The organism is Salinibacterium sp. VpJ6 (assembly GCF_059767345.1).
This window is the reverse complement of the sequence record NZ_JBSOQL010000001.1, coordinates 112,174-169,475: the sequence shown is the minus strand read 5'-3', so window position 1 is coordinate 169,475 and position 57,302 is coordinate 112,174. Positions and strand designations below refer to the sequence as shown.

Annotated in this window: 58 protein-coding genes (2 of these 58 only partly in view); 20 read left to right on the top strand and 38 right to left on the bottom strand. The window is 60.1% G+C overall.

What is annotated here, in order from left to right:
- The 4 genes from ACWTV1_RS00865 to ACWTV1_RS00850 all read right to left on the bottom strand — a co-directional run.
- Positions 1–32, bottom strand: partial view of an RNA polymerase-binding protein RbpA gene (locus tag ACWTV1_RS00865; protein WP_100389042.1) — the beginning only. It extends 334 nt beyond the left edge of the window; only the first 32 of its 366 coding nucleotides appear in the window; its start codon is at positions 30–32; the stop codon falls past the left edge of the window.
- 144 nt (positions 33–176) lie between these two features.
- Positions 177–959 carry a glycerophosphodiester phosphodiesterase family protein gene (locus tag ACWTV1_RS00860; protein WP_498503754.1) on the bottom strand — a complete coding sequence of 261 codons (783 nt, stop codon included), beginning with the start codon at positions 957–959 and terminating at the stop codon, positions 177–179.
- Positions 934–1,848 (bottom strand): SPFH domain-containing protein, encoded by a 915-nt coding sequence (locus ACWTV1_RS00855; RefSeq protein WP_100389044.1) that lies wholly within the window; start codon positions 1,846–1,848, stop codon positions 934–936. The genes ACWTV1_RS00860 and ACWTV1_RS00855 overlap by 26 nt, the downstream gene beginning before the upstream one ends.
- 20 nt (positions 1,849–1,868) lie before the next feature.
- On the bottom strand, positions 1,869–2,369 hold the full coding sequence (locus ACWTV1_RS00850) for an NfeD family protein (protein ID WP_498503753.1): 501 nt from the start codon (positions 2,367–2,369) through the stop codon (positions 1,869–1,871).
- 101 nt (positions 2,370–2,470) lie between these two features.
- On the opposite strand from ACWTV1_RS00850, the gene ACWTV1_RS00845 reads away from it, so the two are divergent.
- From ACWTV1_RS00845 to ACWTV1_RS00825, 5 genes are all read left to right on the top strand, one after another.
- Entirely contained in the window at positions 2,471–3,247 is a 777-nt protein-coding gene (locus ACWTV1_RS00845; RefSeq protein ID WP_498503752.1) for an SDR family oxidoreductase, read from the top strand.
- 10 nt (positions 3,248–3,257) lie between these two features.
- Complete coding sequence (locus ACWTV1_RS00840) at positions 3,258–3,713, top strand: NUDIX hydrolase (RefSeq protein ID WP_498503751.1); 456 nt, start codon at positions 3,258–3,260, stop codon at positions 3,711–3,713.
- On the top strand, positions 3,710–4,195 hold the full coding sequence (locus ACWTV1_RS00835; RefSeq protein ID WP_498503750.1) for a heme-binding protein: 486 nt from the start codon (positions 3,710–3,712) through the stop codon (positions 4,193–4,195). The genes ACWTV1_RS00840 and ACWTV1_RS00835 overlap by 4 nt, the downstream gene beginning before the upstream one ends.
- Positions 4,196–4,307: 112 nt before the next feature.
- Positions 4,308–4,802 carry a hypothetical protein gene (locus ACWTV1_RS00830; RefSeq protein WP_498503749.1) on the top strand — a complete coding sequence of 165 codons (495 nt, stop codon included), beginning with the start codon at positions 4,308–4,310 and terminating at the stop codon, positions 4,800–4,802.
- A gap of 144 nt (positions 4,803–4,946) precedes the next feature.
- The gene (locus tag ACWTV1_RS00825) at positions 4,947–5,084 is read left to right on the top strand and encodes a hypothetical protein (RefSeq protein ID WP_498503748.1); all 138 of its coding nucleotides are present in this window, start codon (positions 4,947–4,949) and stop codon (positions 5,082–5,084) included.
- Between the two features lie 87 nt (positions 5,085–5,171).
- Here the strand turns inward: ACWTV1_RS00825 and ACWTV1_RS00820 are convergent, their stop codons facing one another.
- Positions 5,172–5,954, bottom strand: coding sequence for an SDR family oxidoreductase (locus tag ACWTV1_RS00820; RefSeq protein ID WP_498503747.1), 783 nt, complete (start codon positions 5,952–5,954; stop codon positions 5,172–5,174).
- Positions 5,955–6,072: 118 nt separating this feature from the next.
- Entirely contained in the window at positions 6,073–9,117 is a 3,045-nt protein-coding gene (locus ACWTV1_RS00815) for a lamin tail domain-containing protein (RefSeq protein WP_498503746.1), read from the bottom strand.
- Between the two features lie 391 nt (positions 9,118–9,508).
- On the opposite strand from ACWTV1_RS00815, the gene ACWTV1_RS00810 reads away from it, so the two are divergent.
- The 4 genes from ACWTV1_RS00810 (at position 9,509) to ACWTV1_RS00795 (ending at position 12,039) form a co-directional block, all read left to right on the top strand.
- On the top strand, positions 9,509–10,243 hold the full coding sequence (locus tag ACWTV1_RS00810) for a hypothetical protein (RefSeq protein WP_498503745.1): 735 nt from the start codon (positions 9,509–9,511) through the stop codon (positions 10,241–10,243).
- Positions 10,240–10,539, top strand: a complete 300-nt coding sequence (locus tag ACWTV1_RS00805) for a transcriptional regulator (RefSeq protein WP_498503744.1) — start codon at positions 10,240–10,242, stop codon at positions 10,537–10,539. The genes ACWTV1_RS00810 and ACWTV1_RS00805 overlap by 4 nt, the downstream gene beginning before the upstream one ends.
- Before the next feature lie 358 nt (positions 10,540–10,897).
- Positions 10,898–11,383 (top strand): thioredoxin-like domain-containing protein, encoded by a 486-nt coding sequence (locus ACWTV1_RS00800; RefSeq protein WP_498503743.1) that lies wholly within the window; start codon positions 10,898–10,900, stop codon positions 11,381–11,383.
- On the top strand, positions 11,380–12,039 hold the full coding sequence (locus ACWTV1_RS00795) for a DUF305 domain-containing protein (protein ID WP_498503742.1): 660 nt from the start codon (positions 11,380–11,382) through the stop codon (positions 12,037–12,039). Before ACWTV1_RS00800 ends, ACWTV1_RS00795 begins: the two co-directional genes overlap by 4 nt.
- 3 nt (positions 12,040–12,042) lie before the next feature.
- Here ACWTV1_RS00795 and ACWTV1_RS00790 read toward each other — a convergent pair whose 3' ends face one another.
- Genes ACWTV1_RS00790 through ACWTV1_RS00775 form a run of 4 tightly spaced genes read right to left on the bottom strand, consistent with a single transcriptional unit; the run spans position 12,043 to position 14,696 of the window.
- Positions 12,043–13,794: a hypothetical protein gene (locus ACWTV1_RS00790; RefSeq protein WP_498503741.1), complete on the bottom strand. Its 1,752-nt coding sequence runs from the start codon at positions 13,792–13,794 to the stop codon at positions 12,043–12,045.
- Positions 13,791–14,000, bottom strand: coding sequence for a DUF8746 domain-containing protein (locus tag ACWTV1_RS00785; protein WP_498505012.1), 210 nt, complete (start codon positions 13,998–14,000; stop codon positions 13,791–13,793). Before ACWTV1_RS00785 ends, ACWTV1_RS00790 begins: the two co-directional genes overlap by 4 nt.
- Positions 13,924–14,475: an ATP-binding cassette domain-containing protein gene (locus ACWTV1_RS00780; RefSeq protein WP_498503740.1), complete on the bottom strand. Its 552-nt coding sequence runs from the start codon at positions 14,473–14,475 to the stop codon at positions 13,924–13,926. Before ACWTV1_RS00780 ends, ACWTV1_RS00785 begins: the two co-directional genes overlap by 77 nt.
- 17 nt (positions 14,476–14,492) lie before the next feature.
- Positions 14,493–14,696: an ATP-binding cassette domain-containing protein gene (locus tag ACWTV1_RS00775; protein WP_498503739.1), complete on the bottom strand. Its 204-nt coding sequence runs from the start codon at positions 14,694–14,696 to the stop codon at positions 14,493–14,495.
- A gap of 159 nt (positions 14,697–14,855) precedes the next feature.
- On the opposite strand from ACWTV1_RS00775, the gene ACWTV1_RS00770 reads away from it, so the two are divergent.
- From ACWTV1_RS00770 to glpK, 5 genes are all read left to right on the top strand, one after another.
- A complete protein-coding gene (locus tag ACWTV1_RS00770) occupies positions 14,856–17,246 on the top strand; it encodes an ATP-binding cassette domain-containing protein (RefSeq protein ID WP_498503738.1) in 2,391 nt (796 codons plus the stop codon).
- A gap of 89 nt (positions 17,247–17,335) precedes the next feature.
- Positions 17,336–17,716: a DUF805 domain-containing protein gene (locus tag ACWTV1_RS00765; RefSeq protein WP_498503737.1), complete on the top strand. Its 381-nt coding sequence runs from the start codon at positions 17,336–17,338 to the stop codon at positions 17,714–17,716.
- A 284-nt stretch (positions 17,717–18,000) separates the two neighbouring features.
- The gene (locus ACWTV1_RS00760) at positions 18,001–18,396 is read left to right on the top strand and encodes a VOC family protein (protein ID WP_498503736.1); all 396 of its coding nucleotides are present in this window, start codon (positions 18,001–18,003) and stop codon (positions 18,394–18,396) included.
- Between the two features lie 83 nt (positions 18,397–18,479).
- The gene (locus ACWTV1_RS00755; RefSeq protein ID WP_100389059.1) at positions 18,480–18,851 is read left to right on the top strand and encodes a YchJ family protein; all 372 of its coding nucleotides are present in this window, start codon (positions 18,480–18,482) and stop codon (positions 18,849–18,851) included.
- Positions 18,852–18,874: 23 nt separating this feature from the next.
- Positions 18,875–20,383 carry a glycerol kinase GlpK gene (glpK, locus tag ACWTV1_RS00750; RefSeq protein ID WP_498503735.1) on the top strand — a complete coding sequence of 503 codons (1,509 nt, stop codon included), beginning with the start codon at positions 18,875–18,877 and terminating at the stop codon, positions 20,381–20,383.
- A 13-nt stretch (positions 20,384–20,396) separates the two neighbouring features.
- Here glpK and trpD read toward each other — a convergent pair whose 3' ends face one another.
- A complete protein-coding gene (gene trpD, locus ACWTV1_RS00745) occupies positions 20,397–21,452 on the bottom strand; it encodes an anthranilate phosphoribosyltransferase (protein WP_341620018.1) in 1,056 nt (351 codons plus the stop codon).
- A 78-nt stretch (positions 21,453–21,530) separates the two neighbouring features.
- Here trpD and ctaE point away from each other — a divergent pair, with 78 nt between their 5' ends.
- The 4 genes from ctaE to qcrB are packed head-to-tail and all read left to right on the top strand — an operon-like array spanning position 21,531 to position 25,722.
- The gene (gene ctaE / locus ACWTV1_RS00740) at positions 21,531–22,166 is read left to right on the top strand and encodes an aa3-type cytochrome oxidase subunit III (RefSeq protein ID WP_100389062.1); all 636 of its coding nucleotides are present in this window, start codon (positions 21,531–21,533) and stop codon (positions 22,164–22,166) included.
- 17 nt (positions 22,167–22,183) lie between these two features.
- Positions 22,184–22,993: a cytochrome bc1 complex diheme cytochrome c subunit gene (gene qcrC, locus ACWTV1_RS00735; RefSeq protein ID WP_341620019.1), complete on the top strand. Its 810-nt coding sequence runs from the start codon at positions 22,184–22,186 to the stop codon at positions 22,991–22,993.
- 39 nt (positions 22,994–23,032) lie between these two features.
- Entirely contained in the window at positions 23,033–24,109 is a 1,077-nt protein-coding gene (qcrA, locus tag ACWTV1_RS00730; RefSeq protein WP_341620020.1) for a cytochrome bc1 complex Rieske iron-sulfur subunit, read from the top strand.
- On the top strand, positions 24,106–25,722 hold the full coding sequence (gene qcrB, locus ACWTV1_RS00725) for a cytochrome bc1 complex cytochrome b subunit (protein WP_498503734.1): 1,617 nt from the start codon (positions 24,106–24,108) through the stop codon (positions 25,720–25,722). Before qcrA ends, qcrB begins: the two co-directional genes overlap by 4 nt.
- A gap of 1,070 nt (positions 25,723–26,792) precedes the next feature.
- Here qcrB and ACWTV1_RS00720 read toward each other — a convergent pair.
- The 6 genes from ACWTV1_RS00720 to ACWTV1_RS00695 all read right to left on the bottom strand — a co-directional run bounded on the left by ACWTV1_RS00720 (position 26,793) and on the right by ACWTV1_RS00695 (position 32,113).
- A complete protein-coding gene (locus ACWTV1_RS00720) occupies positions 26,793–27,254 on the bottom strand; it encodes a GNAT family N-acetyltransferase (RefSeq protein ID WP_498503733.1) in 462 nt (153 codons plus the stop codon).
- On the bottom strand, positions 27,223–27,645 hold the full coding sequence (locus tag ACWTV1_RS00715; RefSeq protein WP_498503732.1) for a cytochrome c oxidase subunit 4: 423 nt from the start codon (positions 27,643–27,645) through the stop codon (positions 27,223–27,225). Before ACWTV1_RS00715 ends, ACWTV1_RS00720 begins: the two co-directional genes overlap by 32 nt.
- A 3-nt stretch (positions 27,646–27,648) precedes the next feature.
- Positions 27,649–29,328: an aa3-type cytochrome oxidase subunit I gene (ctaD, locus tag ACWTV1_RS00710; protein ID WP_498503731.1), complete on the bottom strand. Its 1,680-nt coding sequence runs from the start codon at positions 29,326–29,328 to the stop codon at positions 27,649–27,651.
- Between the two features lie 5 nt (positions 29,329–29,333).
- A complete protein-coding gene (ctaC, locus tag ACWTV1_RS00705) occupies positions 29,334–30,191 on the bottom strand; it encodes an aa3-type cytochrome oxidase subunit II (RefSeq protein WP_498505011.1) in 858 nt (285 codons plus the stop codon).
- 137 nt (positions 30,192–30,328) lie between these two features.
- Complete coding sequence (locus ACWTV1_RS00700; RefSeq protein ID WP_100389070.1) at positions 30,329–30,685, bottom strand: HesB/IscA family protein; 357 nt, start codon at positions 30,683–30,685, stop codon at positions 30,329–30,331.
- A 9-nt stretch (positions 30,686–30,694) separates the two neighbouring features.
- Complete coding sequence (locus tag ACWTV1_RS00695; protein WP_498503730.1) at positions 30,695–32,113, bottom strand: dipeptidase; 1,419 nt, start codon at positions 32,111–32,113, stop codon at positions 30,695–30,697.
- A gap of 38 nt (positions 32,114–32,151) precedes the next feature.
- On the opposite strand from ACWTV1_RS00695, the gene ACWTV1_RS00690 reads away from it, so the two are divergent.
- On the top strand, positions 32,152–32,733 hold the full coding sequence (locus ACWTV1_RS00690; protein WP_498503729.1) for a DUF3043 domain-containing protein: 582 nt from the start codon (positions 32,152–32,154) through the stop codon (positions 32,731–32,733).
- Positions 32,734–32,841: 108 nt separating this feature from the next.
- Here ACWTV1_RS00690 and ACWTV1_RS00685 read toward each other — a convergent pair whose 3' ends face one another.
- From ACWTV1_RS00685 to hisD, 3 genes are read right to left on the bottom strand one after another with little or no spacing between them, the layout of a single operon-like run.
- The gene (locus ACWTV1_RS00685; protein WP_498503728.1) at positions 32,842–33,873 is read right to left on the bottom strand and encodes a quinone-dependent dihydroorotate dehydrogenase; all 1,032 of its coding nucleotides are present in this window, start codon (positions 33,871–33,873) and stop codon (positions 32,842–32,844) included.
- A gap of 57 nt (positions 33,874–33,930) precedes the next feature.
- Positions 33,931–34,389 carry a transcriptional regulator NrdR gene (nrdR, locus tag ACWTV1_RS00680; RefSeq protein WP_100389074.1) on the bottom strand — a complete coding sequence of 153 codons (459 nt, stop codon included), beginning with the start codon at positions 34,387–34,389 and terminating at the stop codon, positions 33,931–33,933.
- Positions 34,390–34,409: 20 nt separating this feature from the next.
- On the bottom strand, positions 34,410–35,723 hold the full coding sequence (gene hisD, locus ACWTV1_RS00675; protein WP_100389075.1) for a histidinol dehydrogenase: 1,314 nt from the start codon (positions 35,721–35,723) through the stop codon (positions 34,410–34,412).
- A gap of 67 nt (positions 35,724–35,790) precedes the next feature.
- Between hisD and ACWTV1_RS00670 the strand changes: the two genes are divergently transcribed.
- Entirely contained in the window at positions 35,791–36,309 is a 519-nt protein-coding gene (locus tag ACWTV1_RS00670; protein ID WP_498503727.1) for a flavin reductase family protein, read from the top strand.
- Between the two features lie 61 nt (positions 36,310–36,370).
- Here ACWTV1_RS00670 and dnaE read toward each other — a convergent pair whose 3' ends face one another.
- The 18 genes from dnaE to mraZ form a co-directional block, all read right to left on the bottom strand.
- The gene (dnaE, locus tag ACWTV1_RS00665) at positions 36,371–39,889 is read right to left on the bottom strand and encodes a DNA polymerase III subunit alpha (protein WP_498503726.1); all 3,519 of its coding nucleotides are present in this window, start codon (positions 39,887–39,889) and stop codon (positions 36,371–36,373) included.
- Positions 39,890–39,956: 67 nt separating this feature from the next.
- Complete coding sequence (locus tag ACWTV1_RS00660; protein WP_100389078.1) at positions 39,957–40,877, bottom strand: RluA family pseudouridine synthase; 921 nt, start codon at positions 40,875–40,877, stop codon at positions 39,957–39,959.
- A 141-nt stretch (positions 40,878–41,018) separates the two neighbouring features.
- Positions 41,019–41,846 carry a DivIVA domain-containing protein gene (locus tag ACWTV1_RS00655; protein WP_498503725.1) on the bottom strand — a complete coding sequence of 276 codons (828 nt, stop codon included), beginning with the start codon at positions 41,844–41,846 and terminating at the stop codon, positions 41,019–41,021.
- A 127-nt stretch (positions 41,847–41,973) separates the two neighbouring features.
- Positions 41,974–42,267, bottom strand: coding sequence for a YggT family protein (locus ACWTV1_RS00650; protein ID WP_498503724.1), 294 nt, complete (start codon positions 42,265–42,267; stop codon positions 41,974–41,976).
- A gap of 43 nt (positions 42,268–42,310) precedes the next feature.
- Entirely contained in the window at positions 42,311–42,781 is a 471-nt protein-coding gene (locus ACWTV1_RS00645) for a cell division protein SepF (protein WP_498503723.1), read from the bottom strand.
- A 36-nt stretch (positions 42,782–42,817) separates the two neighbouring features.
- Positions 42,818–43,504, bottom strand: coding sequence for a YggS family pyridoxal phosphate-dependent enzyme (locus ACWTV1_RS00640; protein ID WP_498503722.1), 687 nt, complete (start codon positions 43,502–43,504; stop codon positions 42,818–42,820).
- A 5-nt stretch (positions 43,505–43,509) separates the two neighbouring features.
- Positions 43,510–44,667 (bottom strand): cell division protein FtsZ, encoded by a 1,158-nt coding sequence (gene ftsZ / locus ACWTV1_RS00635; RefSeq protein ID WP_498503721.1) that lies wholly within the window; start codon positions 44,665–44,667, stop codon positions 43,510–43,512.
- Positions 44,668–44,841: 174 nt separating this feature from the next.
- Positions 44,842–45,909, bottom strand: coding sequence for an FtsQ-type POTRA domain-containing protein (locus tag ACWTV1_RS00630; protein WP_498503720.1), 1,068 nt, complete (start codon positions 45,907–45,909; stop codon positions 44,842–44,844).
- Entirely contained in the window at positions 45,896–47,344 is a 1,449-nt protein-coding gene (gene murC / locus ACWTV1_RS00625; RefSeq protein ID WP_498503719.1) for a UDP-N-acetylmuramate--L-alanine ligase, read from the bottom strand. Before murC ends, ACWTV1_RS00630 begins: the two co-directional genes overlap by 14 nt.
- Positions 47,341–48,435, bottom strand: coding sequence for a UDP-N-acetylglucosamine--N-acetylmuramyl-(pentapeptide) pyrophosphoryl-undecaprenol N-acetylglucosamine transferase (locus ACWTV1_RS00620; RefSeq protein WP_100389086.1), 1,095 nt, complete (start codon positions 48,433–48,435; stop codon positions 47,341–47,343). Before ACWTV1_RS00620 ends, murC begins: the two co-directional genes overlap by 4 nt.
- Entirely contained in the window at positions 48,432–49,826 is a 1,395-nt protein-coding gene (gene ftsW, locus ACWTV1_RS00615; protein WP_498503718.1) for a putative lipid II flippase FtsW, read from the bottom strand. Before ftsW ends, ACWTV1_RS00620 begins: the two co-directional genes overlap by 4 nt.
- On the bottom strand, positions 49,783–51,327 hold the full coding sequence (murD, locus tag ACWTV1_RS00610) for a UDP-N-acetylmuramoyl-L-alanine--D-glutamate ligase (protein ID WP_498503717.1): 1,545 nt from the start codon (positions 51,325–51,327) through the stop codon (positions 49,783–49,785). The genes ftsW and murD overlap by 44 nt, the downstream gene beginning before the upstream one ends.
- On the bottom strand, positions 51,312–52,409 hold the full coding sequence (gene mraY, locus ACWTV1_RS00605; protein ID WP_100389089.1) for a phospho-N-acetylmuramoyl-pentapeptide-transferase: 1,098 nt from the start codon (positions 52,407–52,409) through the stop codon (positions 51,312–51,314). The genes murD and mraY overlap by 16 nt, the downstream gene beginning before the upstream one ends.
- Entirely contained in the window at positions 52,406–53,809 is a 1,404-nt protein-coding gene (locus tag ACWTV1_RS00600; RefSeq protein WP_498505010.1) for a UDP-N-acetylmuramoyl-tripeptide--D-alanyl-D-alanine ligase, read from the bottom strand. The genes mraY and ACWTV1_RS00600 overlap by 4 nt, the downstream gene beginning before the upstream one ends.
- Before the next feature lie 35 nt (positions 53,810–53,844).
- Positions 53,845–55,578, bottom strand: coding sequence for a peptidoglycan D,D-transpeptidase FtsI family protein (locus ACWTV1_RS00595; protein WP_498503716.1), 1,734 nt, complete (start codon positions 55,576–55,578; stop codon positions 53,845–53,847).
- A 28-nt stretch (positions 55,579–55,606) separates the two neighbouring features.
- Positions 55,607–56,230 carry a cell division protein FtsL gene (gene ftsL / locus ACWTV1_RS00590; RefSeq protein ID WP_498503715.1) on the bottom strand — a complete coding sequence of 208 codons (624 nt, stop codon included), beginning with the start codon at positions 56,228–56,230 and terminating at the stop codon, positions 55,607–55,609.
- Positions 56,227–57,180, bottom strand: a complete 954-nt coding sequence (gene rsmH / locus ACWTV1_RS00585) for a 16S rRNA (cytosine(1402)-N(4))-methyltransferase RsmH (RefSeq protein WP_498503714.1) — start codon at positions 57,178–57,180, stop codon at positions 56,227–56,229. Before rsmH ends, ftsL begins: the two co-directional genes overlap by 4 nt.
- Before the next feature lie 99 nt (positions 57,181–57,279).
- Positions 57,280–57,302 carry the 3' portion of a division/cell wall cluster transcriptional repressor MraZ gene (gene mraZ, locus ACWTV1_RS00580; RefSeq protein WP_100389094.1) on the bottom strand. It continues 409 nt past the right edge of the window, so the window shows 23 of its 432 coding nt (coding positions 410–432); its start codon lies off the right edge, out of view; the stop codon is at positions 57,280–57,282.

Here is a 57,302-nt window from a genome sequence, read left to right as displayed (position 1 = left end):
AGTCTCATGCCGCGCAAGCTGCGATCTGCCATCGTGTGGCCTCCTTCAATTCGCGGTTTCTACAAGTAATAAACCCTCTTGCTGAACGTATGCTTCCAAGCGCGCAGTCTTCACAGCGAGTTGTCAGCATTTGCCAACATTTCTCGCTGCCGTGAAGTGGAGTGTGCGCGACTTCGTTAGGCGCGCGATTTCACAACTTCGAGGGCGAGGTCTGCTCGGTCGGTGACGATTCCATCGACGCCGAGGTCGAGCAGGTGACGCATTCGCTGCGGTTCATTGATTGTCCAGACATGCATCTCTAGTCCGAGATCGTGCACACGGGAAATCATCCGCTGAGTGGTCACCCGCAACCCTAGCGCTTTCTCTGGCACTTGGATGGCAACTAGCCCACAAAGGGCACGGCGCATGGCGGGGGAGATGCGGGCTTTCGCGCTGATCAGAGCCATCAAGAAGCGGCGAGCGGAGGCTGAGCTCGCGATTCCGGGCAACTGCTCGACTATTGCGGCACGGCGCGCTTCGTCGAATGAGGTCACAAGAACGCGATCGACGGCTTTTATCTCGCGAATCGCACGCGCACTCGGAAGGACAGCACCCTTGATTTTTACGTCCACATTGAATCGGGTCTCCGGAAACGCATCAAGCGCTTCGGCCAAAGAGCAGAAACCTTGACCATCGCCCAGGTCGATACGTCGCAGCTCTGCCATCGTGAGCTGCTCCACCTTGATGGCCCGACCGGCAACGCGACTGAGGCTGGGGTCGTGCGCAACAACGGCTACTCCGTCGAAGCTGACATGAACATCCGTCTCGATGAACTGAGCCCCCTCGGCGACAGCCTTCGCGAAGGCAAGCATCGTGTTTTCGGGTGCGTCAAGCGCAAGCCCCCGGTGCGCGAACACGCGGGGGCCTGCGGGGGAGAGAAATGACGAGTTGGCGCTAGCGCGCGACTGGTCCCTTGCCACTAAAGAATCCTTCACCAATGCCCTTGAGCGCTTCCGTCAGTTCTGACGGGATGATCCACATCTTGTTGGAGTCACCTTCTGCAATCTTAGGCAGCGTCTGGAGGTATTCGTACGCCAAGAGCTTCGGGTCGGGATCACCCTCGTGAATCGCCGCGAAAACCGTCTTGATTGCGGCGGCTTCACCGTCGGCGCGAAGAACTGCTGCCTTCGCTTCACCCTCAGCTTCGAGAATGGCAGCCTGGCGCGAGCCTTCTGCCTCGAGAATGGCAGCTTGCTTGGTTCCCTCGGCGGTCAGAATCTGCGCACGGCGGTCACGCTCGGCACGCATCTGCTTTTCCATCGAGTCTTGAATGGAGAGGGGCGGGTCGATGGCCTTGAGCTCGACGCGTCCAACACGGATGCCCCACTTGCCGGTCGCTTCGTCAAGAACTACCCGCAGTTGGGAGTTGATGTTGTCGCGACTCGTAAGCGCTTCCTCAAGGTTGAGTCCACCCACGACGTTGCGCAGTGTGGTGGTCGTGAGCTGCTCAACGGCCCCGAGATAGTTGCCGATCTCATAAGTCGCTGCACGCGCATCCGTTACTTGAAAGAACACCACGGTGTCGATGGAGACAACGAGGTTGTCCTCGGTGATGACCGGCTGCGGTGGGAACGAGACGACCTGTTCGCGCAGATCGATGAGGGGCAGCATCCGATCGATGAAGGGTACGAGGATGTTGAGTCCGGGGAGCAGGGTTTTACGGTACTTTCCGAGGCGTTCAACTACGCCGGCTCGCGCCTGCGGAACAATGCGAATCGCACGGAACAGCGTCACGAGCACGAAAATGGCGAGGATGACGAGCAGAATCACCACGAATACCTGGCCTACAAAGCCAGCGGGATCAGTCACTTTTCTTCCTTTCTCGGCGGCTACGTAGTCGCTCGAGGCTTGGTGGTGCCGGGGGTTCGTTTCTCAAGGACAACGACCGCAATGGCGCCTTCGATAGCCATCACGGAAATTCTTTTGCCCACTGGGATGGTGGAGGGGGCTGAACCGTCACCGATGCGTGCGGTCCAGGTTTCACCGTTGTCGAGCTTGACCTCACCGATGCCCTTGGTGAATGAGCCGGTGACGTGGCCGCCGAGTTCGTAGAGCGCCTCGACATTACTTTTAGCGGGATCGGACCCTTTTTCGAGGTTCATCAACAACACGGGGCGGATCGTGAAGATGAAAAGGCCGGCGATGGCCGCCGCCAGAGCGATCTGCACGTACCAGGGCCACCCCAAGAGGTTGGAGCCGAGGCCACCAATGAGCGAGCCGGCCGCAATCATGAGGAAAGTGAACTCAAGAGTGAGCACTTCAACAACGATGAAGAGCACGACGAGGGCCAGCCACAGAATCCACAAATATTGGGTGAGGTCTACGAGCATTAGCTGGCGCCCTTCATCGTTGCGCTGTTCGACAAATCTTCAATCACGACGCTAGCACTTAGATCACTGCAGAGCGCCGCTTCGACCGCTAAAGTCGTAGCGTGAATAGCGATAATTCGAATCCTCTGGCCGCTCACTCGCTCGATGGCGCTCGCGCGCTCATCACCGGATCTTCGCGGGGAATTGGCGCGGACACCGCCGCCTACTTCGCGCAGGCTGGTGCTCGCGTTGCCGTGAACTACCGCAACAAAGAGGCTCGCGCCCTCAAGTTGGTGGCGCAGCTCAACGAGACCGATGGTTCCGCTATCGCTATCGGTGCCGACCTTACCGACCCCGAAACTGTCTCTGTGCTCTTCGAGACCGTCAAGGAAGAGTTCGGTGGCCTCGAGATTCTGGTGCTCAACGCCTCCGGCGGCATGGAAGGCGGCATGGCTGAGGACTACGCCATGCAACTGAACCGCGACGCGCAGGTCAACTTCTTGAAAACCATGATGCCGCTGCTGCACGAAGGTTCGCGCGTCGTATTCGTGACGAGCCACCAAGCACACTTCATTCGCACGGTTGAAACCATGCCCGAGTATGTTCCTGTCGCGCTCAGCAAGCGTGCTGGCGAAGATGCACTGCGCGAACTGATTCCCGAGCTCGAAGCCAAGGGCATCAGCTTTGTTGTCGTCTCAGGCGACATGATCGAGGGCACCATCACAGCAACGCTGTTGCAGCGCGCCAACCCCGGTGCGATTGAGGCCCGCAAGGAGGCCGCCGGCCGCCTGTACAACGTGAGCGAATTCGCCGCCGAGGTTGCCTCTGCCGCGGTCGAGCCCGTGCCGGAAAACAACACCCGCTACGTCGGCAACGTTTCAGACTTTCTCAACAAGTAACGGTCTGCGGATGCCGGTGAACCGGGCCACCAGCCGGGTACTGCTCTTTGACCGGGATAACCGCTTCTTGCTCTTCCTCACGAAGGCGCCTGACACGAGCGGTATCTCACGCTGGCTGACGCCCGGAGGCGGTGTGGATGCGGGAGAGTCTCCTCACGAGGCTGCCGTACGCGAGCTTCACGAGGAGACTGGGCTCGAGCTTTCCGAACTGGGCGAGCCCGTGTGGACTCACGATTTTGTCGCCGAGTGGAATCAGGCTGACCACGACACCGGTCATGCCGTGTTCTACGAAACCAGCGTGGACGCCTTCGAGCCGTCGCAGGAGTTCTGGACCGACGACGAGCGCATCGACGTGCTCGAACACCGCTGGTGGACACTCGACGAGCTGGCCGCGACATCCGATCGTTTCGAACCGGCCGAGCTCGTTGATCTCGTTCGGTCCCGCACAGAGAAGAGAAGCCAATGACTCGCCCCTTGCCGGAATATGCTGTCGCCGACCTCGAGTACTTAAACGTGTTCGATTGCGTTCGACTGACCAACGACGACGCGGTGGCGTTGGGTCTATTCGCCATTCAGGTAATCAAGGAGTGGGATCTTAATCTTGCAGTCGAGATCGCACTCGGTTCAGACGTGGTGTTCAAGGCAAAGCTCAAGGACACAAACGCCCAGAACGATTCCTGGCTTGCGGGTAAGGCTGCTGCTGCCGTGCGGTTTGAAGAGCCGTCGCTGCTGATCAAACTCCGCCATCTTGCGGCCGGCGCGCCATTTGAGGATCGCACCGACGTGGATCACGACCGCGTAAAAGCTCACGGTGGGTCCATACCCTTGCGAGTGGGCGGCAAAGTCGTCGGCACGCTCACCATGTCGGGGGAGCCGGATGCCCTTGATCATGAGGCAGCAGCGGAAGCGCTCGCCCGGTTTCTCGATAGTCGGCGACATTCTTTCTAGGCGACAAAAGTTGACATATTCTCCAGTAATGGGTGTATTCTCGAAATAGCAGCCACCGCGCACTGTTTCACTGCCAACGTGCGCGAGCACTACACCGAGACAGGGGACTGGCATGAGTTCACCGCTTATTCGCCTTTCCATCGTCGCGGCCACGATCAGCCTCGGAGCTCTAGCGGGGTGCACTTCGGCGGGCATCAACATCGCCGGAAGTGACTCGAGAGAGTTGGAAGTCGAGGACAGCACCGGCGGCAGCAATAGCCGCAGCGAGGCTCACGTTATGTCAGAAAGCCAGATTCTGATCGAGTTTGACGTTCAGGATGAGAAAGTACTGGCTCAGAACTCACACCTGAGCGAATCCATCGACACGACTGCATTCACGCCGAAAACCGGCCGAGTCGCCATCTATTCAGACTGCATCGGACCGGGACGACTCACGATTGCACTCGGCGACGGCACTGAAACGTCGCGTGAGTGCCGCACGAGCACTGAGGATGCCGTTCACAGAGACGACCTGGTGATCGATGCGTCGGGACGCTATTCAGCTTCCATTTCGATGACCGACGAGCAGCCGTGGGCTGTAACAGTGACCGAATTGCCGCCAGACTAGCCAGCGGAGCCCTCGAGGTCACCAGCTACCCTCAGCCCCTCTCGGCGCCATGGTTGGTATCCGATAATGCACATTATGTCAGCTTGTAAATGAAATGGCCCATACCGCAGATCATCCCACAGTAAGCACTGGAGGCTACAAACTATGGACTTCGTTATCGCCGTCGTTCTTGTCGGCATTTTTCTCTACATACTCCACGGCGTCATCCGCAGTGCCGTTCGTGATGGCACCCTGATGGCTGACGAGGAACGCGCATTTACCAACGCACCCCACTCTGAATAATTCTCAGAGCTGGTACACAAAAGGAGCAGGCGGCCGACTCGACCACCCACTCCCCTGCATCGTTATGAGAGCTCGAGCCTCAACTACTTAGTACTTGTATGACTGCCCGCCGTCGATGGGTAGGACGGTTGCGTTGACATAGCTCGCGTCATCGCTCAGCAGGAAGGCCACGACGGCAGCGATCTCGGGCGCTTCGCCAAAACGCTTCGTGGGGTTGCCCTGAATGAACTGATCAGCGGCGCCGCGAGGGTTCTCAGCATCCAACTGCTTCATGGAGTTTTCGACCATGGGCGTCCAAATGGCGCCAGGTGCAATGGCGTTGATGCGGATGCCGTGCTCCGCGTATTCAATGCCTGAGTTGCGAGTGAGGCCCACAACGCCGTGCTTGGCCGCTGCGTAGCCGGACTGGTTCCCGATTCCGCGGATGCCGCCAACACTGGCCGTGTTCACGACCATGCCGGATCCCTGCTCGCGCATGATCTTGAGAACCTTCTCGAGACCCAAGAAAACACCGCGCAGGTTGATGGCGACGACCTTATCGAATTCGTCTGCGGAGAAGTTCTCGGTGAGGTTCTGCTTGCCTTCGATGCCGGCGTTGTTGAAGAAGCCATCGATGCGCTCAAAGCGAGCGATTGTCTCCGCTACGTAACGGTCGACATCCTCTTCCTTGGAAACATCGGCGACGACCGTCAATACCTCGGCGCCGGGTGCAGCCTCAGCGACGGCTTTCACTGAGTCAGCCAAGCCAGCCTCGGAGACGTCGACGAGCGACAGTTTCGCGCCTTCCGAAGCAAGACGAACGGCAGCGGCGCGGCCGAGGCCGGATCCCCCACCAGTGATGAGAACTACGCGGCCTGAGAAGCGATTCATGAGTAACCTTTCGAGTGGTTGCCCGAGCCAGTGTCACCCTGAACGACGCTGGTTCAGCAAACTTTTCTGCACACTGCGCCGCTGGGGGTTCGTCAGCCTGTCGCGGCGAATCGCGCTTCTATACAAGTTTGACTATAGAGCTCGAGTCTGGACGTCGCCTCAACACGATCAGCGCCATCCCCGCAATCACGAGCATGAGGGCCAGTTGCAGCGGTAGAGCGTTAGACGATCCCGTGAATGCGAGTGAGCCCTGCCCCGCTGCCGCGATCGTAATGGTGGTCCAGCCGGTAAGCGAGCCGTCAGCCGCGGTAACCACCAGTCGGTGGGACCCCGGCGTGATGGTCGTGGGAATCGTCGCTGTCACAGCGCCAGCAGCAGACACCGTCGGAGAACCAAGCAACGTGGGCGTGGAGTAGATCCACGTGTTCACGACGTCTCCAGCCAATGCTGCACCAACAACGATCGTGATCGTGTCGCCCGGTCGCGCGCTGGCCGGACCGGATACGGCACCGCGATTCGAGTCGAGCAGGTCAGCCGCGGGAATCGCAACCGGCGCGCTAGGGCCGGTCGGGTCGGTCGGGTCGGTCGGGTCCGTCGTTATCGTGCAGTCGATGGTGCCCGCCCGCAGCGCGAAACCGTCAGTGTTCGAGTCATCCGACCAGTACACGGGCTTCGAACCCGCCGCACACTCAGACTGCGCTGACACCGCGAAGCCCTCATTGTTAATATTCGGCATGCCGCTCGGGCGCTCGAAAACGGTTGTTACCTCGAATGAGCCGTCGGCCGCGCCATCCTGAGCGATCTCGAGAAGTGCGCTGCGTCCGTTGCAGGTGTCGTCGCAGACAGCCCAGAGCCCGCCGAGAGCAGGGTCAAACTCGAGCTCCATGACACTCGGGAAGCCGCTTTCGATAGTCGCGACTCGCTGGAATGCCCCTGAATTCAGGTCGAGCGCGTACGCGTAAATTGCGCCATTGGTTTCGAGCCCGACGAAGAAGAGCCCGTCGCCGTGACCGTCGTACATGTTGGGGCTATAGAGGTCGTTCGTGTTGTCGTCAATGAACCCTTCGGCAACAAGATAGCTGTCAGGAACCCACGCGATTCCTTCGAGCCCCGCGTTCGCAGCTACGACTGGCAGATCGGCGGTGAGGTTCCATTCGTGGCTGGCCGTCAATTCGGATGCTGCGCCAGAAACGTCATAGCGAAGAATCGTCGGGCGACTCACCCCGCTGTTCGCGTTGTCGCGCTCACTCGCGACGAAGACTCCCCCGGAGGCGCCAGCTTCGGTCAGCGCAACCCCTTCGGCATCCACATCACCGGTTCCATCGGAGTAGTGCAGCAACTTGCCCGCGGTCCACGAGTCGCTCAGGGCAGGCACCCAGTTCGCTCCATCAAAGACAAGCTTGTAGAGAGCGCCGGGGCCGTTCTTGGCCGCCCAGAGAACGTCACCCGAATCAGCAGCCTCGAAAGCAAGACCGCTCATGTTGTCGCTGAACGCATCCTTCTCATTCACGGTCGACACCGACGTTGCCCCTGGCCAGGGCGCTGTTTCGAGTTCGCCGACACAGCTGTTGGCCGCGCCCTTCGTGGAGGATTTTGACGCCTCGAATTCGCCGGTTCCGTCGGTGCAGCGTGCATAGGTTGTCGCGGCGTGCGAGGTCCAGCTGTAGCTGTCGAGAAGGGTGAGGCTGTCAGCCTCGAAGAGCCTTGCCGAGTCTCCCCCGCCGAGCCCAAAGTCAGGCTCGACAACGAGATAGTCGCCCGCAGCGATAGTCGTGCCGGCAGCGAGCGTGAAGGCGTGGCTGTCGTCGTTGTCCTTGAGGATGAAGCCCGAGACATCCACGGAATCAGCGCCGTTGTTTTTCAGCTCGACCCAGTCGCTCGAATCGCCGCTGGATTCGACTTCGTTGATGCGGATTGGCGCGCTGCAGTCGTTGACTGACCCTTTAGTGGAGCTCGTGGTGTCGACAAACTCTGAACCACACACCCCGAGGGTCGTTGGCGAGTGGCCGCTCCAGCTGCGGGAATCGATCGCAGTGAAACCGTCGGCGGCGAAAACGCGTACCGAGTCGGCCGTGCCGAGACCAAAGCTCAAGGCGGGCTGATCGAAGACAAAGTATCCACCAGCGGCAAGCACCGTGTCAGCAGGGATTCGCGCAACGTGGCTGTCGTCGTTGTCTCGAATGACCCAGTTGGAGATGTCCACTGCATTACTGCCACCATTGAACAGTTCGATCCAGTCGGTGGCATCGCCATTCGACTCGATCTCGTTGATTCGCACATCCGGGATGATGGCCGCTACACAATCGTTAGCGGCACCCTTGGTCGTGCTGTTCGTCGTCGCAAAGTCGCCGATTCCGTCGGGGCAGCGACCGTAGCTTGTAGTGGCGTGCGCTTCCCACGAGTAGCCATCAATCAGAGTGGTACCGTCCGTGTCGAAGATGCGAGCGGAATCTCCCCCGCCCAGGCCGAAGGACGGCTCGACGGCAAGGAACGCACCGGGTTCGATCGTGGTGCCGTCAGCGATCGCGTCGGTGCGACTGTCGTTGTCGTCTTTGAGAACGAGGCCCGAGACATCCACGGTGAACGCACTGATGTTGGTGAGTTCGATCCAGTCGTTTGCGTCGCCGTTCGATTCGATCTCGTTGATGCGCACGGCCGCCGCGGGGGTGATCTCGCACGCGTTCGCGGCACCCTTTGTTGCCGCCACCGTGTCGCGGAATTCCCCCGTGCCGTCGGCACAGCGGCCGAAAGTCACGGCCGCGTGACCGTCCCAAGCGAAAGCATCGATAACCGCTACGCCGTCGTCCGCGAAAAGTCGGGCGGTGTCTGCTTTTCCGAGCCCGAAGCCTTCCGGGTTGGCGTCGTCGTTGACATCAATAACGAGATACTCGCCTGCAGCAATCGTTGAGCCGGCGGGCAAGGTAAGGGCGCGATCGTCTTTATCGTCTTTCACGATCCAGCCCGACACATCTACGGTCTCGGTTCCTGTGTTCACGAGCTCCACCCAGTCGAATACATCGCCGTTCGACTCGACCTCGTTGATACGAACCGGGGATACTTCAGCGGCACCCGCAGGAAGCGATGAGACAGTCGCTGCGGTTGCGAACAACGGCACCGCTAACGCGAGGGAAGTGAGGATGGCGGCAAGGGACCGTCTGCGCATGGGAAATGCCCTTTCGAGGCTGCGAGGAGAGCGCCGGTTCGGGAGAGCTGGCGTGCGCAGTCTTGGGGAGGCATATGAACCAGCGGTGAACGCAAATCGACCGGATAGTGCGAACTGCAAGATGCCGGCGACCCCGCGCCGGCGCACGAGCTCTGAGCATCGTTCTCGGTCGCTCGATGCGTCTGTGAATATAGTGTAGAAAACTCAGATAGGTTATGGTTTCCAGATGGAAAGTGATTCCGCGGACCCCCCCACCGCCCCAGATTCCACCCCACACGCCACGCGACTTGAAGCCTCTCGCCAGCTCCAGCACCACCAGGAAATGCGCGATTCAGTGCATCAGCGGGGGCCGTCCCGCAGCTTTGCTTGGTTCAGCCTGTGGAGCGCTCTCATGGCAGCCAGCTATATCGGCGTGTTTCTCCTTGCCTTCTCCGCGGGCATCGGCACCGCCGGCGACAGCGACCCCGGCAAATTCTCCCAGACATCGCTGCTTATCGTGCCACTTCTGGCTTTCACCACGATGAGCACGGGCACTCGTGAACAGTTCGGGATCCGAAGAGCGCTGCCACGAGCAGTGTGGGTCCCCTTGGTTCTCGCGTTTATCGCAATGACCGTTCTGTCAGGGCTGTCCGTGTTTGACGTACCTTACTCGCGTTCGCTCATCCCGCTGGTCGCTCTCGCCGTTTTCGTTCCTCTGGCCGCACCCGCCATAGCTCAACTGATCCAAGTGCCGCGTTCACGCAATCCGGCGCGCCGCAGTTCCGATCCGCTCAGTACACCCGTGCGGTGGAATACGGCGATCATGGGTGCAGTAGCTGGCTTGCTCATCTCATTCGGCACTATTCCGATCGTCTCAGCACTGGTGATGGTCGCGGCGCTCGCGGGCATCATGCTCGCCTACGTGCTGGAGGAATCCTCGTGGACTCTGCCCCGAGTCGGTTTCGAGTGGGGCTGGATGCAGTGGACTGCGTTCGGCATCACCACGAGCACGCTCTTCGCTTTCGCCGTACTGGCTCCGCTGGCAAAGTCGCCATCATTCGCGGCATCGGTAGCCGCCGGCATCGCTGTATTTCTCATCATGCTCGTGGCTTCGTCGCTGCCAGCGCCCCGAGACACCCGTTCATGAAACAGCATCCACGCCACCAACTCGATGATGCGTTTCTCACGCCGATACGGCTGTCGCTCATGGCCGCTCTCGGACCCAGAAATGAGATCGATTTTGCGACGCTCAAACAACTCCTCGAGGTCGAGGACTCTGCTCTCAGCAAGGCGATCAGCTACTTTGCGGATGCCGGCTACGCGAAAGTTCTCAAAGGGACGGTCGGCAATCGTGCGCGCACGTGGGTGACCTCGACGGCATCCGGGTATCGCGCGTATCAGCAGCATCTGCTCGCGCTTCAGGCAATCATCGATCAGGGATAAACGTCTGAAGCGCGCCCAGTTGGCCTCCGTGGACCGGCGACCTCACTACTCGACCCCGCGCGCCCGCGGCTCGGAGGGCTTTCACAATGTTTGTCCAATTATTTTAGTGAGCACATCTGTTCCCTGCCCAAGCACCCGATGACAGGACCACCTGAATGCCGTCCCGCGACTCGCAATCCTCCGCCAACTCATCCGCCGGCGAAGATCTCACGGTGAAACAGCAGCGCGATGCGCGCCGGGCGGAAAAAGTCGCCGCGATGAAGAAAAAACACGCTGCGGAGAAACGCCACCGGACGATGGAATCGTCCTCGGCATTGTTGCCGCGGTTGGGGCGCTGGCGCTCGTCATCGTGTTGGTCGTGACGAACGGAACCCCGCGAACAAGTCCCGAGGCAATTGAAATCGAGGGACTTCAGAACTATCCGAACATCACCGCCGGCCATGTCACCGGTGCGGTTGAATACGAACAGAGTCCCCCTGTCGGCGGTGAGCACGCCGCGGTCTGGCTGAATTGCGGCGTCTACACGGAGCCCGTTCCCAACGAAAATGCCGTGCACGCTCTTGAGCATGGAGCCGTCTGGGTTACGTACAACCCTGAGCTAGTGTCCGGCGACGAACTCGAAGAGTTGCAAGGCACCGTGCCGTCGACGTATTCGGTACTGTCGCCGGTTGTTGATCTTCAAGCTCCCGTCATCATCTCCGCTTGGGGAAACCAGGTTGAACTTGATGGAGTCGACGATCCACGGATGCAGGACTTCGTCGATAAGTTCTGGCAGGGCGGCGATGCGCCAGAGATCGGTGCTTCGTGCTCCGGAGGTATCGACGGCGGCGGACGCATCGCATGACCGACGGCGACTACAGTTCGCCACGCCACTCTTGGCTCCGCGTAAGCGCCATGGCGATCGCAGCGATTTTGTTGGTTGGAGTTGGTGTTCTCGTCGGGCAGAAGTTGCTGCCGGCTGAATCCTCAGATCCCTTGACGACGAGTGCCGAAGCCGGTTTCGCGCGCGATATGCAAACGCACCATCTGCAGGCTGTCGACATGTCGATGATCATTCTGGAAAAGAGTGAGAATCAGGCCATACGCACCTTGGCCTATGACATCGCCACGGCGCAGGGCCAGCAAGCGGGACAAATGTTCGCGTGGCTCATCATGTGGAATTTGCCACAAGCGTCTAGCGAACCCCCAATGACCTGGATGATGAATGACGACGAACACGACTCGCACGGCACCTCGGATTCCGATTCCTCGACCGCGATGACAATGCCTGGGCTGGCTACCTACGATCAGATGGAAGCGCTCAGAGCGAGCACCACCGACGCTGACGCCATGTTTCTTGAGCTCATGATTGCCCACCATGCGGGCGGTGTTGATATGGCCGAAGGCCTTCTCGAGCGCTCCACGAACGATGTCGTGACGTCGCTGGCCGAGGGAATGGTGGCCGTGCAAATGAGTGAGATTAACTACATGAACGAGTTGCTCGAAGGTCTAGAGGAATAGAGCTCAGACTCCACGGCGACGAAACAGCACCCACGCGATCGCTAGGCTGCCGGCCGCCCACAGAAACAGCACTGCCATCTGCGCCCCGGGTGGAGGCTGCAAAATGTTGCCAAACTGAAACCACGGGTGGAAGAAGTTCGGGCCCAGCGTCTCCGCCGCTTCGCGCCCCGACGGGAATACGCGACCTACGTTAGTGAGCCAAACAAGCGGGGTGTCGACAGTTCTAGGCTCCAGTTGGCTCGTCAGGGTCGGCACGACGACGAAGATCGCCGCCAAGGCAAAAAGTGCGGCGGACGGTGAACGAGCGATCACGCCCACACCGCTTCCGAGTGCCGCGACTAGCCCGAACGCGATCGTTCCTTTGGCGATCGATATCCACACGACGCTCGCGGTGAACATCGCGGGGATTCCTTGGTCCTGCTGAATGGGCGTTGCCACTATCGCGGCCAGCAATAATCCGATTGCCCCCGCTGCCATCGCCGAGGCGACAACAACCCCTGTTTTCGCAGTGAGCACCCATCCGCGCAATGGAACCGCCGTGAGTGCCGGACGGATGTTACCCGTAGCGAAATCTGAGGTGGCGATCGTGGCCCCCAGTGCTGCGATCAAGAACTGGCTCAGAGCTAACCCACCAGTTATTGCGGTCATTTGCTCATCAAAGGTTTGCGAAGCTAAATCCCACGCAGTAATTGGCGCCACCAGGATGTCGGCGGCTTTTCTGGTGCCAGCCCAGCGCCACGCTATGAAAACCATTGAACCCGCGCTCAACGCCAGCAGCCACCGCGATGACGGCAGGGTAAGCGCCTTCAGCCCCTCGGATCGAACTACTCCCATGAAATTCAATCCACGGGCAGAGCTCTCTACTTCCATCGCCCGCCGCGAGACTCGAGACTGACGACCAATGCGCGAGACTTCCAGATGCACTGACCGTCGTACGAAGATTGCAATTGCGGCTGCTAGGAGGAGCACTGATCCGGAGGCGAGCACCGCGAATCCCGTCAACGGCTCCAGCGCCGACGCAGGAGTCCCTTCCAATACGAATGGCTCTGCCGGTGCTCGCGTAGTGAGCGCTTGGAGTGCGCTGGCCGGGAGCAACTCGACGAACCGCGGCACCCAATTCCCCCCGAGATAGAAGAGTGTGCTCGGCATCAACAAGATAATCCCGACAAAGACGATTGAGGCAGAAACCGCTGATCGAGCGAGCGCGCCAAACGCAAGGCCCAGCACCGCGAAGCATGCAGCGCCCGCGACGACGCTGAGCAACAACTCAGCCGAACGATCGAGGCTGGGCAGGGTGTAACCGCGCGACGTCAACGTGATGGACGACATCCAACCAGCGACAGCCGTCCCCGCCGCCACGGTAACCGCGGAGAGCCCCATGGCGGGCAACGTCTTCGCCAAGAGGAGCGTTACGCGCGAGGGCACGGCGGCCACCGACGCCGCCAAAGATTCGTCTGTGTACTCCGACGTTACGGCGATGAGACCCAGTGTCGCGGATAACACCGCCAGTGGTAGCGCACTCACTGATATCGATTCGAAAAGCACTGAGGTGCCATCGGTGTCCAGATCGGTGCCCACAACCAGCGGCACGAAGAGCACGCGAACTGTCGCCAGCGCAACCGGGAGAAGGAACATCAGCACCACGATGAGACGCGGCGCGCGAAGAGACCACAACTTGACCGATTCTGAGCGGACCACGCCCGAGATTTGAGGGTGCTTCTTAGCCTCGTCGCAGCCTGCGACGGCGGGACTCACTTCTCCGATCCCTGTCGATATTCAACGCTCGAGTCGGTGAGCTGACGATATGTTTCTTCGAGCGATTCCACGTGAGTGCGAAGCTCGGTAAGCGGGATGTTCAACCGAGCCGCCAGCAGCCCGACGTCTTCAGCAGTCGAGCCTTCGACTGTCAGCACGTCGCGCTCCTCGACTACCCGTGCGCCGGATGCGACGAGCGGCTCGATCAGGTCGCGCGCGCAGGCTGCGCACCATCACGCGTTCAGCGCCCTGAAGGCGGGCGATGTCCGACAATGGAGAATCCGCGAGCACCTTCCCGCGCCCGACAATGACGACGTGGTCAGCGGTGAGTGCAACCTCGCTAATCAGATGGGATGAAAGCAGCACTGTGCGCCCCTCCGCCGCGAAGTCGCGCACTAACTCCCGAAACCACATCACGCCATCAGGATCTAGACCGTTGACGGGCTCATCAAACACAAATAAGTCGGGATCGCCCAGCATGGAGGCTGCGATTCCGAGGCGTTGCCGCATCCCTAACGAATAGCCTCCCACTCGACGAGAGGCCACACCGCTGAGCCCCACCTCTTCGAGGACGAACTCGACACGATCGTTTGAGATTCCATGGGTGAGCGCAAGCGCCCTGAGATGGTCGAATCCAGAGCGTCCGGGATGTGCGTTTCGGGCATCAAGCAGAGCCCCCACACGAAACAGCGGATTCTTTATCTTCCGGTAGGTCCGGCCCCAACGAGAGCCTCCCCCGAACTCGCCGTTTCGAGGCCCAGCAAAATGCGCATCGTCGTGGTTTTGCCTGACCCGTTCGGCCCAAGAAACCCGGTGACACGCCCGGGCTCTGCAGCGAAGCTCAGGTCGTCAAGCGCACGCTTGTCGCCAAACTGCTTCGAGAGGTTGCGGAACTCAATCAAGTCAACTCCATATATTGATGGATCATCATGTTAGGTTGCCACGTGCTTCCGTTGAGCACCAGATTTTGCCACCAATTCGCTGCGTTATCGCAATAATGGTCACGAGCATCCGCGATTTCGCAGTGCCGCGACATCCGCACCACCAGGGAGGCACCCACCATGGCCAGCACGAGCAACCCCGACTCCCCCAGCGCCCACATGGCGGATAGCCACGACCTCATACGGGTGCGGGGCGCTCGCGAGAACAATCTCACCGACGTGAGCCTCGACATTCCGAAGCGCCGGCTCACGGTCTTCACAGGTGTCTCGGGCTCAGGCAAGAGTTCCCTGGTCTTTGGCACCATCGCCGCCGAATCGCAGCGGATGATCAACGAGACGTACAGTGCGTTCCTTCAGGGCTTCATGCCTTCGCTCGCACGCCCCGACGTTGACGTGCTCGAGGGTCTCACGACTGCGATCATCGTCGACCAAGAACGCATGGGTTCCAACGCCCGCTCGACAGTCGGCACCGCCACCGATGCCAACGCCATGCTGCGTATCGTGTTTAGCCGCCTCGGTGACCCGCATGTGGGATCACCGCAAGCCTTCTCCTTCAACGTGGCCTCTATCTCCGGCGCCGGTGCGGTCACCTTTGAAAAGGCCGGCGTCACGACCAAGGAGCGTCGCGAGTTCAGCATCACCGGCGGCATGTGCCCCACGTGCGAAGGTCGTGGCACCGTCAACGACATCGATCTCACGCAGCTCTACGACGACAGCAAGTCGCTCGCCGAGGGCGCACTGACCATCCCCAACTACACCGCCGATGGCTGGATGGTGCGCATCTTTACCGAGTCAGGCTTCCTCGACCCCAATAAGCCCATCAATAAGTACACCAAGACTGAGCTGCATGACTTTCTCTACAAAGAGCCAGTCAAGGTCAAGATGCAGTCGATCAACATGACCTACGAAGGATTGATCCCGAAAATTCAGAAGTCGATGCTGTCGAAAGACCGCGAGGCGATGCAGCCCCATATCCGCGCGTTTGTCGATCGGGCCGTCACGTTCACGGCCTGCGCCGACTGCGGAGGCACTCGACTCAATGAGGGTGCCCGAGCATCCAAGGTCGCGGGAATCAATATTGCGGATGCCTGCGCCATGCAGATCAGTGACCTCGCCGCGTGGGTGCGCGGGCTGAAAGAACCCTCGGTCGCCCCGCTGCTCGAAGCACTTCAGCAAACCCTCGACTCGTTTGTGGAGATCGGGCTCGGCTACCTCTCGCTCGATCGCCCGGCCGGCACGCTCTCCGGCGGTGAAGCGCAGCGCACCAAAATGATTCGACACTTGAGTTCGTCACTCACCGACATCACGTACGTCTTCGATGAGCCAACCATCGGCCTCCACCCGCACGATATTCAGCGGATGAACGAGCTGCTGTTCCGGCTGCGCGATAAGGGAAACACCGTGCTCGTGGTTGAGCACAAGCCGGAGACAATCTCGATTGCCGACCATATTGTCGACCTCGGGCCAGGGGCCGGAACTGAGGGCGGCCAGATCTGCTTCGAGGGCAGTTTCGACGAACTGCGCCAGAGCGACACGGTCACCGGCCACCACATTGACGACCGAGTCTCGGTCAAAGACACCGTGCGCTCCCCCAGTGGTGTCATGGAAATTCGCGGCGCCGATACCCACAACCTCAAGAACGTCGACGTTGATATCCCGCTGGGCACTCTCGTGGTGGTGACGGGGGTCGCTGGTTCCGGCAAGAGCTCCCTCATTCACGGCTCGGTCGTCCCGCGTGAGGGCGTCGTGTCGGTGGATCAAGCCGCCATCAAGGGATCACGGCGCAGCAATCCCGCCACCTACACCGGATTGCTCGAGCCCATTCGCAAGGCGTTCGCCAAAGCCAACGGTGTCAAGCCCGCTCTGTTCAGCGCGAATTCCGAAGGCGCCTGCCCTAATTGCAACGGCGCCGGTGTGATTTATACCGACCTCGGTGTCATGGCGACCGTCTCAACACCCTGCGAGGTCTGCGAGGGCAAACGCTTCATGGCCTCGGTCTTGGAGTACAAGCTTGGAGGAAAGGACATCAGCGAGGTTCTCGGGATGTCCGTTGCCGAGGCCGAAGCGTTCTTCGGCGAAGGCGAGGCACGCACTCCCGCGGCCCACGCCATCCTCGACCGGCTCGTTGATGTCGGGCTGGGCTACCTGCGTTTGGGCCAACCTCTCCCCACGCTCTCCGGTGGAGAACGGCAACGCCTCAAGCTCGCCACCCAGATGGCCGACAACGGCGACGTTTACGTGTTGGATGAACCGACCACGGGTCTGCACTTGGCCGATGTTGAGCGCCTCCTCGGTCTTCTCGATCGGCTCGTCGATTCGGGAAAATCCGTGATTGTCGTCGAGCACCATCAGGCAGTCATGGCCCATGCCGACTGGATCATCGATCTCGGTCCGGGTGCTGGAAACGACGGCGGCTCGATCGTCTTCGAAGGCACTCCGGCAGATCTCGTCGCGGCTAAGTCAACGCTCACGGGCGAGCATCTTGCGCAGTACGTTGCGTCGGCGCGCTAGACCACATCAACCCCGTTTGAGCGCCTCACTCAACCACCCCTCGCACACCCCCGTAGGGGTGCACCAACGACTAGCGCGCTGGAGTACTCATGACTTTCTTCGAATCGATCACCACAGTCTTTCGTAAGTACGCGGATTTCACCGGTGTCGCAAGCCGCCCCGAGTACTGGTGGTTCGCGCTGTTCTCGTTCATCACGACGTCGATTGCTGCCTCGCTTGACCCCTCGGCGAGCAGCGAAATGGGCAACTATGGATTCTCTGTCGGTCTGAGTAGTGCGTGGTCGCTCACCCTTCTTGTTCCACAGCTTGCCGTCGCAGTGCGTAGGTTGCGCGATACCGGCCGCCATTGGACCAACCTCTTCTGGATCCTCGTTCCGATCGCCGGTGTCATCGTTCTCATCGTGTTCCTGACCCAGCCGAGCATCCACCAGCAGCCAGCCACTCCCCCTGAGCCCACAGCGACTCCATAAGGGTTTCATAGGAACCACCGCCACCATGGCATTTTTGCCGCGGCCTCTTCGCTTCCGGTCCCTCGCGGCGGCCGGCACGGCGCTCGCCACGTGGGCGGCGTCCACATAGCCAAGATGCCAACCGAGAACGCGGCAATCGCGAACGTGCGCACCGTTGCAAAACGGATTGTCACGATCCAGAAATATGAAATAGGGATCATTGACCAACTTGTTGCGACGACCTCTACCTAGGCGCCCAAAATTCTGCTCTGGACCGCTACGCTCCTCGGTGCCACACTCGATTTATGAGCAGAATGATTTTTCCGAACATCGCCGTTAGCGACTTAGAGCAAGCTAAGGCTTTCTACACCGCACTCGGTTTTGCGCTAAACGAGGAATTCACTGACGAGAACGCGGCCTGCGCAGTTGTAGACGAGAACATCTTTTTGATGCTCCTCTCCCCCAGCTTTGCTGCTGAGCACGAGCTCTTCCCCACCACAGCAACACCCGCAATGTCCCTTGCTTTCAGCGCGGCAGACAGAGCAGAGGTCGACACCTTTTTTGAGAATGCCATCGCCGCGGGCGCACAGCCTCGACGCGACACAATTGATCTCGGTTTCATGTATTCGCGCGGAGTAAGCGACCCTGACGGTCATCAGCTCGATTTTGTGTGGATGGACATGTCTGCGGTGCCCGAATAGAAACTGTCAGGGTGTGACCTTCGCAGCCACGTCACGTCACGTCACGTCACGTCAATATTCTCGGCTTTAGCTAATCTGGGTAGATGAACGCGTGCCCGTGCCAATCGTCCGAGACCTACGACGAGTGTTGCGGCCGCTTCCATCGCGGTGAGGCACTCGCTCCCACTGCTGAACGCCTCATGCGCTCGCGGTACAGCGCCTACTCTGTCGGCGACACCGCCTATCTGCTGAAGACGTGGCATCCGTCTACCCGTCCCGCAGCGCTCGAACTTGATGCGGATGTGCGCTGGTTTCGACTCGACATCGTCTCGCGCACCGGTGGCAGCATGTTCGACACCACCGGCACCGTCGAGTTTCGCGCGCACTATCGGCACGATGGTGGAGCCGACCAGCAGCACGAGAACAGCAACTTTGTGCGCGAAAATGGCGCGTGGCTTTACGTTGACGCTATCTAATGAGTGAGAACCAAGGAGAACCGGTGAACTACATACTCTCGATCGATCAGGGCACCACCAGCACGCGCGCGATCATTTTTGATCACGACGGCAAACCGGTCACCTCGGGCCAGCTGGAGCACGATCAAATCTTCCCGAAAGCGGGCTGGGTCGAACACGACGCCACCCAAATTTGGAACAACACGCGCGAGGTCATCGGTCAAGCGCTCTCCAAGGCCAACATCACCCGCCACAGCATCGCCGCGGTCGGCATCACCAACCAGCGCGAAACGGCCATCATTTGGGACCGCGCCACCGGCAAGCCCGTGTACAACGCGATCGTCTGGCAAGACACCCGCACTCAGGCCATCATCGATCGCATCGCCGATGGCGACACCGACAAGTTCAAGAAGATCACCGGACTGCCCCTGGCGACGTATTTCTCGGCGTCCAAGATTGTGTGGATGCTCGACAACGTCGACGGAGTTCGCGAGCGTGCCGAGGCGGGCGAGCTCGCCTTCGGAACCCCCGACACGTGGGTGCTGTGGAACCTCACCGGCGGCCCCGACGGCGGAGTGCACGCCACGGACGTCACCAACGCGAGTCGCACGCTGCTGATGGATCTCGAGTCGCGCACGTGGAGCGAAGATATTCTCGCCGAACTGGGCATTCCGGCTTCGCTGATGCCCGACATCCGCAGCTCATCTGAGGTGTACGGCACCGTTTCGACCTCGAGTCTGCTGCGCGAAGTTCCCGTCGCGGGCATTTTGGGCGACCAGCAGGCAGCAACTTTCGGGCAGGCTGCCTTCGAAGCTGGCGAATCGAAGAATACCTATGGCACCGGAAACTTCCTCATCACGAACACCGGCACCGACATCGTGCACTCCGACAACGGACTCATCACGACGCTCGCCTACCAACTCGGTGACGACGCACCCCGCTACGCGATCGAAGGCTCGATTGCCGTAACGGGCTCACTCATCCAGTGGCTGCGGGACAACCTCGGCATCATTTCTCGTTCCGAAGAGGTCGAAACTCTTGCCGCGTCAGTCGACGACAATGGCGGCGTTTACTTCGTGCCTGCGTTCTCTGGTCTCTTTGCGCCTCACTGGCGTCCGGATGCTCGGGGAGCGATTCTCGGCCTCACTCGTTTTGCGAACAAGGGTCACATTGCTCGCGCCGCGCTCGAAGCCACCGCGTTCCAAACGAGCGACGTGATCGAAGCAGCCAATGCGGATGCCGACGTCGCGATGACGGAGCTGCGAGTGGATGGCGGCATGGTCGCCAACTCCGCGCTCATGCAATTTCAAGCGGACATCCTCAACATGCCGGTCGTTCGCCCCGAAGTCGCAGAGACCACGGCACTCGGTGCTGCATACGCAGCCGGCCTCGCCGTCGACTACTGGAGCGGGCTTGATGAGCTGCGCGATCGCTGGAACGAAGGCGAACGCTGGGAGCCTCAGATGGATGCTGCCGAGCGTGAGCGCCTCATCCGCAACTGGAAAAAGGCCATCACTAAGACGCTCGACTGGGTCAACGAAGACACCGATTAGGCGGCTCGCTCGCCTAGCGATTAGTCGCGGCGACCCATTCGTCGAGCTTGGCGCTCGCGCGACCGGAGTCGACGATGTCTTCGGCGCGCTCAAGCTGTTCGCGCAGTCGCTGCACGAGCGGGCGCCGGCTTTGATCGGCATCCTTCGCGAGTTCGAATGAGGCCAGTCCAGCGGCTGCGTTGAGCAAGACAACATCGCGCGCCGGAGACTTCTCACCCGCCAGAATCGAGCGAATCACCTGAGCGTTGTACTCCGGGTCCTTGCCCAAGAGTGCTTCGATCGGCGCGCGCGGGATGCCGAGCTCAAGCGGGTCGAGGTCGTGCTCGGTCACAGAACCGCGCGACACTTCCCACACGTGGCTGTGACCAGTCGTCGTCAACTTGTCGATTCCATCGTCGCCTCGGTAAACGAGCGCCGTTGCTCCGCGCGTTTGGAACACCCCCACGAGCAGGCTCACTCGCTCACGGCTACCGACGCCCACGGCCGAGGCCTGCGGGCGAGCGGGGTTGCACAGCGGACCAAGAATGTTGAACAGAGTGGGAATGCCCATCTCACGTCGGGTCGGCCCCGCATGGGCAAAGCCCGGGTGGAAAAGAGCGGCGTAGACGAAAGTGATGCCCACTTCATCCAGCACTTCAGCGACGCGTTCCGGGGTGAGATCGAGCTTGAGTCCCAAAGCACTCAGAACATCGGATGCACCGCTCTTGCTACTCGCGCCACGATTGCCGTGCTTAATAACGGGAACGTCCCCCGCTGCCGCAATAACGGACGCAACCGAGGAAATGTTCAGCACAGCACCGTAGGGGTCGCCGCCGGTGCCCACGATGTCCAATGCCATCGGATCCACGGGCAGCGGCAGAGCACTCGCCAGCGCAGCATCGCGGAATCCAACAATCTCGTCGACTGTTTCGCCCTTGATTCGAAGCGCGATCAACATGGCGGCCAACTGAGCGGATGTCGCTTCACCGACCATCACAGAATTCATCGCCCAGGAGGCTTGGCTGATCGACAAATCCTTGCCGGAGACAAGCGTTGAAAGGATTTCTGGCCAAGTTGGGGATGCAGACATGAATGAAATTCTACCGATCCTGAGCCGACAGGCCGGAGATTGAAAAACTTACGCCGAGTTATCAGCCATAATAGATACGTGACCACAGCTGCCCTCAACCGCTCTCTTGGAGCCCAGTCTGTCCAGCGACCGAACACTGTTGCGGTCGGTACCATCGTTTGGCTCGGTAGCGAGGTGATGTTCTTCGCCGGCCTCTTCGCTATTTACTTCACGTTGAAGTCGACGTCCCCCGGATTGTGGGCGGAACAGACCGAAAAGCTCAACGTGCCATTCGCGACGACCATCACGATCATCCTCGTGCTCTCGTCCGTGACCTGCCAGTTCGGTGTCTTTGCCGCTGAGCGTATGCAAGTGAGCCGCACCGGTTCGCTGTTCGACATGCGCAAGTGGGGCATGACCGAGTGGTTCTTCATGACTTATGCCATGGGAGCCGTCTTCGTCACCGGCCAGGTCTGGGAGTACGCAACGCTCGTTTCCGAGCACGTCAGCCTGTCGAGCGATTCTTACGGCTCGGCCTTCTACATCACTACCGGGTTCCACGGACTCCACGTAGCTGGTGGCCTCATAGCCTTCCTGCTCGTGCTCGGTCGCGGCTTTGCCGTCAAGAAGTTCGGACACAAAGAGGCAACGACTGCAATCGTTGTTTCCTACTACTGGCACTTTGTCGACGTAGTGTGGATCGGCCTCTTCCTCATCATCTACGTGCTCAAATAAGAAACGGAATAGACGTAATGGCCTCACAGGCAGCTCGCGCGTCAGGCGGATCTCGATCCGCTGGGCGACGCCATCCCCTTGCGACTGTAGCCCTCCTGCTCGTCGGCCTCTTGGGAACGGGCGGTGCATATGCGCTGTTCACTTCCAGTGCAACGGCAGAGACCAGCGCATCCGCTGAAGCTCTCGTAGAAGAAGGCGGAAAGCTCTTCGCCGCAAACTGTGCAACGTGTCACGGTCTCGACCTTCAGGGAACGACTCAGGGCCCCACGCTTATCGGCGTCGGTGCGGCAGCAACCGACTTCCAGGTCGGAACCGGTCGTATGCCCATGGCAATTACCGGTCCGCAGGCTGAGGTTAAGCCGGTTCAGTTCACCGAAGAGCAGATTCAAGCTCTTTCTGTCTTCGTCGCAGCGCAGGGCCCCGGCCCCGCAATCCCCGCCGACATGTACCTCACCGGCAAGGACGACGTTTCTAACGGTGCTGAGCTCTTCCGCATCAACTGCGCAATGTGCCACAACGTTGCTGGTGCTGGTGGAGCGCTGACCGAGGGCAAGTACGCTCCGGCACTCTCCGGCGTCACCTCAAAGCACGTCTACGAAGCCATGCTTACCGGCCCGCAGAACATGCCCGTATTCAACGACGCGAACCTCACTCCGGAGGAAAAGGCAGACATCATCACGTACCTCAAGTACCTCGATGAGACTCCTTCCGTTGGTGGATTCACGCTTGGATCACTCGGCCCCGTTTCTGAGGGTCTGTTCATCTGGATCTTCGGCCTTGGCGCGATCGTGGCAATCACGGTCTGGCTCACGGCTAAGTCAAACTAGTTAGCGACCGCTTCACAGCGGACGGTTGAAGGGATAAGAATGGCAGACGACCACGGCGACACCGCCGGCAGCACGGCTGCGGGTAAGGACGTCGAGAAGCACGGCGCTCCTGCACACAGTGCAGGCACCGCCGTCGTCGCAAGTGACGAGGTGCCCAACCCTGGGTTCCTTCCGCATCGCCCACGCGTAACGGATCTCGACCCCAAGGTCGATAAGCAACAAGAGCGCCGTGTGTCACTGCTCTTCGCATTGTCGATCGTCGGAAGCATTCTCGCGGTAGTCGCGTATTTCGCTTTCCCGATCGAGCCTGGCAACATGCAGTCGGTTCGCAACAACACCCTCTTCCTCGGCTTGGGAATCACCCTCGGGCTGCTGGGAATCGGCATCGGTGCGGTTCACTGGTCGAAGGCATTGATGCAGGGTCACGACCTCGTAGAACAGCGTCACAGCACACGTGGCAGCGAAGAGACTCGTGCCAAGGCCATCGAAGTATTCACGCTGGGCAACAAGGACTCCGGCTTCGGTCGTCGCACCCTTCTTCGCAACACGCTTATCGGCGCGCTGGTTGTCACTCCACTCCCCGCTGTCGTGCTCTTCCGCGACCTCGCTCCTGCTGACGACCCGGTTGGTCTGCTCAAGCACACTTTCTGGGAAGAGGGCATGCGCCTGACGCGTGACCCCAGCGGAACCCCGATCAAGGCCTCTGACCTCACTATCGGCTCCGCATTCCAAGTCATTCCTGAAGGACTCAACGACTCCGAGCACCGCATCGAAGAGAAAGCTAAAGCTGCTGTTCTCCTCGTTCGCTTGAAGCCAGAAGACCTGCAGGTTTCCGAGGGCCGCGAAGATTGGAACTACGACGGAATCGTCGCTTACTCCAAGATCTGCACCCACGTCGGATGCCCCGTTGCACTGTACGAACAGCAGACGCACCACCTGCTGTGCCCGTGCCACCAATCACAGTTCGACATCAAGCGCGAAGCAGCCGTAATCTTCGGCCCAGCGAAGCGTCCACTTCCGCAATTGCCGATCACGGTCGACTCAGAGGGCTACCTCATCGCTAAGAGCGACTTTGAAGAGCCCGTCGGTCCAAGCTTCTGGGAGCGCCAGCTATGACAACCACCCCCACCCAGGACGCACAGCCCAAGACGCGCGGACAGCGTTTCACGGGAGCTGCAGCGAACTACATCGACGAACGCACCAGCATTTCTGGACTCGTCAAAGAGGTAGGTCGCAAGATCTTCCCCGACCACTGGTCGTTCATGCTCGGTGAAGTAGCGCTCTACAGCTTCGTCGTCATCCTGCTCTCGGGAACGTTCTTGACGTTCTTCTTCGAGGCGTCGATGGTTGAAGTTCATTACGAGGGCTCCTACGCACCGCTCAAGGGAATCGAGATGTCGGCGGCTATGGCCTCCACGCTCGATATCTCGTTTGACATCCGCGGTGGACTCCTCATGCGCCAGATTCACCACTGGGCAGCGTTGCTGTTCGTGGCCGCAATCGGTCTGCACATGCTTCGCGTTTACTTCACGGGAGCATTCCGCAAGCCGCGCGAGATCAACTGGTTCATCGGTTTCGTTCTCTTCATTCTCGCGATGGCTGAGGGCTTCACCGGCTACTCACTCCCCGATGACCTGCTTTCCGGTAACGGCCTGCGCATCATCGACGGAATGGTCAAGGGAATCCCCGTCATCGGAACATGGATCTCCTACCTTCTGTTCGGTGGAGAGTTCCCCGGCATCGACATCGTGAGCCGCCTCTACATCCTGCACATCATGCTGCTGCCCGCGCTGATCATCGCAGCAATCGGCGTTCACATGCTGCTGCTCGTGATCAACAAGCACACGCAGTTCGCTGGCCCCGGACGCACCAACGACAACGTCGTGGGCTCCCCCGTAATGCCTGGCTTCGCAGCCAAGGCTGGTGGATTCTTCTTCATCGTCTTCGGTGTCATCACGTTGATCGCATCCACGTTCTCAATCAACCCAGTCTGGAACTACGGGCCGTACGACCCCTCCCCTGTTTCTGCAGGTACTCAGCCTGACTGGTACATCGGGTTCGCCGACGGCGCGCTGCGACTCGTGCCGCCAGGGTGGGAAACCGAGTGGTTCGGCTTCACGTGGTCATTCAACATCATCGCTCCGCTGGTGATCTTGGGCCTCTTCATCGCAATCGTTGCCTTCTACCCCTTCATTGAAGCGTGGATCACCGGCGACAAGCGTGAGCACCACATTGCTGACCGCCCGCGTAACGCTCCGACCCGTACCGCTATCGGTGCAGCCGGCGTAACGTTCTACGCAGTCCTGTGGGCCGCCGCAAGTTCGGACTTGATAGCAACGCACTTCAAGCTATCGATCGAGGGAGTCATTCACTCCTGCCAGGCTCTGCTCATCTTTGGTCCGATCATCGCGTACTTCATCACGAAACGCGTCTGCCTCGGCCTGCAGAAGAAGGACCGCGAGATTGCTCTCCACGGCTACGAGTCAGGACGCATCGTTCGCCTGCCGCACGGTGAGTACATCGAAGTTCACGAGCAGCTCTCCGAGTACGAGCGCTGGAAACTCGTCAGCTACACGGACTACAAGCCGTTGATGATTCGCCCTAACGATCAGGGTCGCATCACCTTCGGACAGCGTCTGCGTGCTTCGGCTTCGCGTTGGTTCTTCGAAGACCGCATCGCTCCTGTGTCACAACAGGAGATCGAGCAGTCCAAGGACGAGCACCACTAAGGCTGCTCCCCCGTTCTAACCTGTGTGGGCCTCACCGAATTTCTTTCGGTGGGGCCCACACGGCGTTAACGGGATGATCGACAGCCAATCTAGCGGCCGCGGCAAACCTCAGGTGGCCCTATACCGAACCTGCGATCGCAGCACCGCGTGGCGCCTCTCAAACGGAACCAGCGAGCCTGCGAACCCCACACCGCAGTTCATATTGCGAACACGAAGACCACGGGCCCCGGACGGCCGCTTTCGCCGACTACCCTCTCACCTCAATACTCCAGCAAGAGTCCCCGTAGAGCCTCATCTGCACGACGCGCACGTTTGTCGGCTGCGCGAGAACAAGCGCTGCGGAACGAACAACCCCCGGCTCAACCACCTTCGCGCACACTAGGGCGTTGACTGGTCTACCCCGCTGGTTCCGGGTGGTCCCGGCTGCCCGACTAGCCCGTACTGCCCGGCTATCCCATTCTTCCGGCTATCCCATTCTTCCGGCTATCCCAAGCTCCCGGCTACACCAGACGTCCGGCAATCCCGTGCTTCCGGCAATCCCGTGCTTCCGGCAATCCCGTGCTTCCGGCTAGCCTGAGCTCTCCGGCTACACCGGGCTTCCGAAGCTTCGCTGGATAACGCAGGCTTCCTAGACTTCCCGAGCAGCGCAGGCCGCCCGGGCTGCCCAAGCCGCGAAGCCGCTCCCTCCCGCAGCCGCTAGAGCGCTGAGAGCATCGCGCGAGCGTCAAACCGCGCCGACGACGTTCAGGCCGAGTTCGCGGTCTCACTGTGAATAGGCGCGAGCGTGACGCACTAAGAACACCGCGACTCGTGCCGGAGCGTCGGAAGAGTCTCGCTCAGGCGGCGAGCACAGTGCATCTCGTGGAGGTGTATAAGGACTGCTGACGTCGCTCAGCAACTCGAGTTGGTCCCGCGTCGGGACGGTTACGTCACGGGATAACCCACGGCCTTATGGCGTGCAGATCTCCCGGGGAGATAGCAGAGGCGCAAATGGAGACTCCGATCGCACACGGCCCAGAGACTGTCCTCAGTCGCGAAGCACGCAGCGCGACCCGTGAAGATCAGAGTGGTTAGTCGAAGACACGCTTCAAGAAGTCGGCGGTCGACATGTAACCGATGCGCTCAAAGAAGTCTGCAGAACCACGGCTGGGAACAGTGAGCTGACGCACTCCCCGCTCGAGGCAGACGGCCTCTACCGCTTCAACGAGCCGAGTGCCGATACCGGTGCTTTGGACACTGCTATCCACTACCAGCTCTTGAAGTTGAGCTGAGCTGCCGTTGGTGTGGAGCAGGTGTGCGATGGTCGCAAAGGCGTAGCCGACAACCGCGCCAGCCGGCTGGGCTGCAACGAGCGTGAGGGTGGTCGCCCGATCGTCGACCGCATGAGCGAAAGCAGAATCGAACGCTGCGCGATCCGGGGCGTACTCGGTGCCCAGCTGCTTGAGCAGCTCAAATACCGAAGACGCGTCCTGAACAGTCGCGGGGCGAATCTGCGTCGCGTTAGTGAGCGAAGTATCCGCGGTAGTACTCATACGTCCACCCGACGAGGCTAACGACGAGAATTCCTCCGCCGATGAATGCGATCCATGGTCCGATCGCTACGCCCAAGAATACGAGCGAAGCAGCACCAGCGAGAACGATGGGCCACCAGCTCCAGGGGCTGAAGTGCCCCTGCTCGGCGTCGCCGTCTTCAATGTTGGCATCCAGGCGGTCTTCGGCCAGCTCAGCGCCCTGTGCCTTGTGAACCTTGTCGAGGTAGAAGGCAATCAGAGCCCAGAGCATTCCGCTCAGGAGAAGCGTGAGGGTACCGACCCACTCGACCTGCTGGTGAGCAGCATCGAGGAGCGACCATGCGGTGTACAGCCCGGCCAAGAGGAAGAAGAAGACCGTGAGAATCCAGTAGAGCTTGACGTTTGCATTCATCGGTTACTTCACTTTCTCATCTGCGAGGTCGTAAACGGGAGCTTCAGGAGCATCCTTGCCTGGACCAATTCCAACCGGGATTCCCGCTTCGGGGTGGTTCAAGTCAAATGCTGGGGACTCTGAACGGATCCGAGGGATAGACGTGAAGTTGTGACGAGGCGGCGGGCAGCTCGTTGCCCACTCGAGTGAACGTCCGTAGCCCCACGGGTCATTGACCGTGACCTTGGGCGCCTTGCGGGCCGTCACGTAGACGTTGTAGAGGAACGGGATCATCGAGATCGCGAGAACAAATGCACCGATCGTCGAGACCTGGTTCATCCACGTCACGCCATCTTCTTCAAGATAGGTGCGGTAACGACGCGGCAGCGCGACGACGCCAGCCCAGTGCTGGATGAGGAACGTCATGTGGAAGCCGATGAACAGCAACCAGAAGTGGATCTTTCCCAAGCTCTCGTTGAGCATCTTGCCGGTCCACTTGGGCCACCAGAAGTAGAACCCACTGAACATTGCGAATACAACGGTTCCGAAGACTACGTAGTGGAAGTGAGCTACGACGAAGTACGTGTCAGACACGTGGAAGTCGAGCGGCGGGCTAGCCAGGATGACACCCGTGAGTCCACCGAAGGTGAACGTCACGAGGAATCCGATAGCCCACAACATGGGAGTTTCGAAGGTGATCGAACCGCGCCACATTGTGCCGATCCAGTTGAAGATCTTCACACCCGTTGGCACCGCGATGAGCATTGTCATGAGCGAGAAGAACGGGAGAAGAACAGAACCGGTGACGTACATGTGGTGAGCCCACACCGTGACCGACAGCGCAGCAATCGAGATCGTCGCGTAGATGAGGGTGCTGTAACCGAAGATGGGCTTGCGACTGAAGACCGGGAATACTTCAGAGACGATTCCGAAGAACGGAAGCGCGATGATATACACCTCGGGGTGCCCGAAGAACCAGAAGAGATGCTGCCAGAGCAGAACCCCACCATTTGCCGGGTCATAGATATGACCGTCGAATACGCGATCCATGCCGAGGCCAAACATCGCTGCGGCCAGAACGGGGAACGCCATGAGGATCAGCAGCGACGTCACGAGGGTGTTCCACGTGAAGATCGGCATGCGGAACATGGTCATACCCGGAGCACGCATCGTAATGATCGTGGTAATGAAGTTGACGGCACCAAGAATGGTTCCGAAACCACTCATCGCGAGGCCGAAGACCCAGAGGTTTCCGCCAATTCCCGGCGAGAACGTAGTGCTCGACAGTGGTGCGTACGCGAACCAACCGAAGGATGCCGCACCCTGAGGGGTGAGGAATCCGGCGACCGCGATCAGCGAACCGAAGCTGTAGAGCCAGTAGGCGAACGCGTTCAGACGCGGGAACGCGACGTCAGGAGCACCGATCTGAAGCGGCATCAGAACGTTCGCGAAGCCGGCAAACAGTGGCGTAGCGAACATCAGCAGCATGATCGTGCCGTGCATCGTAAACAACTGGTTGTACTGCTCCCCAGTTGCAACAATCGAGAGACCCGGCTCAAAGAGCTGAGCACGGATGACCAGCGCCATTACACCGCCGAGAAGGAAGTAGAAGAATGACGTGATCAGGTACATGTACCCAATAGTTTTGTGGTCCGTCGAGGTGATCCAGTTCACCATGACGTTGCCCTTACGTTCGACGCTCATGAGCCCTATTCCTCGTCGCTGCTGCCGTTGCCGGGCAAGTTCTGGTTGACGTTGTATTCGAGTCCGATTTGACCCTCGAAGCCGGCGTCGCGCTGGCCCTCGATGTAGTCGTCGTACTCAGCCTGAGACACAACCTTGACGGTGAAGAGCATGAGCGAGTGGTACTCGCCACATAGCTCAGCGCACTTGCCCTGGTACGTGCCTTCCTTAGTGGGGATGAAGTACATGTAGTTGCTCTTGCCGGGGATCATGTCCTTCTTGTAAAGGAAGTCCACCACCCAGAAAGAGTGAACAACGTCGCGAGACTCAATCTTGATCTCGACCTTCTTGTCAACGGGAAGCACCAGCTGAGGAAGGTTGTCGACGTCAACAGTGCCGTCGGGGTTGAAGTCTGCCTGAACACCTGCGCTGTAGACGTTGTCGTCAACGTAGTTGAAGTCCCAAGCCCAACGCTTGCCGATGACCTCGATTGTTACGTCGGGGTTTACCTCGACGCGCTCGATGGCAGCCTGGTCACGCGCAGTGAATGCGAAGAACCCGATGACAAGGATCAGAGGCACGATCGTGTAGAACACTTCGATCGGCATGTTGTAGCGGAGCTGAACGGGTAGCCCGGTCTGTCCACGGCGACGGCGGTAAACAACAGCGGCCCAGATGATGAGGCCCCATGTGATGACACCCACCACGAGCAAGACGATCCACGATGTGACCCACAGCCCGATGATGCGGCTTGTGTGGTTAGTGGTTTCGGGATCTCCCGGGAGCCAGCCCTGCAACTGCTCTTGAGTACAGCCGGTCAGCACCAGCATCGTAACCAGAGCGAGTGGGATCGCTGCCCATCGAATTCGGCGGTTAGAGCGCACCTGTGACCTCTCGAAGAACACGGACTAATACCTTTCCAGTCTATACGCAGCGACAGGGGGTAATGATTACCGCCTCGCCCCGCACAAGCGAAAAGGTGCACCAAATCGGCGCACCTTCTCGCAAAATTGCTATGAAATTAGTGAAAACTGTCGCCGCAGGCGCAGCTGCCTTCGGCATTGGGGTTGTCGATAGTGAACCCCTGCTTCTCAATCGTGTCTTCGAAATCGATGCTCGCACCGTCGAGGTACGGAACGCTCATTTTGTCGACGACAACCTCGACACCGTCGCCGAAGTCTCGGCTGACGTCTCCGTCGAGGAAGCGCTCGTCGAAGTAGAGCTGATAGATGAGCCCTGAGCATCCGCCCGGCTGAACGGCCAAACGAAGACGCAAGTCATCGCGGCCCTCTTGCGACATGAGGCTACGCACCTTGTTCGAGGCAGCCTCGGTCAGCGCAACACCGTGGGTGTCAGTTTCAACAGCGGAATCAGTCATGACGTAATTCTACGCCCGCCGTTCCAACTTTGCGAGCAGCAACGCCTCCGTGAGGATGGCGCGCTTGAAAACCCCGAGGTGGAGCGACTCGTTCGGGCTGTGAGCGCGCGACTCTGGGTCTTCAACCCCGGTGACGAGAATCTGCGCCTCAGGAAAAACTTCGACGAGGTCTGAAATGAACGGGATTGATCCGCCGATCCCCGTCTCGAGAGGTTCGTTGCCCCAGGCCTCGTGCATTGCCGACTTGACGACTTCAACGGCCCATCCACTCGTGTCGACCAAGAACGGGCTGCCCTTGTCGACATCGGAGATCTCGAGGTGGGCGCCAAAGGGTGCGTTTGCTTCGAGATGGTCGCGAAGCGCTACGAATGCCTCCTCGGGATCTTGACCGGGTGCGATTCGGGCGCTCACCTTCACCGTTACGCTCGGCGTAAGAGTGTTGGATGCGTTCATCACGGTAGGAGCGTCGATGCCTGTCACCGTTACCGAGGGCTTGTCCCAGAGCCGGCTCAACACGGTTCCATCACCAATCGACGAAACGCCGTCGAGAAGTCCCGCTTCGTGGCGCAGCTTCTCTTCGCTGTACTCGGGGGTCTGCGATTCGCGACTAGTGAGTCCCTCCACCGCGACCGCGCCGTCTTCGCCATGAAGCGTCGCAAGCAGCTTGATTGCCGCGAGCATCGCATCCGGAACCGCTCCCCCAAACATGCCAGAGTGCGAGGCGTGCGCCAGAGTGGATACCTTGAGCTTGAACGTCACGTTACCGCGCAGTCCAACTGTCAGCGACGGGGTATTGATATCCCAGTTGTCCGAGTCGGCAACCACGATAACGTCGGCCGCAAGCTTCTCGCGGTTCTCCGTGATGAAGTTCGCGAACGAGCGAGAGCCAAACTCCTCTTCGCCCTCGAAGAACGCTACGAGACCGAGATCAAAGTCGGTTCCGACTGTCTCCACAAAAGCCCGAATCGCTGCGACGTGCGCCATGATTCCGGCCTTATCGTCAGCCGCACCACGGCCGTACAGGCGGTCGCCGCGCACTGTGGGCTCGAAGGGAGGCGAATCCCAGTCTTCATCGTGGCCAGGAGGCTGAACGTCGTGGTGGGCGTAGAGCAAGATCGTGGGCTTACCGTTCTTGGCCTTCCGAGTTGCCAAAACCGCGGGATGCCCCAGCGTGTCACCCTCGATCGGCGCTCGCGCAAGCTCGACGGTCTCGAAAACACCAATGCCCTCGATCAGCGCTTTGGCCGCTTCCGCGCTGCGCTTGACTTGGTCTGCGTCGAAGCCATCCCACGATACTGAGGGGATGCGAACGAGAGCCCCGAGCTCGGCAACGGTGGCCGGCAGAGCCGCTTCCACTGCCTCGGTAAGGGGAACGAGCAGAGGGTCGGGAGTCGTCGACGCTGACGTCGGCTGCGGCGTGTGAGTCATACGAGTAATCTTAGATCGACACCAACGCAAGGAACCCCGTGGCAAAAACATCTTCGACAGATAACACCCCCACTCCCGAGAACTCCGACGAACTCGACAGCGTCACCTCGGGCAAGGGACGCCCTACCCCCACTCGCAAGGAACGCGAAGCCGCAAACTTGCGCCCTCTCGTCTCCAATGACCGCAAAGAAGCGCGTCGCGCAGCTCGCACTCAAATGCAGGCAGAGCGCGAACGAGCCCGCATTGGAATGGCGAACGGCGAAGAAAAGTACCTTCCGATTCGTGACCGCGGACCGCAGAAGCGTTTCGTCCGTGACTACGTCGATGCGCGCTTCAACGTAGGCGAACTGCTGGTGCCGATGATGTTCGCTGTAATCATCATGACCTTCTTCCCGCAGCCCGAGGTGCAGGTCATCGGCCTCATGGCGCTGTGGGGCTTCTTCCTTGTCGCCACTCTCGACGCCGTACTGCTCGGACTTCGACTGCGCAAGAAGATCAACGAGAAGTTTGGCGAGTCTCGCGCCGAACGCGTCCGCTGGTACGCCGCAATGCGCTCTCTCCAGCTGCGCATCATGCGTCTTCCCAAGCCGCAGGTTAAGCGCGGCGAGTTCCCGGCCTAAGGTTCTTTCATTCGAACGGCGCCGCGCGTGAGAACCCTCGCGTGGTGCCGTTCAACGGCGTCGCCGTAGCGGGCGTCGTCGTAGCGAGGCGACCTCAGCGCTGCGCTGCTAGGCGCCCTCTGAACGCATCAGTTTCGCGAGCTTCGAGTTGATCGACCGCGCCCAGAACGGGCCGCGGTAGATGAACCCGGTGTAACCCTGCACGAGCGTGGCTCCTTCACGAAGCCGCTCGGCAACGTCTTCGGCGGTCTCGACTCCGCCGACGGAGATTACACAGAACTCTGAGGGCACGACCGCCCGGATGATGCGAAGCAGTTCGAGAGAACGCGCCGCGACCGGCTTGCCCGATACTCCCCCGGCCCCGGCGGCGGCGACCGTCTCGGCGGGCGTTGAGAGACCTTCACGGGAGAGCGTCGTGTTCGTCGCGATGATGCCATCGAGTTCGTCGACAGCGAGACGCGCGATCGCGCGAGCTTCGTCGTCCGTCACGTCGGGAGCGATCTTTACGAGAACCGGTGTTTGGCCCGCCGCCGACTTAACTGCGGTGAGCAAAGGCTTGAGCTTGTCGATCTCTTGGAGCCCTCGGAGACCGGGCGTGTTGGGTGAGCTGACGTTGACGACGAGATAGTCAGCAAGCGGCGCTAATGCCCGAGCACTCGTGAGGTAGTCCGCCACCGCATCGTCGACCGCGACCACTCGCGACTTGCCGATGTTGACACCAATGATTGGTCGGCCTGCTCGGCGACGAGCACGCTCGATCACGTGGGCGGCTCGAATCGCTCCGGCGTTATTGAAGCCCATACGGTTGATGACGCCACGATCTGCCACGAGACGGAACAGGCGAGGCTTCGGGTTACCCGGTTGCGGCAACGCCGTGATCGTGCCGACCTCCACGTGGCTGAAGCCCAGCTGACCCAGCCCCTGAATACCCACACCAGATTTGTCGAACCCGGCAGCGACACCAAAAGGCGAGTCGAAGGTAAGCCCCAGAGTCTCTACGCGCAAAGAGGGATCAACCGGACGCTGCAACAGCTTTCCCACGCCAACTACGGGCAGCGCACGAATCACTGAGAACGCCAACGAGTGCGCGAACTCTGGATCGAGTCGCTTGAGAACAGTGCGGAAGAAAATGTCGTACATGGCTAACGGTGCTCTCAGCGGTAGAAGGTGGGGAGAATCAACAAGTCACCGTGGCGACTACGAAGCGGTGCCGTGGTCGAGACGAAGTTGGTTGATTGCGGCGTCAAAGTCGTCGAGCGAGTCAAACGCTTGATAGACGCTAGCGAAACGGAGGTACGCGACCTCATCGAGATCACGCAACGGCGAAAGAATCGCGAGACCAATCTCATTGGCGTCGATCTGAGCCGCACCCGTTGCGCGAATCGCTTCTTCGACCTTCTGGGCGAGCACGGCCAAATCGGTATCGGTGACAGGGCGCCCCTGGCACGCTTTGCGTACGCCACTGACGATCTTCTCGCGACTAAATGATTCCACGACGCCGTTGCGCTTGATCACGTTCAACGATGCGGTCTCGGTGGTGGAGAAACGGCGGCCACACTCGGGGCACTGGCGACGACGACGAATCGAAAGGCCGTCGTCACTGGTTCGTGAGTCGACAACCCTGCTGTCAGGATGCCTGCAAAAAGGGCAATACATAGTTCCTCAAGAGTACCCGGTTAGCGATCGGTGAACCGCTTACTCACAGCCGAGCCGTGAGCCGGGAGATCCTCAGCGGTACTGAGCGCCACGATGTGGGGCTCAAGCGCACGCAAAGCGTCGTGGCTGTAGCGAATAACCTGCTGCGGACGCAGGAACGTGTACGCGCCGAGGCCGGATGAGAAGCGCGACTGGCCACCGGTAGGGAGTACGTGATTCGAGCCGGCGAGGTAATCGCCCAAACTGACGGGTGACTGGTCACCGAGGAAGATTGCTCCGGCGTTATCGATCATGTCGAGTACCGCCCCCGATTCTTCCGTCTGGATTTCGAGGTGCTCGGGACCGTAAGCGTTACTGAGCGCAGCAGCGGCAGCCATGTCGCTAACCAAAACAATCGCCGATTGCTGCCCGTCGAGAGCCACGGAGGCGCGCTGAGAGTGCGGCGTTGCGGCCAGCTGTTCAGCAAGGTGCGTTCGCACGGCATCCGCTAGTTCTTCGGAATCGGTGACGAGAACGGCAGCGGCAAGCTCATCGTGCTCTGCCTGGCTCAGTAAGTCTGCAGCGACGAGGCGGGGATCGGCCGAGCCGTCCGCAATGATCAAGATCTCGGTGGGACCAGCTTCGGAGTCGATGCCGACTACACCACGCACGGCACGCTTGGCTGCGGCAACGTACACGTTGCCCGGGCCCGTAATGATGTCAACGGGGTCGAGACCAAGCTCCTGAACGCCGTAGGCGAAGGCACCAATAGCACCCGCGCCACCCATGGCATAAACCTCGTCCACGCCGAGCAGACCGGCCGCACCCAAAATCGTGGGGTGCACTGCTCCCCCGAAACTACGCTGCGGCGGGGAGGCTAAGGCGACCGATGAAACGCCAGCGATCTGGGCAGGAACGACATTCATGATCACGCTCGAGGGATAAACAGCCTTGCCACCGGGTACGTAAAGACCCACACGGTTGACCGGCTGCCAGCGCTGAACAATCTCTGCCCCGTCGCCCAGCTGCGTCATCATGGGCGGCGGCACTTGGGCCTTGCTCGCCGTGCGCACACGGTCAATCGCCAGCTCGAGGGCCTCGCGAACGGATGGCTCAAGGGCACGAGTTGCTCGAGTGATCTCGTCGGCGTGAATTCGTACGCGCGCAGGAAGAACGCCGTCAAGGCGCTCGGCCTGGTCAAGAAGAGCTTGCTCGCCGTGCTCCCTCACATCGTTGATGAGCTGGATCGCAGCGGCAGAGGCCACCGACACATCCATTTGGGCACGCGGGATGACACGAGAGAGTTCCGCACGGCTCAGAGCAGCGGACCGGAGATCAATAGTATTCAGCGACATGGCTTGACCATGCTAGTTCTTTCTCTGCTTGGAATTCGCCTTGGGCAATTAGGGTTGAGGTGAGCATATGGATAATTCAGACGTAGCAAACGGAATCGACGCCTTCAAGGTTGCCTTCAGGCGCCATGCCGCGGGTGTTGCCGCCATCACATCAGTCGCCCCGGACGGTCACCCGGTGGGGTTCACCGCGACCTCTCTTGCGTCGCTCGCAGCCGTGCCACCCATGGCGACGTTCAACATGGCGCAAGTGTCGAGCTCGTGGCCCGCAATCACTGTCGGGAACCAGATCGCTATCCACATGCTGGGCCCCCACAGCCGCCACCTTGCCGAAACTATGGCCGCCGACCACGACCTACGATTCGTGGGAGACCACTGGAAGCCCACCGAGAGCGGACTCCCCCTGCTGGAAGGCGCGACCGCAGTCATGATCGGGCGCATCGTTGACGTGCATCCGGTGCACAACAACGCCGTTGTTGTAGTCGAGATCGAGCATGGCATCCTCGGCGACGAAGACGAAGCACTGCTGTACCACGAGCGCACCTATATGCGGCCGATAGAGCTGGAGCACGAATCGCCTAGCGTCTAGCTACCGGAAGCAGTCGCGCCCCGGTGGCCACGATTGAGCGGACTACCGAAGTAGTCCGCAATCAGCCGAGCGAACCCGGCCCCAGCAGAGACTTCACTTCGCCATAGAGATCAGCGGAGACCTTTACTCGGTATGGGAGTTCGAACACCCGCGCGACATCGCCGCGAACGAGGCGCAAGCGCACTTCGACATCACCAGCGTGCCGGATGAGAACCTCGCCTAAGCCCGACACAACATCCGTCGTTGCCCGTTGTTCTTTCACCGTGAGCACGATCGGCCCCGAGCCCAAGCTGGGCCCTAGATCAGGCGAGAACATACTCACGGCGTGAAGGTTCATGCCGTCGTCACGTGCGCTCGCTCGACCGCGCACCACGACGATGGAGTCATTGACTAGCCCAGGTGCAAATTCTTGATACGTCTTGCCCAAGAACATAACGTCGATCTCGCCCGCAAAGTCTTCTACCGTGACGATGCCGTACTGATTTCCGCTGTTGCGGGCAACTCGATGTTGCACGCTCGTCACGAGACCAGCAATGGAAACGTGCTCGCCATCGGCGACCGCGTCCCCCGACAACACCTCGGTGATCGTAAAGTCCTGATGCTTGGCAAGCTGAAGCTCGAGGCCGGACAGCGGATGATCGGAGACATAGAGCCCGAGCATCTCGCGCTCGAAGGCCAGCTTGTCGCGTTTCGACCATTCCGGGCGGTCAGGATCACCGTCGTCATCCTCGTCGAAATCGAAGATTCCCCCGAAGAGATCAACTTGACCGTTCGCCTCATTGCGCTTGAGGCTCACCGCGGAGTCGCAAGCACCCTCGTGAATTTCGAGCAATCCGCGGCGCGTTGCGCCCAAGGAGTCGAACGCTCCCGACTTGATCAAGGACTCCACGGTGCGCTTGTTGGCGACCTGAATCGATACCTTGCGCAAGAAATCATGGAACGACTCGAAACGACCCTTTTCGGTGCGCGCGCGCACAATCTGCTCCACGACGGCGGCACCGACGTTACGCACTGCACCGAGGCCGAAGCGGATGTCGCCGGCGACGGCGGTGAAGTTGACGGTCGACTCATTGACGTCTGGCGCCAGCACCTTGATGCCCATGCGCCGACACTCGCTCAAGTACATACCGAGTTTGTCTTTGGAGTCGCCGACGCTGGTGAGAAGCGCCGCCATATATTCGGCCGGGTAGTTGGCCTTGAGATAGGCAGTCCAATAGCTGAGAACGCCGTAGCCCGCACTGTGCGCCTTGTTGAAGGCGTAGTCGGCGAACGGCATGAGCGTTTCCCACAGCACCTTGACGGCTTCTTTGCTGTAGCCGTTGTTTTGCATGCCGGCTTCGAAGCCGAGGAACTGCTTGTCGAGCTCTTCCTTCTTCTTCTTACCCATGGCGCGGCGCAGAACGTCGGCTTGACCGAGGCTGAAGCCAGCAACCTTTTGGGCAACCGACATCACTTGTTCTTGGTACACGATCAGGCCGAATGTTGTGCCAAGAATCTCGCGCAGGGGCTCTTCAAGCTCGGAGTGAATGGCATCGATGCCTTCAAGACCGTTCTTACGAAGCGCGTACTTGGTGTGCGAGTTCATTCCCATGGGACCTGGACGGTACAGGGCAATTACCGCAGAAATATCTTCGAAGTTGGTGGGTTTCAGTTGCTTGAGCAGGGCACGCATTGGCCCGCCGTCGAGCTGGAATACGCCGAGGGTGTCTCCTCGCGCAAGCAAGTCATAGGTCTTTTGGTCCGCATCCAGATCGAGATCTTCGATGATGAGCGGGGACCCGGTATTGGCCTCAATCATCTTGAGCGCATCTTCAATAACCGTGAGGTTTCGAAGACCCAAGAAGTCCATCTTGATCAGGCCAAGGCTCTCCAGCGGTGGCTGGTCGAACTGAGTGATGATCGCGCCATCATCTTCTCGGCGCATGATCGGCAGCACATCGAGCAGTGGCTCAGCCGAGAGGACTACACCGGCGGCGTGAACTCCCCATTGGCGTTTCAGCCCCTCAAGGCCAACAGCGGTCTCGAACACTTTCGCGGCTTCGTGATCAGTATCAACAATGCCCCGGATGTCGGCGGCCTCTTTGTACCGCGCAGCGTCCTTGTTGCGCACATCACCGAGCGAAATATCTTTACCCATGATGGCCGGAGGCATCGCCTTGGTGAGCTTCTCGCCCACCGAATACGGCATACCCAGCACGCGCGCCGAGTCTTTCAGCGCTTGCTTGGCCTTAATCGTTCCATACGTGACAATTTGAGCTACTCGGTCGTCGCCGTACTTATCGGTGACGTAGCGAATCACTTCACCGCGTCGGCGATCGTCGAAGTCGACGTCGACATCGGGCATCGAGACACGTTCAGGGTTGAGGAACCGCTCGAAAATCAAGCCGTGCGCGAGCGGGTCAAGTTCGGTGATCCCGACCGCATAGGAGGCCATGGAACCGGCAGCGGAGCCACGACCAGGTCCCACACGGATACCCTGCGACTTGGCCCACTGGATGAAGTCGGCAACCACGAGGAAGTAGCCGGGGAAGCCCATCTGCTGAATAACATCGACTTCGTACTTGGCTTGCGCCAAATGCGCTTCGGATGGCGCGTTGTTGAAGCGCTTATTCATGCCGCGCGCGACTTCTTTTTCAAACCAGGTCGCTTCGGTCTCCCCTTCGGGAACCGGGAAGCGCGGCATCAAGTCACGGCCTTCAAAGTTAATCTCGCTGCGCTCAGCGATCAACAGAGTGTTGTTACACGCCTCGGGATGCTCGCGAAACAACGAACGCATTTCTGCTGCCGACTTGAGGTAGAACTCGTTGGAGTCGAACTTGAAACGGTTGGGGTCGTCAAGCGTTGAGGCCGACTGTACACACAGCAGCGCTGCGTGAGCGGTGGCATCGTGAGCATGCGTGTAGTGCAGGTCGTTGGTGGCCAGCAACGGCATATCGAGCTCTTTAGCGAGCTTGATGAGATCGAGCATCGTGCGTCGCTCAATGTCGATGCCGTGATCCATGACTTCGGCAAAGAAGTTCTCTTTGCCGAAGATATCTTGGAACTCAGCGGCCGCTTGACGCGCCTCGTCGTAGAGCCCCAAGCGGAGTTTGGTTTGCACCTCGCCACCGACGCAACCCGTGGTGGCGATGATGCCCTTGGAGTACTGACTCAGCAGTTCACGGTCCATACGGGGCTTGAAATAGAAACCCTCGATGGAGGCGCGCGACGAGAGACGGAAGAGGTTATGCATTCCCTCGTTGTTTTGAGAAAGCAACGTCATGTGGGTGTAGGCACCGCTACCACCAACATCGTCGCGAGCTTGGTCGCTACGACCCCAACGAACTCGGGTCTTATCGCCGCGTGCCGTACCCGGTGTTACGTAGGCTTCCGTACCGATAATCGGCTTGATACCTTTGGCCGTTGCCTGTTTCCAGAAGTCGTAGGCGCCGAACATGTTGCCATGGTCGGTGATTGCAATTGCAGGCATTCCCTGCTCGACAGCGGCATCCAACAGCGGTCCGACGCGGGCAGCGCCGTCGAGCATCGAGTACTCACTGTGAACGTGCAAATGCACAAACGAGTCGTTATTAGCAGCCACAGACACTCCGAATTCTTTCGAAATCTAGCCTAAGCCAGCACCCCAGACGGACTCTAACTGACGCGCCCTAGTCGGCCCGAAGCACCTCAAGTGCGGCCTGAAGGTCGGCCGGATACGGCGACTCGAACGTGACCTGTTCGCCCGTGGCAGGATGGGCAAATCCCAGCTTGTGAGCGTGCAACCACTGGCGCGTGAGCCCCAGTCGAGACGAGATAGTGGGATCGGCGCCGTACATGGTGTCTCCGACGCACGGATGCCGTTGTGCGGCCATGTGAACACGAATTTGGTGCGTTCGCCCTGTTTCGAGGTGCACTTCAACAAGCGCCGCCGAGGGAAATGCTTCGAGTGTCTCGTAGTGAGTAATCGAGTCTTTGCCGCCGGCAACGACTGCGAACTTCCAACTCGATCCCGGATGACGACCGATCGGTGCGTCGATAGTTCCGGCGAGCGGATCGGGATGTCCCTGCACGATGGAGTGGTAAATCTTGCTGACCTCGCGGTCGTGGAACGCACGCTTGAGCGCCGTGTAGGCGATTTCAGACTTCGCAACGACCATGAGTCCACTCGTGCCCGCGTCGAGGCGGTGAACGATTCCGGCGCGTTCAGCCGCACCCGAGGTGGAGATCCGGTAGCCGGCGCCCGCAAGAGCACCGAGAACAGTGACGCCGTCCCAACCGATGGAAGGATGCGCGGCAACACCCGCAGGCTTGTCGATCACGACAATGTGCTCATCGTCATAGATGATGCCCAGAGTGTCGAGCACGACTGGCACGATCTGCGGCTCGGTCTTTGATACCCACGACACCTCAAGCCATGCACCGGCAGCGAGCCGGTCGGACTTGCCCACCGTCGAACCGTCCATGGTGACGCCACCACCGGCAGCTACCTCAGCAGCGAAAGTACGGGAAAACCCCAACAACTTGGCGAGAGCGGCATCAACCCGTTGCCCCGCGAGGCCCTCGGGAACCGGCAAGCTTCGAGTTTCCACTGATGCTCCTTGATAGTTATGACGAACGGTGTGACGCCAGACTCCCCCGGCTTCGCCGACTGGGGTGCGAACACAGCAAAAGCCGCCAGCGGCGGTGGAGCCTAAGCTCGCACCGACCGACTGACGGCCACTGCAGAAAAACTAGCTACCGGAGAAACCCGAAAAGCTGGCCGGAGGCTGCTGTGCCGACTGAGGCGCAGCGAAGTCTTCGGGGGTGAGGTGACCAGAGGGCTGCGAGACCGGAGCCTGACCCTGCTGAGCGGACTCTTGAAGCGAAGGACCACCGGCGGTGACGAGGCTCGACGAGTCGAGCTCGTGCAGTTGGTCTTCGATGTAGCTCTTGAGCTTCTCGCGGTACTCGCGCTCGAAATTACGCAGCGATTCGATGCGAGCTTCGAGAGCTTCGCGCTCCTGCTTGAGAACTCCGAGCTGTTCGCGCTGCTTAGCCTCAACCTGAGCAGTGATCTCAGCCGCAGCCGACTTGCTCTCGGCGAGAATCTCGGCAGCAGATACCTGCCCCTCTGCCACGATTTCAGCGGCGGACGCCTGACCCTCAGCAATGAGAGCGTCACGCTTCTGCACACCCTCACGGACGTGCTCCTCGTGGAGACGACGCGCGAGCTGAAGAAGGTTGTTGGTGCTGCTCGCGTCGTCAAGAACTGACGACACAGGCTCGGGAGCGGCGACGGCCGGAGCCGGCGCACTCTCGATTGCAGCGGGAGCCGGAGCAGCAATTGCTGCCGGCGCAGGAGCCGCGGCAGCTGCGCTACCGGCGGACTGCTGAAGTTCAGTCGCCCGAGCTTCAGCCGCACTCAAGCGCTGACGAAGCTCGTCATTTTCTTGGTTAAGTCGGCGCAACTCAACAACGACCTCGTCGAGAAAATCGTCGACGTCATCTTGGTCGTATCCCTCACGGAATTTTGTTGATTCAAACCGCTTGTTGACCACGTCTTCTGGAGTCAAAGCCATTGCCGCCACCTCTAAAACTTTCTTTCAACGTATACACAACGTTCAACATTCGCGTCACGATCGTACTGACGGAACCTGATTAGTTGCCGCATGCTCTCTGACAAGAGTACATCGGCAGTCGCTAGTTCTAAAAGCCCCGCAATATGGAGGTAAGAATTATGCACACGAGCATGACGAGCATCCACGATAGATCGAGCGCTCCGTTGCCGATTCTCACCATTGGCACGATCTTGCGGACCGCCTTGATCGGAGGATCAGTAATCGTGAAGACAAGCTCGGAAAGCACAAGACCGACGCCGCTGGGGCGCCATCCTCGAGCAAAAACGACGACGAGGTCGAGGATGAATCGCGCCCACATCGTAAACATGAACAAAGTGATGGCGTAGTAAGCCACCAGGGCAATAACAGAAACGGGATTCACCCCTCTAGGTTAGCGGGCTGTGAAGGGCCCGCCGCGCAGCGGGCTACTGGCCGAAGAAGGAGGCGTCGACGTCGGACTCGACCTCGGCCTGCTCGCCGCTGACAGCAACGTGGGCGGGAGACAGCAGGAAGACCTTGCTCGTCACACGCTCAATCTTGCCGTAGAGACCGAGTGAGAGTCCGCTAGCGAAGTCGACCAAGCGACGCGCATCCGGCTCACTCATCTGCGACAGGTTAATGATGACGGGGATGCCTTCACGGAAGTTTTCCGCGATCAGCTGAGCGTCCTTGTACTGGCGCGGGTGCACCGTCAAAATCTCGTTCATCTCTGCCTCCGCAGTGCTGGGCACAGCACGACGCAACGGGGTAACCGGCGCGCGGTTAGAGCTCGCTGGAGCCGGTGCTGCTGCGACAGGGGCAACCGGCGCGGCTGGCGCAGTCGTTCCCTGCTCGTACTCGTAGTCCTCATCGGCGAGGCCGAGGTAGACCATTGTCTTGCGCAGTGGGTTGGCCATGATAATCCTCCGAATGGTGAAGCTTCTGCTTCGAGATTAACCATGGTCGGGTCGATTTCCCGTGATTGCCGTGCCAATGCGTAGGTGTGTCGCGCCTTCGCTGATCGCTTCGACGAAGTCGCCAGACATGCCCATCGAAAGGGCAGAGGCATCCGGATGCTGCAGCTGCACGCGCTCGGAGAGACCCCTCAACGCGGCGAACGCCGGCCGCGGGTCTTCGCCTAAGGGAGCGACGCCCATGATGCCGCACAGGCGGAGCCCTGGAGCCGCGGCGACACGATCGGCGAAGGCCTCAAGGTCAGCCGCGACAACGCCACCGCGACCATGGTCATCAGTGAGATTGACCTGCACGAACGCATCAATTGGCGTCTCGGCCTCATCGTTCGCCAGGGCGGTAATGAGCGAATCACGATCAATAGAATGAATCGATTGACAGTAGGCACGAACTTGCCGTGCCTTCTTGCTTTGGAGCTGGCCAACGAAATTCCATCGCAAGTCGAGATCAGCCAGTTCAGCTGCTTTCGCTTGCGCCTCCTGATGTCTGTTCTCGCCGACATCACAAACACCAAGCCCGTGCAGCTCGCGCACGAGACTCGCTGGGTGGAATTTGGTGATTACGATGCGAGTGATGGACGACAGATCGCGGGATGCCGCACGTGCGGCATCCGCGATCCTGTCGTCGACCTCTGCAAGTCGTTCGCCCAACGGAGTTAGGTCGACCATCGTGACTACTTCAGGAAGTCAGGAACGTCGAGATCATTGTCGTTCTCGTCGTCATCGTCAAAGCTGCGGTCGATCGGCGTTGCCGGAACGACACTCGGCTGCGACTTCCAGTCAGTGTCCCTCGTCGACGCGGAGTCATCCGCTGCAATGTGCTCGGCCGGGGGCTCGGGCACAACGTAGTTCGTACGACGACCTTCTACGGGCTTAGCCGAGGGCTCTCCCCCGTCGAAGCCGGCAGCGATCACCGTTACGCGCACCTCATCACCGAGAGTGTCGTCAATGACGGCACCGAAGATGATGTTGGCTTCACGATGGACGGCCTCTTGAACGAGACGCGCGGCATCGTTGATCTCAAAGATACCGAGGTTGGATCCGCCCTGAATGGAGAGCAGCACACCGTGCGCTCCATCGATGCTGGCTTCGAGCAACGGGGAGGCAACAGCCAACTCAGCCGCTTTTATGGCCCGGTCGGCCCCGCGTGATGAGCCAATGCCCATCAGCGCAGAACCAGCACCCTGCATAACCGACTTGACGTCGGCGAAGTCGAGGTTGATCAGACCCGGGGTCGTGATCAGGTCGGTGATGCCCTGAACGCCGGCGAGAAGCACCTGGTCAGCGGTCGAGAAAGCCTCGAGCATGCTGATGCCACGGTCGCTGATCTCGAGAAGGCGATCGTTGGGAACGACGATGAGGGTGTCGACCTCGTTCTTGAGAGTCTCGACACCGATTTCGGCCTGAGATGAACGGCGCTTGCCCTCGAAGCCGAAGGGCTTCGTAACGACACCGATCGTGAGTGCACCGATCGACTTAGCGATACGGGCGACTACGGGGGCGCCACCGGTACCGGTTCCACCACCCTCTCCGGCCGTGACGAAGACCATGTCAGCACCCGCAAGTGCTTCTTCGATCTCTTCGGCGTGATCTTCGGCGGCACGACGGCCGACCTCGGGGTCAGCGCCGGCTCCAAGTCCGCGGGTTAGTTCGCGACCGACGTCAAGCTTCACGTCGGCGTCGCTCATAAGCAGCGCCTGGGCGTCGGTATTGATCGCAATAAACTCGACGCCTCGCAGGCCGAGCTCGATCATTCGGTTGACGGCGTTCACGCCACCGCCACCGATGCCGACTACCTTGATGACTGCGAGGTAGTTCTGGTTTGATGTCACTTTCGGCCTCCACTGGAAACTATCAACCTCGACTTGAGGTTTAAAGTTATGCTCAGTATGTATTTCTTTTGTTGAGAGTATGCGGATAGCGCCCCACACGGATGCACCGTGAGCCGCGTGTCGGAAAGTGTTCAGCCAAATCGGGGCACAGCGCACCGCACCAAAGGCGCGGCGCTAGCTGGGACGGAAAATTCCGTTGCTGGGAGCCGATACATCGAACTCGCCGGCCTCGGCAGGATCCCGCTGAGAAATGAGAGCTTCGAGCAGCGCAGCCTTGCGCGCCGAGTCGCTTGCGCTTCCCCACACCACACGCTGGCCCACGCCGGAAAGCACGAACGACACGTCGTCCTTCGTTGTCGCTGACACACTCTCCACGCGAGCACGAAGATCAGCGGGCAGTGCGAGCAACACTTCAGTGACCGCCGCAAATGCGGGGCTAGCCGTATCCGCTCCCCCGATGTCGACGAGCGGAACACCTGCGATGCGCTCGGCCGATTCCTGGATCGTAATGCCGGCCGGGTCCACGAGAGTGAAGACTCCGTCGATTTTTACCGAACCGATCGGCTCACGTTCGACGATGTGAACCAGAAGGGTATCCGGGGGCACGATTTCGGTCACGTAGCTGCGGATCAAAGGGAATACCGAGAGCTCGGTATTGATGGCGTCAAAGTCGAGCAGCGCGAGCGGCGTTCCCTCTTGAGTCTCTACCGCTGCTTGGATCTCAGCAGGATCAATACGGTTCGTGCCGTCGACGATCACGGTGCGCAGAGCCAAAATGGGCGAGAAAACAGCGACCGCGATGAGCCCGAGGAGAACAGCGACAAGAGCTGCAATCGAGAGCAGCGTGTATTTGCGAGTGCGAGCTCGACGAGTGAATCGACGCAGCTCAGCCTTCTCTGCCCGTCGTCGATCGCGCGCGGCACGACGAAGCTGCCGCTTGGCGACCACATCAGGACTCGGTTCTGCGCGGCTGAGCCGAAAACGGCTGGGCTCCCGTGGAGTGCGCGGTGCTTTCCTCACGGCGGTCGGAGTGCTCGCCTCGCGCGCGGCACTCGGCGCTGGGGCGCGCGTGGCGGTGGGAGAACTGACCTTCGGCGCACGCGACGCCCGCAGTTTCTTCGAGGAAACCGCACTGTCGCCACCTGTTGCACCCGAATCGGCAGCACCGCGCTTACGACGTGGCTTTGCCGATGCGGGGTCGGGCTGTTGCGCAGCCTTATCGAATCCTTCAGGCCTCTTCACTCGGCACCTGATCTGCCCCGGGCGCGGCGTGCCCAGCCCCGCCGGAACGGCGATCGATTGCGGAGATGAGCTGCGGAATGATGCGATACACATCGCCACAGCTCAACGTCATCACGATGTCGCCCTCGCGAGCGACCTCGGCGACGCGCTGCGCGGCCAACTCCCAATCGGGAACAAAATCAACGCGCGTCGAGTCAACAAAGCGCGATGACACGAGCTCGCCGGTGACTCCCGGAATCGGGTCTTCGCGCGCTCCGAAAACATCGAGCACTACCGTGTGATCGGCAAGTCGCTCATACACTTCGGCAAACTCGGATGCCATATCGCGCGTGCGACTGAACAAGTGCGGCTGGTGAACGGCAATCAATCGCCCCTCGCCGACAACGCTGCGAGCCCCACTCAGCGCGGCTTCCACCTCGGTGGGGTGGTGGGCGTAGTCGTCGTACACACTGACGCCATCGACCACCGCGTGCAGCTCAAAGCGGCGCTGAGTACCCGCGAAAGTGGAAACCGCATCGATAGCAGCGCCCAGCTCGTGGCCAAGCCCGATCAGCACGGCAATGGCGCCCGTGGCGTTTATGGCGTTGTGGCGGCCAGGGACGGCGAGTTGAACTCGCTCTTCGCGACCGTCGACAACGATCGTGAAGGCCACCGGCCCTTGAGACGTAATCGAGTGAATGCGAACCGTGGCATCCGCCGCTTCACCGAACGTGACGACGTTGTCGTGTTCAAGGCGCTGAGTTACGCGCACCGCTCCAGCATCATCACTCGACACCACCACTGCTTCCGTCGCCTTGGCAGCGAACTCAACGAACGCGTCATCGAACGCTTCGTGCGAGCCATAGTGGTCAAGGTGATCGGCGTCCACATTCGTAATGAGGGCGATCGCTGTGGAGTACAGCAAGAACGAGCCATCGGACTCGTCGGCTTCGACAACAAAGATGTCATCGGTGCCTGAGCCCGAGCTCGTACCCAATCCCTGGATAATGCCGCCGTTGACGAAGCTCGGCGATGCACCAAGTTCACGGAGCGCGGTGATAATCATTCCCGTGGACGTTGTCTTGCCGTGTGCGCCCGCAACAGCAATCAGTCGATCGCTACCGACCAGCCACGCTAGGGCCTGGGAACGGTGCAGAACCGGGATGCCGCGCTCAACCGCAGCGACGTACTCAGGGTTATCGGGCCAGAGCGCACCCGTGTAGACGAGAGCCTCAGCATCACCGAGGTTTGCGGCGTTGTGCCCGATAGCAATTGTGGCGCCGGCGGCGCGCAGCGACTCGACGTTGGCGTTCGCTGCGCGGTCTGAGCCTGTCACCGTAATTCCGGCATCCAAGAACATGCGGGCGATTCCGCTCATTCCTGAGCCACCCACCCCGACGAAGTGCGCCGAGCGCAAGGGTCCGGGCAGCGGCATAGACAAATCGGGGAAGATCATGATGTCAATGGTAGATCGCGCGAGAGGGCCAGATCGACGAGCTCGAGCATCCGGTCGGTTCCGTCAAGAGAACCCACCGTGGATGCGCGGGCTGCCATGTCAGCGATGAGTGCCCGTTTACGCAGCATGGGCACGAGCTCGGAGCTCACCCACTGGGGAACAAACTGGCTGTCCGCGACAAGAATGGCGGCGCCCGCATCTACAGCGGTGCGAGCGTTGTACTTCTGCTCGCCGTTGCCGACCGGGTAAGGAACATAGATTGCCGGGATGCCCAGTCCAGTGAGCTCCGCCACCGTCGAGGTGCCTGCGCGTGCGATCGCCAGGTCCGCAGCCGCGAGAGCCAGTTCCATCCGGTCGCAATATTTGACGACCACATACCCGGGGAGTTGAGGGTCCTCCACGGCATCGCGGTACTCCCCCGTGATGTGGAGCACTTGCCAGCCGGCGCCGAGAATGCGGGTGATTGACGCCGCAATCGTGTCATTGATGCGCTTGGCGCCTGAGGATCCGCCCGTCACGAGCAGCGTCGGCTTCTGGGGGTCGAGCCCGAAGAACGGGTCAGCCTCGGTGCGGGCGGCGAAACGATCGAGTGTCTCGATTTCTGCGCGCAACGGCATTCCTACGACCACGCCGCCACGGATGGGCGTGCGGTCGAAAGCAGTACCAACGAACGGGGTGAAAAACGATCCCAGGCGGTTGGCAATGCCCGGACGGCTATTTGCCTCGTGGATAACGAGCGGAATCTTGGCCTTGCGCGCCCCCAGATAGGCGGGTGCAGCGACGTAGCCGCCGAAACCGATGACAACATCCACCTGACGTTCGGTGATGATCTCGACCACTTCGTCGATCGTTGCGCGAAGGCGAGCAGGAAACTTCAGCGCGGCACGGTTGGGCCGACGCGGGAATGGGAGCTTCGCAATCGTGAGCAGTTCGAAACCGCGCTCGGGCACCAAACGCGCCTCAAGCCCTTCTTCGGTGCCCAAGACCAACACTTCAGCTTCGGGCTCACGCACACGAATGCGTTCGGCGACAGCGAGCAAGGGATTGACGTGGCCGGCTGTGCCGCCACCCGCCAGTAAATACGTGGTCATCGACGTCCTCGAGCTCGATTTGCGGCCAACATGCGTGAACGATCCGCGGGCGACTGTACAGGAGCTTCCTGCACCGCGGCAGCCCCCTTGCCTGCAGCCTTTGGCTTGCCAGAGGTTGCGGCCGGGCGTGGCGTCGAAGCCCCCGGCTTGTTGCCAGCGCGGGCGAAAGAGAGCACAACGCCAATAGCGAGCAGCGTGGCGATGAGCGCCGAGCCACCTGTCGATATTAGTGGCAGCGGTACTCCCAGAACGGGGAGAACACCAAGCACTACAGCGATGTTGACGAAGGCTTGACCAACGACCCACACCATTACACCGGCTGTGGTGATGCGCACAAAGCTGTCGTTCGTCGAGCGGATAATGCGCACGAATGCGACAGCGAGCGTGACGAAGAGGAGGAGCACAACGACGGCGCCGATAAGTCCAAGTTCTTCACCGATGATGGCGAAAACATAGTCGCTGTCGGCGTGAGGCAGCCAACCTCGTTTGGCGACCGAGTTGCCAAGACCCCGGCCAAAGAGGCCGCCACCCGCAAGCGCCCAATAAGCATGCTCGATTTGCCAGCACGTGTCTTGGTAGTCGAGTTCAGTACAACCGTTAAGCCACACGCCGATTCGCGAGGTGCGAGACCCGCTTGTGGTTGCGAACATGATTGCGCCTAGCGCAACGACGACTACGCCCACAGCGAGGAAGCGCAGCTTCACCCCGGCAAAGAAAAGGCAGGAGAAAACGATGAGCAGCATGATGGATGCTGTTCCCAAGTCGTTTCCGATCAGCACGAACCCAATAGCGGCGCCGGCCACCGGGCCAACGGGCAGCAGCACCTGTTTCCAGTCGCCGAGCTGATCTTGCTTTGTGGAGAGCACCCATGCCACCCACACGATGACTGCGACCTTGACGAACTCCGATGGTTGCGCGCTGAACGACCCGATCTGAATCCAGTTTTGGTTTCCGCCGTAGCCCCAACCGATACCAGGAACGAACACGAGAAGTTGCAGTACTCCGCCGAGGATGAGCCCGGGAAGAGCCCAGCGCTTCCAGAATCGTACCGGGGCGCGCGAGGCGACGAGCATGAGCGGGATTCCGATGAGGGCGAATGCGGTCTGGCGCAAGAAGCTGCCGAAGAATCCTTGGTCGGCAGCGTACGACTCCACTGAGGACGACGAGAGCACCATGACGAGGCCAAAAATGACCAAGAACAACGTGGTGCCGAATAGCAAAAAGAAGTCACTCGACTGTGCCGAGAAGATCTTCTTGACGGGTACGCGAGCGGCGACCGGCTTGTCGGAGGGTTCAGTCGACGCCGCGGGTTTCGCGGCGGGAGCCTGTCGAGGCTGCGGCGCTGAGTTAGTCGACCGTGGGGGCCGTTGTGGTCGCTGAGGAGGCGCCATCGTCGTTTCCTCCTACTCGTTCGAGCACTGCTGCTGCGAACTTTTCTCCGCGATCCGAATAACCACTGAACTGATCCATGGATGCCGCTGCCGGCGCCAATAAGACGGTGTCGCCTTCTGAAGCGATCCCGTGCGCCATCTCTACGGCGCGCGGCATCACGTGATTAGTGTCAGTCGCGTCGACCTCGAAGACCGGAATCTGGGGCGCGTGTCGCTCGAATGCCGCCCGGATTGTCAGCCTGTCGTTACCAATCACGATCGCTGCTTTGAGTCGTGGCGCGTGCTTGGCCACGAGTGGCGCAACGTCCACGCCCTTCAGCAGCCCGCCCACAATCCACACCACAGGGTCTGCGGCGGACAAGGAAGCGCTGGCGGCGTGCGAGTTGGTCGCTTTGGAATCGTTGATCCACGTCACTCCCCCACTCACGAGCACGACCTGGTTACGGTGCGCATCAATCTCGAAGCTCGCAACTCCAGCGCGCAGCGCTTCGACGCTCACCCCGGCCGCGCGCACGAGCGCACTAGCAGCCAGAATGTTAGCGACCATGTGAGGCGCAGCGAGATGACGTTGCTGCAGTTCGTCGAGTGTGAAAAGCTCGAGCGCGGCGTTGTGACGGTCGTCTCCGAACGCACGGTCAGCCAGAATGTCGCTCACGATTCCGAAGTCGCTGGGCCCCGGAGTGTCGAGGCCAAAGCCGATTGCCCGGCATCCCTCGATGACATCGGCGTCTTCGACCATCGCCTGAGTCTCGACGACTGCTCGGTTATAGACCGCCGCGACCTTCGTGTTGGCATAAACCGTTGCTTTCGCTGCGGCGTACGCGTCCCGCGAGCCATGCCAGTCGAGGTGGTCGTCCGCAAAATTGAGGCACACGCTAGCGAGAGGCGAGATTGCACCGACGCCGTCGCGCGGCATCCCGTGCAATTGGAAGCTCGAGAGTTCAACCACGAGAAAGTCGAAGCCATCGGGATAGCGGATCGCATCGAGAACGGGAATGCCGATGTTGCCGACGGCGCCTGCGCGAAAACCTGCGGTTGTCAGGATGTGAGCGGTCAGCTGCGCCGTGGTGGTCTTGCCATTGGTTCCCGTGATCGCGATCCATTCGGCGGGAGTGCCCGTTTTGTCGCGCAAACGCCACGCGAGTTCGATCTCGGTCCACAGGGCAACATTATTCTCGCGGCACCACGCCAACAGAGCGTGGTCGAGAGGGTAGCCCGGAGAAACGATCACGACATCGGGGGTATGCGCTGCTAGCGCGGCGACTTGAGCCTCTGAACTACCGCCGAGCGCGAGCGTGGCACCAATGACCTGCGCCATTTCGATGCGGTTCTCGGATGCTGCATCCGCGATCACCAGTACGTCAGCTTTCAGCTCGGTGAGGGTGTCTGCCGCAGAGAAGCCTGTTGCGCCCAGCCCGAGTACGGCAACGCGGAGCTCGCTCCACGCTGCGTTCCAACTGGTGAACGAAGTGAGGTCACGCACAGCTACTGATTGATCCATTCGAGATAGAAGGTTCCGACACCGGCAGCGACGAAGAGCGCCGCAATAAGCCAGAAGCGCACCACAACGGTGACTTCGGCCCAGCCTTTGAGCTCGAAGTGATGATGCAGTGGACTCATCAGGAAGATACGTTTTCCACCGGTGATCTTGAAGTAAGCGCGTTGCAAAATTACTGAACCGGTAACGATGAGGAAGAGACCACCGATGAGCACGAGGAGAAGTTCGGTGCGGCTCATGATGGCGAGAGCAGCGAGTGCGCCACCGAGACCGAGCGAGCCGGTGTCTCCCATGAAGACCTGAGCTGGCGACGTGTTCCACCAGAGGAATCCGATGAGCGCTCCGGCAATAGCGGCAGCGATGATCGCGAGGTCTAGCGGGTCACGCACTTCGTAGCACTTGTAGAGCACTTCGCGGTCGATGCTGGGGTTGCTGCACGACTGGTTGTTCTGCCAGAACCCGATCACAATGTACGAGGAGATCGCGAAAATTGCCGACCCCGTCGCAAGACCGTCGAGCCCGTCAGCGACGTTGACACCGTTCGAGGTGCTCACGATGATGAGCGTCACCCAAATAGCGAACAGGATGGCGCCGGCAACAACGCCGAACGTCGCAAGGTCAAGCCACGGGATGTCGCGGATGCCCGAAATCATCGATGACGCTGGCGTCAAGCCACCCGGGTCCGGAAAGTTCAACGCAAGAGCGGCGAAACCTGCAGCCACGATGACCTGGCCGGCCACTTTAGACCAGCCGCCCAATCCAAGGCTGCGCTGCTTGCGGGTCTTCATGAAGTCATCGATGAAGCCGATGAGGCCGAGGCCCACCATGAGGTAGATCACCAAAAGGCCTGAAAGCGTCACCGGCTCGCTCGCGACCCAATGACCGACGAAGTAACCGATCGTCGCGCCCAAGATAAAGACGATTCCGCCCATCGTAGGCGTTCCACGTTTGGTGTGGTGACTCTCGGGGCCGTCGTCACGAATGAACTGACCCCACTTCAAACGGACGAAGAGCCTGATGAACATCGGCGTGAGCAGAAGGGTGAAGACGAGAGAGAATCCCGCCGCAATGAGCAGAGCGATCATACGGTCACCTCAGCAATCCGGTCACCGAGGTGCCGTAGGCCAGCAGAGTTCGACGATTTCACCAACACCACATCGCCCTCTCGCAGTTCTTCACGCAGCACAGCGTATGCCTCTTCGACACTATCGACGAGTACCGACTCTCCATCCCACGAACCTTCGAGACCTGCAGCGTTATGGATGTGACGGGCTGCGTGGCCCACCACGATCAGCTTCTGCACGTTCAATCGAACGATCAGGCGACCGATGCGGTCGTGCTCTTCATTGGCGTAGTCGCCCAGCTCAGCGATCTCCCCGAGTACGGCGACGGAACGATTGTTCGGCCCGACGACCTGAACAAGGGTCTTGAGCGCAGCCGCCATAGAGTCGGGGCTCGCGTTATAGGCGTCGTTGATGACGGTGATGCCACCGGGAGCTTCCAGAAGCTCCATGCGCCAGCGCTCAGCGCGGTCAATCGACTCCAACGCGGCTACCGAATCGGTTGGCGAAACGCCCAACGCTCGGGCCGCAGTGATCGCCGCTAGGGCGTTAGTGACGTGATGCTCGCCCAGGATGCGCAACTGTACCGGCACTACCGTGTCGTCGACGTGCAGGTCGAAGGCGGTGCCCTTCGCGGTCGCTTGGATGTCGTCGGCCCAGATCTCAGCGGAGGAGTCGAGCCCGAAGAACGCCACCTTCGCGTCCGTCTGCTGCGCCATAGCCTTAACGCGGCCGTCATCACTGTTCAATACGGCTGTCGCGATAGCAGGAAGGCTGGAGACCATCTCGGATTTGGCACGGGCCGTGGCCGCGGCATCCCCAAACTTGCCGATGTGGGCGAGGCCAACCATGAGAACAATGCCGACATCGGGCATTACGACCGATTGCAAACGAGCAATGTCGCCAATGCCGTCGGCACCCATTTCGACGACCAAATAACGCGTGGAGTCGGTGACGCCCAACATAGTGATGGGAGCACCCACATCGTTGTTGAACGAGCCCTGGGGTGCCACGGTTTCGCCGCTGCGCTCAAGAATCGTGCGCAACATGTTCTTTGTCGTCGTCTTACCGTTCGAACCGGTTACAGCGACTACCTGGAGGTCGCCCTTGTTGCGCACCGAAGCAACGACGAACCGTGCCAGAGCTTGAAGGGCGGCGACGCCGTTGCTCACGATGATCTGCGGCACGTCGAGTTCAAGAGGGCGCTCAGCGATGACGATAGCGGCACCGTTCTCGACAGCCTTAGCGGCAAAGAGGTGTCCGTCGGTCGTTTCGCCACGAAGCGCAAAGAAGATGGACCCCGGAGTGTTCAGACGCGAATCGGTCTGGACGCTGCTGGCTGGGAGTCGCCGCTGACCGTCGCTGCCGTCGCTCAGTTCTCCGCTGACGGCGGTGGCAATCTCGGCAAAACTCAGTTCGATCACGTGGGGTGCTCCAGGGTTGATAAACGCGGGGGAACTCACCAACGCAACGGCAGATCCGGCCCTGATGTGCTTGAGGGGGTAACACGGTAGGTGGTGAGCGTTTGGGCCATGATGTCGCGGAACGTCGAGGCGATGGCGCCGGAATATATGCTATCCGGGATCCCGGCAGTCGCGATCACAATGTACTCAGGGTCGTCTGCTGGAGCTAAGCCAGCGTAGGAGATTACAACTTTCCCCACGTAAGCACCGTTCTCAGCCACTTGCGCCGTTCCGCTCTTCACAGCGACGCGGTAACCGGGGATCTCAAGATTCGGGGCTGACCCACTCGAGCTGTACACCATCTCCATCATCTGCAGAGTTTGTTCCGCGGCGGTCTCGGAGATGACTCGCGTGCCTTCGGTCGACGGCGTATCAGTGACCGTACCGTCTGGCCACGTGCAGCTCTCGACGAGAACCGGAGGCAGGCGGACTCCGTCGTTGCCGAGCGCCTGATACGCGCTCGCCATCTGAATGGATGTCGTGCTCAGACCTTGACCGAATTGAACGGCGTAGTTGGTGCGAGCGTCCCAGTCGGCCGCGTCGTACAGGGTTCCACTCGATTCACCGTTAAAGCCGATGCCCGTCGCTTGCCCCAGGCCAAACTTTTCGAGGTAGTCGTGGCGGGTGGCAGCGTCGAGCAAATCGGTGTACTGCGCAATCGCGGTATTCGAGGACTCGACCAGCGCACCCGCAAGGGTGAGGCGTTGGTCCTCGTGATAAAACGAGTCGCTGATAACGCCGCCACCGTTGGTGAGCTCAAGCGCGTAGGGCGAAACAACCTGCGTTCGCTGGTTGGCCACTCCCGCGTCGATGAGGGATGCCGCGGTCAATGCTTTAACCGTTGATCCTGGTTCGTACGGGGTGCTGAACGCACGCGAGCCCAAGGCTCCGCGGTCAGCAAGATTGACATCGTTGGGATCAACCGTCGGCCAATCGCTCACGGCAAGCAGGTGGGCATCGCTGACGCGCATAACAACACCGGTCGCCCATGTCGCACCGAGAGATTCGGCGGTCTGCGCCATCCGCTGCTGCACGTAGAACTGGAGGTCACGATCGATTGACAGCGCGAGGGTGCCGCCGTCTTGCGGCGCGAGCGTTTCTACGGCACTGCCCGGCAGAGCAACACCGTCTTCACCACGGGCATAACTCGCTTCGACATCGGTGCCGGCGAGGCACTCGTCCGCAGTCAGTTCGACTCCGGCCTGCGGTCCATCTGTACCGATGAAGCCCACGAGGTTGCCGGCGATTTCTCCGTTGGGATAACTGCGCTCCGGATTGAGCTCGTAGTAGAGCCACGAGATCCCTAGGTCGGCAACGGCTTGATACTGCTCGAGAGTGATGCTTTTCGCGAGATACTCGAAGTCTGATTCTGGGTTTTCCAAAATCATTGCGAGCATCTCGTTGGGGTCTCCCCCGATGATGTCCGTTATCTTCTTCAGGTCTTCCAGAACAACCACTGAGGCGTCTTGCCGCAGCAAAGTCACGCGGGGCGAGATGACGATGTCGAAGCGCTCAACACTGTCGGCGAGCACGGCACCACGCGTGTCGACGATGTCTCCGCGCGTGCCATAGGTGACTTTGGTGAGGGTGCGTTTGGTGTCAGCTTCGGCATTCAGCGCTTCGGCCTGCACGATCTGCAGATCGATCAAACGCACCATGAAAATCGCAGTCAACACCGCAACGGTGAGGACAACGAACGACACTCGAGCGCGAGTAGAGCGTGGTTTCATCGGTCCTCCCCCAGAGGGTTCACCTCAATCATCGCGTGACAGGAGCAGGAATCGCGTTATTGGCGGGCTCTGGCGCGGCGGTCTCTGCCGCGGCCGCCGCAGTGCCCGACGTGCCAGCACCAACGGTCGCAGCAGTTGTAGTCGCAGTTTTCGCTGCGGCTTCTGCAGCCGCGGCTGCTTCTGCACTCACCAAGGGGACACCTGATAGCAACGTGTTGCCGACTAGGCCACAGCTTCCGCCACAGCCAGTGGGATCCGCGCTGCCCGGCAAACGGAAAACGGATCCGTCGGTGATATCAAGTGAGTACGGCGTCGCGTTAGGAACCATTCCAAAGCCCGCAGCTTGGGCGGCAAGGTTTTGCGAAGACGACTGCAAGGACAGCGACTCGAGCAAGCTCTGCTCGGTGCGGATGAGAACCTTCTGCTCGTACTGCAAAGAGTCGATCTGGTACGCACCCTGCGTGACGACAATGCTCAGCAACAGCTGGGCGGCAAGGATCACGAAGAAACTGGCAACGGTGACAACGGCATAGAGCATGCGCGGGCGTGCTTTGCGCTGGGCCTTCGTCGTGGTGACGATCTCGATGTGTGAGGGGCGCCCCGACGGACGGTGCAGCGGTTGTGGCTGTGCATAAGCGAGGTTAGTGCTCATGAGGTGACTCGCATTCGTTCAATCGCTCGCAGTCGTACGGGCTTTGCTCTCGGGTTCAGGTCTTGCTCTTCTTGGCTGGCTTGTTCGGAGCCACGGACCAGGAGTTTGAGTTCTGCTTTGTGCTCGGGAAGCTCGACGGGCAATCCCGCCGGCGCCGTTGAGCGTGAACGACGCTGCAATTCGCGTTTCACGATTCGGTCTTCTAGCGACTGATACGCCAGAACGACCATTCGACCGTTCAGCGCCAAAGAATTGACCGCAGCGGGGATAGCGCGCTCCAGAACCGAAAGTTCTTGGTTGACCTCGATACGGAGGGCTTGAAAAACTCGCTTAGCCGGGTGGCCGGCACGCTGTGCAGCGGCAGGAGTAGCCGCGATGATCAACTCAACCAATTGGGCAGACGTTGTCAGCGGCTGCTGTTCACGGAACTGAACGATCTTGCTCGCGAATCGAGGAGCGAGCTTCTCGTCGCCATACGCATAGAAGATGCGGCGCAATTCAAGTTCGCTGTAGGTCGCAAGGATGTGCTCGGCCGTTACCGACGTCGAGGCATCCATTCGCATGTCTAGCGGAGCGTCTTGAGAATAAGAGAAGCCCCGCTCAACGCGATCGAGCTGGAGGGATGAGACGCCGAGGTCAAAGAAGATGCCTTCGACTGACGCGATTCCCAATGAATCGAGTGCCTGCGGAATCTCGTCGTAGACAGCATGAACAAAGTGCGTGCGGCCAGCGAAAGGCTCAAGCCGGCGTCGAGCGATAGCAAGAGCATCCTCATCTCTGTCGACTCCCACGAGCGTGAGGTCGGGGAATCGCTGGAGGAATGCCTCCGCGTGACCGGCCATGCCAAGGGTTCCGTCAACAAGAACTGCTCCCGGAGCGTTCAGTGCCGGCGCGAGCAACTCAATCGAGCGCTCAAGGAGTACTGGGGTGTGGATGGTGTTGTCAGCCATGGCGTAAGGGCCTAGTTCTTGGATGCTGATCCCCATCCGATTCGACCTGATATCGGGGAAGAAAATCAGGGCGTTCGGCTGGGAGTCAGCGTCGAAGAGCTAGAAGAGTCCCGGAATCACCT

Bases quoted from the DNA above. Each gene is read 5' to 3' on its own strand.
- ACWTV1_RS00850 (WP_498503753.1), bottom strand. From the start codon at position 2,369: ATGCTCGTAGACCTCACCCAATATTTGTGGATTCTGTGGCTGGCCCTC.
- ACWTV1_RS00840 (WP_498503751.1), top strand. From the start codon at position 3,258: ATGCCGGTGAACCGGGCCACCAGCCGGGTACTGCTCTTTGACCGGGAT.
- ACWTV1_RS00835 (WP_498503750.1), top strand. From the start codon at position 3,710: ATGACTCGCCCCTTGCCGGAATATGCTGTCGCCGACCTCGAGTACTTA.
- ACWTV1_RS00830 (WP_498503749.1), top strand. From the start codon at position 4,308: ATGAGTTCACCGCTTATTCGCCTTTCCATCGTCGCGGCCACGATCAGC.
- ACWTV1_RS00825 (WP_498503748.1), top strand. From the start codon at position 4,947: ATGGACTTCGTTATCGCCGTCGTTCTTGTCGGCATTTTTCTCTACATA.
- ACWTV1_RS00820 (WP_498503747.1), bottom strand. From the start codon at position 5,954: ATGAATCGCTTCTCAGGCCGCGTAGTTCTCATCACTGGTGGGGGATCC.
- ACWTV1_RS00815 (WP_498503746.1), bottom strand. From the start codon at position 9,117: ATGCGCAGACGGTCCCTTGCCGCCATCCTCACTTCCCTCGCGTTAGCG.
- ACWTV1_RS00810 (WP_498503745.1), top strand. From the start codon at position 9,509: ATGGCAGCCAGCTATATCGGCGTGTTTCTCCTTGCCTTCTCCGCGGGC.
- ACWTV1_RS00805 (WP_498503744.1), top strand. From the start codon at position 10,240: ATGAAACAGCATCCACGCCACCAACTCGATGATGCGTTTCTCACGCCG.
- ACWTV1_RS00795 (WP_498503742.1), top strand. From the start codon at position 11,380: ATGACCGACGGCGACTACAGTTCGCCACGCCACTCTTGGCTCCGCGTA.
- ACWTV1_RS00770 (WP_498503738.1), top strand. From the start codon at position 14,856: ATGGCCAGCACGAGCAACCCCGACTCCCCCAGCGCCCACATGGCGGAT.
- ACWTV1_RS00765 (WP_498503737.1), top strand. From the start codon at position 17,336: ATGACTTTCTTCGAATCGATCACCACAGTCTTTCGTAAGTACGCGGAT.
- ACWTV1_RS00760 (WP_498503736.1), top strand. From the start codon at position 18,001: ATGAGCAGAATGATTTTTCCGAACATCGCCGTTAGCGACTTAGAGCAA.
- ACWTV1_RS00755 (WP_100389059.1), top strand. From the start codon at position 18,480: ATGAACGCGTGCCCGTGCCAATCGTCCGAGACCTACGACGAGTGTTGC.
- trpD (WP_341620018.1), bottom strand. From the start codon at position 21,452: ATGTCTGCATCCCCAACTTGGCCAGAAATCCTTTCAACGCTTGTCTCC.
- qcrC (WP_341620019.1), top strand. From the start codon at position 22,184: ATGGCCTCACAGGCAGCTCGCGCGTCAGGCGGATCTCGATCCGCTGGG.
- qcrA (WP_341620020.1), top strand. From the start codon at position 23,033: ATGGCAGACGACCACGGCGACACCGCCGGCAGCACGGCTGCGGGTAAG.
- qcrB (WP_498503734.1), top strand. From the start codon at position 24,106: ATGACAACCACCCCCACCCAGGACGCACAGCCCAAGACGCGCGGACAG.
- ACWTV1_RS00720 (WP_498503733.1), bottom strand. From the start codon at position 27,254: ATGAGTACTACCGCGGATACTTCGCTCACTAACGCGACGCAGATTCGC.
- ACWTV1_RS00715 (WP_498503732.1), bottom strand. From the start codon at position 27,645: ATGAATGCAAACGTCAAGCTCTACTGGATTCTCACGGTCTTCTTCTTC.
- ctaD (WP_498503731.1), bottom strand. From the start codon at position 29,328: ATGAGCGTCGAACGTAAGGGCAACGTCATGGTGAACTGGATCACCTCG.
- ACWTV1_RS00700 (WP_100389070.1), bottom strand. From the start codon at position 30,685: ATGACTGATTCCGCTGTTGAAACTGACACCCACGGTGTTGCGCTGACC.
- ACWTV1_RS00695 (WP_498503730.1), bottom strand. From the start codon at position 32,113: ATGACTCACACGCCGCAGCCGACGTCAGCGTCGACGACTCCCGACCCT.
- ACWTV1_RS00685 (WP_498503728.1), bottom strand. From the start codon at position 33,873: ATGTACGACATTTTCTTCCGCACTGTTCTCAAGCGACTCGATCCAGAG.
- nrdR (WP_100389074.1), bottom strand. From the start codon at position 34,389: ATGTATTGCCCTTTTTGCAGGCATCCTGACAGCAGGGTTGTCGACTCA.
- hisD (WP_100389075.1), bottom strand. From the start codon at position 35,723: ATGTCGCTGAATACTATTGATCTCCGGTCCGCTGCTCTGAGCCGTGCG.
- ACWTV1_RS00670 (WP_498503727.1), top strand. From the start codon at position 35,791: ATGGATAATTCAGACGTAGCAAACGGAATCGACGCCTTCAAGGTTGCC.
- ACWTV1_RS00655 (WP_498503725.1), bottom strand. From the start codon at position 41,846: ATGGCTTTGACTCCAGAAGACGTGGTCAACAAGCGGTTTGAATCAACA.
- ACWTV1_RS00645 (WP_498503723.1), bottom strand. From the start codon at position 42,781: ATGGCCAACCCACTGCGCAAGACAATGGTCTACCTCGGCCTCGCCGAT.
- ACWTV1_RS00640 (WP_498503722.1), bottom strand. From the start codon at position 43,504: ATGGTCGACCTAACTCCGTTGGGCGAACGACTTGCAGAGGTCGACGAC.
- murC (WP_498503719.1), bottom strand. From the start codon at position 47,344: ATGATCTTCCCCGATTTGTCTATGCCGCTGCCCGGACCCTTGCGCTCG.
- ACWTV1_RS00620 (WP_100389086.1), bottom strand. From the start codon at position 48,435: ATGACCACGTATTTACTGGCGGGTGGCGGCACAGCCGGCCACGTCAAT.
- ftsW (WP_498503718.1), bottom strand. From the start codon at position 49,826: ATGGCGCCTCCTCAGCGACCACAACGGCCCCCACGGTCGACTAACTCA.
- murD (WP_498503717.1), bottom strand. From the start codon at position 51,327: ATGGATCAATCAGTAGCTGTGCGTGACCTCACTTCGTTCACCAGTTGG.
- mraY (WP_100389089.1), bottom strand. From the start codon at position 52,409: ATGATCGCTCTGCTCATTGCGGCGGGATTCTCTCTCGTCTTCACCCTT.
- ACWTV1_RS00595 (WP_498503716.1), bottom strand. From the start codon at position 55,578: ATGAAACCACGCTCTACTCGCGCTCGAGTGTCGTTCGTTGTCCTCACC.
- ftsL (WP_498503715.1), bottom strand. From the start codon at position 56,230: ATGAGCACTAACCTCGCTTATGCACAGCCACAACCGCTGCACCGTCCG.
- rsmH (WP_498503714.1), bottom strand. From the start codon at position 57,180: ATGGCTGACAACACCATCCACACCCCAGTACTCCTTGAGCGCTCGATT.